The following is a 56,026-nucleotide window of genomic DNA, read 5'->3' as shown; positions in this document are numbered from 1 at the left end:
GAAGGTGCTGGCCTATGACCCGTATTTGTCGGCCGAGGTGATGGCCGAGCGGGGCGGGGAGAAGGTCGAGCTCGACGAGCTGCTGCGCCGCGCCGATTTCGTCTCGATCTCCTGCCCGTTGAACAAGGGCAGCCGCAACATGATCAGCGTGCGCGAATTCGCGCTGATGCAGCCGCATGCGTACTTCATCACCACGGCGCGCGGCTTCATCCACGACGAGGACGCGCTGCTCCAGGCGTTGCGCGACAAGCGCATCGCCGGCGCCGGCCTCGACGTCTGGTCCAAGGAGCCGCCGCCGCCGGAGCATCCGCTGCTCCAGCTCGACAATGTGCTGGCGAGCCCTCACACCGCAGGCGTCACGATCGAGGCGCGCCAGAACATGGGCCGTATCGCGGCCGAGCAGGTCCTGGAGACGCTCGACGGCAAACGCCCGCCGCGCATCATCAATCCCGAGGTCTGGCCGCGCTACGCCGAGCGCTTCAAGCAGGCGTTCGGCGTGACGCCGGGGTAGGGGCATGCGAAGCCTGATCGCGCTCCGATCGTTGGTTACGCGGATGAAAACAGAAAGCGGCGGATTTTACTGATGGCGTGAATGAACGCGTATCACTTGTCCTGTAGTTGAAGTCCATGAGCATATTTTCGATTGCGACGTCAGGACTTTCCGCGGCGAGTTTGCGTGTGAACGTGGCCGCGAGCAACATCGCCAATGTCCGCACGACCGGCCCGCTACCCGCCTCAAGCGGATCGAGCGCATCGGCCGGTGCGGGCAGCTCGAGCATTGGTCCGACTTTTCCCGCAGCTTATGTGCCGTTGCGCGTCGATCAGGTCTCCCAATCGAGCGGCTCGACGCCAGGCGGTACGGTCGCGACCGTGTCGACGGTTTCGCCGAGCTATACCGCACAATCCGACCCCGGCGCTCCCTTCGCAAACGAGGACGGCCTGGTCGCCGCGCCGAACGTCGATCTCGCCAGCGAGTTCGTTCAAATGGCGACCGCCAAGTACAGCTTCATCGCCAATGCGAAGGTCATTCAAGCCTACGCCGAGACAGAACAGACCCTCCTCGATATCAAGACGTGATCGCTGACGGATTGTATCGACGCCTGCGGTGGCGGCGGGAACCGTCACCGATCTTGATCCGCGTCAAAATCTCCTTTCCCGGTTCAGGCTAAATGGGATTAGAGTGCCGCCGGGGCAGGCTGGCGCAGGCAGGAGGTCCCATGTCAACTTATGTCGTCAGGTTCATGAAGGACGTGCTCGGCCAGTACGGCCGGCAGATCGAGGTTTGCCAGGGCACGCTCGAAATTGACGCCACCGACGAGGACGAAGCCAGGGAGCGGGCGAAGGCGAGGTTTTGCAAGGACCAGGCGTTGCATCACTGGTCGCTGCATGCCGATCGGATCCAGGTCAAACCGGCTGACTTTCCCTCGTAAGGTTTAACGGCCCGGTGCCGGTAGCGTCGGCGGAGCGGTGACGCCCGCGCCGAGCGATCGCTGCACCATGACGGTGTCCGACCAGCGGCCGTGGCGATAGGCGACACCGCAGAGCAGGCCGGCGCGCGCGAAGCCGAATTTTTCGTGCAGCGCCAGCGAGGGCGCGTTGTCGGCATCGATATAGCCGATCATCTGGCGGAAGCCGGCCGCCGCACACGCATCGATCATTCCCTGGAGCATCAGCCGGCCGACGCCGCGACCAAGATGCTCGTGGTGGACGTAGATCGAATGCTTGGCCGTGTAGCGATAGGCCGGCCGCTTGCGGAACAGCACGGCATAGGCATAGCCGACCACCTCGCCACGATAGGTCGCGACCAGATGCGGCAGGCGGGTCTGCTTCAGGTTCTTGCGGCGGTCGCGCAGATCGTCCGGTTCGGGCGCGCCGGTTCCCTCGACATCGCGCGGCACGCCATTGCGGACGTGGTGGCGGTAGATCGCCAGCATCGCCTCGACATCGCTCTCCCGTGAGGGGCGGACCTGAACCGGCTCGTCATCTGTACGCGCAATCGCTGTTTCGTTCATCGGCACCTACTCGGCAACGACGTAAGTATAGAGGCCGATGCGGCCCTGTGCATCGATCTCCTTGTAGACGCCCTGGATTTCCACATCGAACCCCGGGAACGTGTTGAAACAGATTTCGAACATTTTGAGATAATCCACCATGGGCTTGGCCCGCTCCGTCAGCCGCTCGCCGGGCACGATGGTGGCGATGCCGGGCGGGTAGACCACGAACGGCGTGGTGGCGATGCGGCCCGCGATCGCCTCGATCGGCAAATAGTCGACGTCGTTCTTGAACAGATAGCGCGCGGCATCGCGGGGCGACATCGCGATCTCGGGCATGTGCTCGGGCATGAACTGCCGGGCCTGCAGGGCGCTGACGTCGGCGGCGCGGAAGAAGCGGTGCATGTCGCCGCAGAGATCGCGCAGCCGCACGCCGGCATAGCGCGCCTGACGCCGCTGGTAGAATTCAGGGATGACGTCGGCCAGCAACGCGTTGTCGTCATGCAACCTTTTGAATGCGACAAGACCGGAGATCAGCGTGCCGGCCTTGCTCGCCTCGACGCCGGGAGTGAGCAGGAAGAGCAGGGAGTTGAGGTCGTTCTTCTCAGGGACGATGCGGTTTTCACGCAAGTACTGCGCGACCACAGGCGCGGGGATGCCGTGTTCGGCATAGGCGCCGGTGGTGCGATCGAAGCCGGGCGTCAGCAGCGTCAGCTTGTTCGGGTCGGTCATGGCAAAGCCCTCCGCGAGATCGGGAAAGCCGTGCCAGTTGGTATCTGGCGAGAGCTGCCACAGCGCCGGATTGGTGGCGAGCTCGTCGGTGGAGAGGGTCTCCCAGGCGACGTTGTGCGCGGCGCCGGGGCGGCTGACGTCGGGAATGGCGACGCGATCGGGAACGAAGGGCTCGAAGAACCAGCGGCGATCCGGATTTTGCTCCTTCTCCTCGAACTCCCGGCGCATGGCGCGGATCTTCTTGCGCAGCTCGATGCCGAGCCGGATCGTGTCGTCCCAAAGGACCTCGCCCGAGCGGCCCTTCATCATCTGCGCGCCGACGTCGAGAGAGGCGAACAGCGGGTAGAACGGCGAGGTCGAGGCGTGCTGCATGAAGCTCTCGTTGAAGCGGCGGTGTTCGACGCGCCGCTTCTGGCCGCGGATATGGCGGTCCTTGATGTGGATCTGGGAGGCCTGCGAGAAGCTCGCGAGCTGCTTGTGGGTGGATTGCGTCGCGATGATGCCGGGCGCTTCGGGAGGAAGGTTCGCCAGCCCCATGGCAAAGCGGCCGGCATAGAGCGGGTGGAACTTCATGAAGCCGGCCCAGGCCTCGTCGAACAGGATGTATTCGCAGAGATGGCCGATGCGCTTCAGGATCATCTCGGCGCTGTGGATCGAGCCGTCATAGGTGCACTGCTCGACCACGGCGACGCGGAACGGCCGCTCCTTGCGCCAGGCGTCCTTGTCCGTCACCAGCGGATGGTTCCGGATCGCCTCGCGCAGGGCCTTCTCGTCGAGCATGTCCCAGCGCATCGGGCCGATCAGGCCCCAGGCGTTGCGGATGGTCGGCACGTAGATCGGGATGCCGCCATTGATCATCAGCGCGCCGTGATGGGCGGCCTTGTGGTTGTTGCGGTCGAACAGAACGAGGTCGCCGTCGGTGACGAGGGCGCCGAGCGCGACCTTGTTCGAGGTCGAGGTGCCGTTGAGCACGAAATAGGTCTTCTCCGCGCCGAAAATCTGGGCGGCTTCCTTCTGCGCCCTCAGCGCGGGACCCTCATGGGTGAGGAGGTCGCCGAGATCGAGCACGGAATTGTCGAGGTCGTCGCGGAACACGGATTCGCCGAGATGCTCGACGAAGACCCGGCCGATCGGACTGCGGTTGTAGAACACGCCGCCATTGTGACCCGGACAGGTCCAGAGCTGGTTGCCTTCCTCGGCATAATCGACCAGCGCGCCGAAGAACGGCGTCTTCAGCGTCTCGGCATATTGCTTGAGCCGGCTGATCAAATTCTTGGCGATGAAGGTCGGCGTCTCCTCGGAGAGGAAGACATAGCCGTCGATGAAGTCGAGCACCTCGACCGGCAAATCCTCGAAGCGCTTGCGCCGGATCAGGAGGATGATCGGGAAGTCGAGGCCGCGGCGACGCATCAGGTTGATCAGCGCCGAGGTCTTCCCCTCGAGGCCCTTCTTGCCCCAGTCCACCACCATGCAGCCGATCGCGGCGTCGGTCTGCACCGCGATCTCCGCGTCCTCCAGTCTGCGGGCCCTCACGACCTCGAAGCCGGAGCGCTGGATCTCCTCGATAATCTGGTTGAAGCGGATGCCTTCCAGATCGTCGGCGTCAAACACCGGTGCGGCGAACAGGAAGTTGAAGCGCTTGAAATAATCCATGGTGTGTCCCGAATCTACAGAGACTGGCAGGTCTCTGCACTTTCGATGACAGTTCTATGACAATCGCCCGATCCAGCGGGGATCGTGTGACGGGCGATCAATCCAGCAACTTGTCCAGCGTGATCGGGAAGCGCCGGATGCGCTTACCGGTGGCGTGATAGACTGCGTTCGCGATCGCCGCAGGTACGCCGACGATGCCGATTTCGCCAATGCCCTTGACGCCCAGCTTGTTGATCCGGTCGTCGGGTTCGTCGACGAAGATGACGTCGATGTCGTGAACGTCGGCATTCACGGGAATGTGGTACTCGGCGATGTTCGCGTTCATGATCCTGCCGAAGCGGTGATCCATCACCGTCTCCTCGTGCAGCGCCATTCCGATACCCCAGACCACGCCGCCCATGATCTGGCTGCGGCCGGTCTTGGTATTGAGGATCCGTCCGGCTGCGACCGCGCTCACGACGCGCGTGACGCGGATGACGCCTAGTTCTTCGTCGACCTTGACCTCGGCGAAGACCGCCGAATGGGTGTTGCGCGCGTGCGACTTGTCCTCCGCGAAATGATTGAGCTTCTGCTTCTCGATCCGCTCGAGCTTGCCGTGGCGCATCGCATCGGCGATCGAGACGGCGCGAGCCTTGTCGCCGGCCTTGGCGATCGTGCCGTCGACAAGGATCACGTCGGGCGCATCGACGCCGCCGAGGGGCGAGGCGGGCATCGCCTTGGCGAGCCGTGCGAGCTCCTGGCGAATGTCTTCGGCCGCGCCCAGCACGGCGTGCGCGGCCGACGCCGCCATCCAGGAACCGCCTTCGACAGGGGCCTGCGGCAAGGTCGAGTCGGCAAGCTTCACGTCGATATTCTCGATCGGCAGCCCGAGGGCGTCGGCGGCCACCTGTGCCACGATGGTGTAGGTGCCGGTGCCGATATCGGAGGCGGCGCAGGATACTTCGGCGTGGCCGTTCGACGTCAGCACGATGCGGACGGCGGCCGGCATCTGAAGCGCCTCCCACACCCCCGTCGCCATGCCCCAGCCGACCAGCTCCTTGCCGTCGCGCGTGGAGCGCGGCGCAGGATTGCGCCGGCCCCAGCCGAACGCTTCCGCGCCGCGTGCGTAGCATTCGCGCAGCTGCTTGCTGGTGTAGGGCAGGTCTTCGCTCTGGTCGCGATCCGAATAGCACTTCAATCGCAGCTCGATCGGATCGAGCTTGAGCGCGACGGCCAGCTCGTCCATGGCGCATTCGAGCGCGCAGACGCCGGACGCGGCGCCGGGCGCGCGCATGTCGCAGGGTGTGGAGAGGTCGAGATCGACGAGCTTGTGGGAGAAGAGGCTGTTCGGGCTCTTGTACAGCTGTTCCGCCCAGCCGCTGTCATTGCGCGAAAAATCCTCGTAGCGCGAAGTCACGGCAGTGGCCTCGTGCGTGACGGCATCGAGCGTGCCGTCGGGCCTTGCGCCGAGCGCGACACGCTCGATGGTCATCGGCCGGTAGCCGAGCCCGTACATCTGCTGCCGTGTCAGCACGACACGGACGGATCGCTTGAGTTCGAGCGCGGCAAGCGTCGCCAGCACCACCTGGTATTGCGGCCGCAATCCGGAGCCGAAGGCACCGCCGACATAGGGCGAGACCACGCGGAGGTCATCGTGCCTCTTGTTGAACACACTGCATAGATATTTGTGGACGTTCTGGACACCTTGCGTCTTGTCATAGACGGTAAGCCTGCCGCTGCCGTCGCGGACCACCGTGGTCGCATAGAGCTCCATCGGGTTGTGGTGCTCGGTCGGCAGGACGTAATCCGCCTGGTGCCGCACAGCGGCCCCCGCCAGCGCCGCGGCGGCGTCGCCTCGCGGCTTGTGCGGCCGATCCACTTTGCCGGCTTTGCCATGTTCGGATTCGAGGTCCGTCGCAAATGCCTCCCGGTCGTATTCAACGCGCACGCGGGTCGCGGCGAATTTGGCGGTTTCCCAGTCATCCGCCACGACGAGCGCGATCGGCTGGCCGTTGAACCAGATCTTGTCGTCATAGAGCGGGCGGAAAGGCGAGCCCTTCTCCGGCGCCACCTCGTCCTTCCAGGCATCGTCATTGTCGGCGAGGGGCGGACGATGCGCATGCGTGAGCACGTCGACCACGCCCTGCACTTGCAGCGCGTCGCTGGCGTCGAGGCGAGCGATACGTCCGCGCGGAATCGTGGCCTCGACGACGAAGCCATGGAGGAGGCCGTCTGCCGGGAATTCGCCGGCATATTTGGCGGCTCCGGTGACCTTGGCGCGGCCATCGACGCGGGACGTTGGCGTTCCGACATAGGCGTTCATCGGTCCCTCACGCGATTTTCTTGTGAGCCTGTGACTGCGGCGTGGCGCTGGCGGCTTGTATCAGCGTGCGCACGATGGCGCGGTGTGCGAGCTCGATCTTGAAGCGGTTATGTGCGCGGGCCGTTGCCCCGTGCAGCAGCAGATCGGCAGCGCGCGAGAAGTGATCCGGCGTCGCCGCCCGGCCGCGCAACGCCGCTTCGGCCTCAAGGCTGCGCCACGGCTTGTGAGCCACGCCGCCGAGCGCCAGGCGGGCTTCGCTGATCGCGTTGCCATCCAGTTCGAGCGCGGCCGCGACCGAGACCAAAGCAAAAGCATAGGACAGCCGGTCGCGGATTTTCAGATAGCTGTAGTTGCGGGCAAAGCCGTGCTTGGGAAGTTCGACGGCCGCGATGATCTCGCCGGTGCCGAGATTTGTATCGACATGAGGTTTGTCCTCCGGGAGTCGATGGAAATCGGCCAATGCGATCGTGCGCTGGCCGGAGGGACCTGCGACGTGCACGAGCGCACCGAGCGCGGCAAGTGCGACGCTCATGTCGGACGGGTTGGTCGCGATGCAGGACGCGCTCGTGCCGAGGATTGCGTGGTTGCGGTTGAGGCCGTCGATTGCCGAGCAGCCGCTGCCGGGCTCTCGCTTGTTGCAGGGCGTCGCCGTGTCATAAAAGTAAGCGCAGCGCGTGCGCTGCATCAGGTTGCCGCCAACGGAGGCCATATTGCGCAATTGCGCGGAAGCGCCGGCGAGGATGGCGCCGGCGAGCAGGGGGTAGCGCTGCTCGACAAGCGGATGGTAGGCGAGGTCCGAATTCGGTACCAAGGCGCCGATGCGCAGCCCTCCGTCGGACGTCTCCTCGATGTCGCGGAGCGGCAGGCGGGAGATGTCGATCAGCCGGGAGGGCCGCTCGACATTTTCCTTCATCAGGTCGATCAGATTGGTGCCGCCGGCAATCAGCTTGGCGCCGCGATCGGCGGCCAGCAAGCGGATCGCATCGGCGATGTCGGTGGCGCGGGAATATTGGAAGTTGTTCATGGCTGGCCCATTGCCTGCTGGATCGCGGCGACGATGTTCGGATAGGCGCCGCAACGGCAGAGATTTCCGCTCATCAGCTCTCTGATCTCGTCGGCATCCCGGGCGCGGCCTTCGGCCAGAAGGCCCGCGGCCGAGCAAATCTGTCCCGGCGTGCAATAGCCGCACTGAAAGGCGTCGTGGTCGATGAACGCCTGCTGCACAGGATGAAGCGTTCCGTCCTTGGCAAGGCCTTCGATCGTCGTGATCTCGGCGCCGTCCTTCATGACGGCGAGCGTCAGGCAGGAATTGACGCGCCGACCGTCAACCAGCACGGTGCAGGCGCCGCATTGGCCGTGATCGCAGCCTTTCTTGGTGCCGGTCAGCGCAAGATGGTCACGCAGGGCATCCAGAAGCGTGGTCCAGGGCACGAGATCGAGCGTGTGGCCGACGCCATTGACGACGATATGAACTGGAATGCGTTCGGGAATCTCGTGCGTGACATCGCTCATGTCCTGCTCCCTGCGACGGCGACTGAGCCGAGACGTCAGCCGAGCTGACGCGGAGGCACCGTTGCCTCCGCTTGCCAATGGCCTCCAACTTACAACCGGCCGCTTGGTTCCCTGCCGGGAATTATAGCGCCCGCGACACAGTGTCAGCGCTTGGCTTCGCCGAAGACCACCGTCGGCACCGCGCGGTTGACGATCTCGCGCAGCGCGAAGCTCGATTGGACCCGCGCCACGCGCGGCAGGCGCGACAACTCGGTACGGTGGATGCGCTCGAAATCCTGGATGTCGCGGGCGAGCACGATCAGGATGTAGTCGTCGGTGCCGGACATCAGAAAGCAGCGCACGACGGACGGGCATTTCACCACCTCGGCCTCGAACGCCTTCAGTGCCTCGTCGCTCTGGCTCTCCAGCGCAATGCGGACCAGCACCGTCGTGGTGAGGCCGAATTGCGCGAGATCGAGCGCGGCCTGGTAGGCTTGGATGTAGCCGTCGTCCTCCAGCGCCTTCTGCCGCCGCGCCAGCGCCGTGCTTGATAGCCCGACCTTCGTGGCGAGCTCGGTGTGGCTGGCCCGCGCATTGGTGGTGAGTTCCGCGAGGATGGCGAGATCTTTCCGGTCGAGGGCCAAGGTTTCGTTTCCAGCGTGAAAGGGCGTTTGCACGCCGGAAACCGGCGTGGGGAGGTCGAAGCTAGCGGATATTTGCACGAAACCAAACCGGCCACGTCGTTACGATCGTGAGGTGAATCAAAAGGAGCCCAAAATGCGCGTCGGTGTGCCCAAGGAGATCAAGGTGCAGGAATATCGCGTCGGGCTCACCCCGGGCGCGGTCCGCGAATATGTCGCGGCCGGGCACGAGGTCACGATCGAGACCGGTGCCGGCAGCGGCATCGGCGCTTCCGACGAGGTGTACCAGCGGGCAGGGGCCGCGATTGCCGAGAGCGCCCGCGACATCTTCGCCAGCTCCGACATGATCGTGAAGGTGAAGGAGCCGCAGAAAAGCGAATGGGCCCAGCTTCGCGAGAGCCAGATCCTCTTTACCTACCTCCATCTTGCGCCGGATCCCGAACAGGCCAAGGGCCTGCTCGCCTCGGGTTGCACTGCGGTCGCTTATGAGACCGTCACCGACGCGGCCGGTCACCTCCCCCTGCTTGCGCCGATGAGCGAAGTCGCCGGCCGCCTCGCCGTCGAAGCCGCCGGCGCCGCGCTCAAGCGATCGGCCGGCGGCCGCGGGGTGCTGCTCGGCGGTGTGCCCGGCGTGCAGCCGGCGCGCGTCGTCGTGCTCGGTGGCGGCGTGGTGGGAACGCAGGCCGCGCGCATGGCGGCGGGCCTCGGTGCGGAAGTCACTGTGATCGACCGCTCGATTCCCCGTCTGCGCGAGCTGGACGATGTGTTTCTCGGGCGGGTGCGCACCCGCTTCTCGACCATCGAAGCGGTCGAGGACGAGGTGTTCGCCGCCGACGTCGTGATCGGGGCAGTGCTGGTGCCGGGCGCCAGCGCACCAAAGCTCGTCACGCGCGCGATGCTCAAGTCGATGCGGCCGGGCGCCGTGCTGGTCGACGTCGCGATCGACCAGGGCGGCTGCTTCGAGACATCGCATCCGACCACGCACGCCGATCCGACCTATCAGGTCGACGGCATCGTGCATTATTGCGTCGCCAACATGCCGGGCGCGGTGCCGGTGACGTCGAGCCAGGCGCTGAACAACGCAACGCTGCCATTCGGCCTGATGCTCGCCAACAAGGGCTTTGCTGCAGTCCTGGAAAATCCGCATTTGCGCAACGGACTGAACGTGCATCGCGGCCGCATAACCAATAAGGCGGTTGCCGAGAGCCTCGGGCTGGAATTTGCCCCGGTCGAGAGCGGCCTCGCCGCGTAACGGCTACACTGATTTGCGGTGGCGGCTGCCGAGCGCGGCCTCGATCGTTTCCGGACGCTCGATCCGCTCGATCAGCATGTCGATGCGATCACCGCCCCAGAACAGCTCGCCGTTGAATACCATGGTCGGCACGCCGAACACGCCGAGTGCTTCGGCCTCGTCGATGATGCGGTCGTGCTCGGCACGGGCAGGGCCGTTGACGTAGGCTTCGAACTCGCTCGCCGAGCCGCCGCACGCGGTGATGACGTCCGTGATTGCGGCGAGATCGTCGATCTCGAGCTCATGGCTCCAGAATTTGCGGAACACCGTGTCGTGATAAGGGCGGAAGAAGCCGTGCCGCTGTGCGAACAGCATGCCAACGCTGGAATAGAAGGCGTCGTAGATCCGGCGCGGCCCCTTCATGACGAGCCCTTGCGCATTGGCATAGCGCCGCGCGTCCATATAGGCGTAACGCACCTTGCGCCAGAAATGCGGCGTGCGCTCCTCGACCGTACCCATGAATTCGGCGACGCGCAGCGTATAGGGCAGCCATTCGAGCTCGACGCCGTGCGTCTCCTCGAGCGAGAACAGCCGCTTGTTGGCGACGAACGCGTAGGGGCTTTTGTAGTCGGTGTAGACGCGGACAAGCGGCTTGGGCATTGGCGGCTTCCCTCGGCGTACGGCGCTCCCGGTTGTGCGGGAGATTAACCCGCGAATTCCGTCATTGCGAGCGCAGCGAAGCAATCCAGAGTATCTCCGCGGAAGGATTCTGGATTGCTTCGCTGCGCTCGCAATGACGACGAGGTAAGGTTTACCCCTTCGTCAGCCGATACTGCCCCAGATCCGGATCATGCGTCATGCGCCAGTAGTCCACGAACCGCCAGGGCATCGCGGAAAACACGCGGCCGCTCGAATTGCGATAATAGGTGCTCATGCCGGGATGGGTCCAGATCATCGCCTCGTGCTCGGCATCGACCTTCTGGACGTAGTCGTCCAGCACCTCCCTGCGGAGGTCGATGGCGGCGACGTCTTGCTCGATCATGTCGGCGAGGCAGGCGGAAATATAACGGCTCTGACATTCCGACTGGAAGATGACGCTGCCGCCGTGGGCGGGGCCGGAGTTCGGGCCGAGCATGCAGAAGAAGTTCGGAAAGTCCGGGACGGTGAGGCCGAGGAACGCGGTCGGATTGTCGTTGGCCCAGGCCTCGCGCAGATCCTTGCCGCCGCGGCCGCTGATGTTGAGGCGTGCTGCCATCTCCGTCACCTTGAAACCGGTGGCGACGACGATGATGTCGGCGGGGCGGTGCTCGCCGTCAGCGGTGACGATGCCGTCGCGATCGAAATGATCGATCGTGTCGGTGACGAGCTCGACATTGTCCCGCGTGAGCGTCTTGAACCAGTTGTTGTCAAGCAGGATGCGCTTGCCATAGGGCGGATAGGTCGGCACGCACTTGGCGATCAGGTCGGGGCGGTCCTTCAGCTCGGTGAGGATGAAATCGGTCAGCTCCTGGCGATGCCGGTCATTGCCCTTGTTGACGGCGCGCTCCGGATGCGGCCAGGCCGGGTCCTTGCGCAGGAACGGCAACAGGCCGTCGCCATAGCGCCAGAACATGTTGAAGCGATACCACTGCACATAGAACGGCAGATGCGCGAGCAGCCAGCGCGCGCCCTCGCTGATCGGATCGGAATAGCCCTTAACGGGCCGCGCCCATTGCGCGCTGCGCTGATAGACCGTGACGGACGCGACGCGGCCGGCGATCGACGGCACCAGCTGCATCGATGTTGCGCCGGTGCCGATCACGGCGACATGCTTGCCGTCGAGGTCGATATCGCCTGACCACAGCGCCGAATGCAGGATCGTTCCCTTGAAACTGTCTTCGCCCTTGAAATGCGCGCGCGAGGGATCGTTGAGCTGGCCGATGGCCGAGACCAGAGCGGTGGATTCGAAGGTCTCTTCGCCATTTTGGGTCTTCAGCGTCGAGATCCAGCGCCGCTTGCCTTCGTCCCAGCGCGACGCTGTCAGCTCGGTATTGACGCGCAGATGCTTGCGGATTCCGTATTCCTCGGCGACCTTCAGCAGATATCCAAGCAGCTCCTCGCGCTGGCAGAAATAGCGCGTCCATGCATTGCCCGAGCCGAACGAGTAGGAATAGGAGTGGTTCGGCGTATCGACGCCGCAGCCGGGATAGCGGTTGATCCACCAGGTGCCGCCGAGCTCGGCGTTCTTCTCGACGATGGTGTAGGGGATGCCGAGATGGCCGAGTGCCACGCCGAGCGCGATGGCGCAGACGCCGGCGCCGACGATCAGTACGTGCTGGCCGGCAAGCTTCTCGGCGGAGGGGTGCTTCGTCCATTGCGGCTCGCGCGCTACAAATCCCATTTCCTCGCGCATCAGCGGTGCATATTCCGGTGCGACGTTCTCGCCGAGGCAGGCGCGCATCATCTTCAAGAGCAGCGCTTCGCCGGGATCGGTGATGACAGGTTTTGGCGTGCCGTCGACAAACAGCCTGACCACTGCGGCACGGATTTCGTCCTGGACCTCCCGGGGCACGCCGGCTTCCGGATCGGGAATGAGGCGGATGTCGCGCTTGGGCAAGTACGGCGGCTCGAGCCAGCGCTCATCGCCGGTCATGTGCACCAGCACCATCAGCAGGCAGCGGATATCGCCTTCGGCGATCGCGGAGACGAGATCGAGCGGCTTTTGTGGAGATGCAATGTTCATGGCGTGTCCTGATCTCCGGATGCACTGAAGAGGCCGCGCGTCATCAGCTTGCGATAGGCGGAGATGACGTGGTCGGGCACGGCGGTGACGCCGCCTGCCGAATAGGAGTAGCGGCGGCTGAGATAGCCGCGCGCGCCCATCAGCATGTGGACGATCGCCTCGAATTCCTCGTCGCTGTAATCCTCGATCGCGCCTGCCGCTCGCGCGCGGCGCAAAATGCGGACATAGGCAACCGAGATGTTGTCGAGATGTTTCTGGTAGCCGATGGGCGCGAAGAATTCGGCCTCGTTGAGGATGCGCAGGAACTCCGGCACCTCACGGATAAAGTCGAAGAAGGCGGAAAAGCGGGCGATCTCCTGCCGCGCGGCATCGGCGGTGCCGGTGCGGGCGCGGATGAACTCGACCATGTCGAGGCCGATCTTCGGCAGGAGCTGGTCGAGCAGCTCCTGGCGGTTCTCGAAATGATTGTAGAAGGTGCCTTGCGCGACGCCGGCTTCTTCCGTGATGCGGGCGACGGAGGCTTCGGCATAGCCATGCTTGCCGACGACCTTGGTCGCGGCGTCAAAGATCTTCTGCTTGGTCCAGGCGTTCCGCTCGACGCGGTTGAGCTTTGTGACCTTGGCATTCGCTTGCGTCATTCAGAGGTCTCCAGCTCGGCGCGCAGCACGCGCTTGAGGATCTTTCCGCTCGGATTACGCGGCAGGCTGTCGCGAATGACGAGCTCCTTCGGCACCTTGAAGCTCGCCAGGCGCGTACGGCAGTGCTCGGTGAGAGCAGGGAGTTCAAGGCTCGCGCCTTCGGCCAGCACGACGATCGCGACCGGCCGCTCGCCCCAGCGCGCATCGCGCAGCCCGATCACCGCGACTTCGCGCACCTCGGGCAAATCGTAGATGACTCGCTCGACCTCGGAGGAAGCGATGTTCTCGCCGCCCGAGATGATCATGTCCTTCTTGCGGTCGGTCAGGTACAGGAAGCCTTCCTCGTCGAGATAGCCGACATCGCCGCTGCGGAACCAGTCGCCGAAGAAGGCCGCCGCCGTCTTCTCCGGATCCTTCCAATAGCCGCGCGTGATTTTCGGTCCGCGCAGGCAGATCTCGCCATTGACGTTCGGCGGCAGCGTCTTGCCGTCCTCGTCACGGATCTCGATCTCGACGTGGGCGATGGCGCGCCCGGTCGAGCCGATCTTCTCGATCTCGCTGCCGGCTTCCATGAAAGTGTCGCCGCCGACGGTCTCGGTGAGGCCATAGGCATCGATATAGCGCGCATTGCGGAAGAACTCCGAGAACGTGCGGATGCGCACCTCCGGCGTCTTCTCGCCGCCGCCGATCGCCCATCTCAGGCTGGAGACGTCGTAGCGATCGCGGGTGGGGCAGGTGAGCATCGCGGTGGTCATCACAGGTGCGAACCATGCGGCGTTGAGCTTGTCCTCCGCGATCGCCGCAAGCGCGGTCTCCGGCTCGAAATTGCGCTCGATGCGGATGAAGCCGCCGTGCCAGAGCACGGCGATGCCGGGCAGGTCGAGTGCGCCGACATGATAGAGCGGACCCACGACGAGGAGGCGCGTCTCGGCGCTGAGGCCCAGCGCAATGGTCTGGTCGACGGACTTCCAGTAGAAATTATCGTAAGTGAGCATCACCCCTTTGGGGCGGTCGGTGGTGCCCGAGGTGTACATCAACCGCATCAGGTCGGATGGATGGCGCACGTGCATTGACGCGGGCGACGCATCGCTCGCGAGCCGTGTGACGCTCTGCTGCGCGGCCTCGTTCAGCACCACGACCTTCGCGCCCGCGGCGTTCGCAGCCAATTCCTCATCGACGATCAACAACCGCGCGCCGGCATTGCCGGCGATGTAGCCGACCTCGTCGCGCGAGAGACGGAAGTTGATTGGCAAGAACACCGCGCCGAGATGGCTGGTGGCGAAGGCGAGCTCCAGGAATGCCGCGCTGTTCTTCATCAGCACGGCCACGACGTCGCCCGCGCTGATGTCCTGCGCGGCGAGCCAGCCGGCCGCTTGCCGGATGCGTGCATCGAAATCGGCGTAGGAGATCTCCTCGCCGCGATATTTCAGCGCGGGCCGGTCCGGCGTGCGCCGGGCATGAAAGGTGATGAAGCTCGAAAGATTGATCATTTTGCAGGTTTTGGGCCGATTACCGGCCTCGTTTCCTCCTTTGATGAATTATGACTCGTAATTCATCTTTGGCTTGACGTCACCCCCCTGCCTCTGAAATTGTTGGGAACACGGAGACGAGACGATCTCCGGCAAGGGACCAGGAAACGCCGACCCGAAAGAGGGAGGGGAAGATGACGAGAACCCGCATGCCGGGCATCAGCCGCCGTTCAACACTGGCGCTGATGGGCGCCGGTGCGATGAGTGTTGCCGCACCGTGGGTGGCGCGCGCGCAAGCCAAGACCATCAAGATCGGCATGCCGACGATTCTGTCGGGCCGCGTCGCGCAGCTCGGCACGTCGTCGCGCAATGCGGTGATGCTCGAGGTCGACAAGGTCAACGCCGCCGGCGGACTTGCCGGCCGCCAGATCGAGATGGTGATCCGTGACTCCAAGGGCCAGCCGCAGGAAGCCGCCCGCGTCGCGCGCGAGCTCGTCAACACCGATGGTTGCGAGTGGCTGATCGACGGCGAGGCGTCGTCCGGATCGTTTGCGGTTCACGAAGTCGCGCGCGATCTCGGCGTGCTCTGCGTCCACACCTGTTCGGAGGCGTCCTCGCTCACCGCCGATCCAAAGCAGCACATCCCGAACGCGTTCCGTTGCGTCCGCCAGGGCATCCACGATTCCATCGTCGGCGGCAGCTATGCCGCCTCGATCGCGAAGGCCAAGGGCCTGAAGAAATGGGCAACCTGCTCGCCGGACTATGCCTATGGCCGCGACACCACCGGCGAGTTCACGCTGTATCTGAAGCGCTTCGCGCCCGACGTCGAGGTGATCAGCGAGTCCTGGCCAAAGCTGTTCCAGCCCGACTACACCGAGGTGGTGACGAAGATACTGCAGGCCAAGCCGCAGGCGCTGTACTCCTGCCTGTGGGGCGGCGATCTCACCTCCTACATCGACCAGGCCAACATCTACGCGATGTTCGGCCAGATGGAGGTGTTCGCGGTCAACATGGCGGACTACACCGCGCTTACCGTGGTGAAGAACCTGCCCAAGGGCATCCACTCCGGCAACCGCTACATCAAGACCTTCCCGACCACGCCGGAGAACGCGGCCTGGGGCGATGCCTACAAGGCCAAGTACAACGAATATCCGACCAACTGGTCGTGGCAGAACGCGACCGCCGTGATGTTCCTCGCTGAGGCCGCGAGGAAGGCGAACTCCACCGACGGCAAGAAGATCGCGGAGGTGCTGAAGGGCCTCACCATCAAGTGCCCGTTCGGCGCCGACGGTACCGTGACGATGCGCGGCGACGACCACACGCTGGTCGGCTACGCCATCGGCTGGGGCACCACGATCCCGCAGGAGCCCTACGTGCCCGAGGTCAAGGCCGGCGACTGGAAGACCATCTTCGAGCTCGAGGCCGAGTGGAAGAAGAGCAAGGGCTACACCTGATGTGACGCGCGGCGGGGACGGGCGACCGTCTCCGCCGTTTCTATTTGGCTCTCCGCGCCAAGTCCGGCGCGTCGCAATGAAAGTGCTCCCGTGGATCTCGACGCGCTCGCCGGCTGCCTCTCCAGTTCCGCCTGCCTGGTGACGCAAACCACCAGCGGCCTCATCATCGGCATGCTGCTGTTCCTGGTCGCAGTCGGGCTGACGCTGATCTTCGGCGTGCTCAAGGTCGTCAATTTCAGCCACGGCGCCTTCTACATGTTCGGCGCCTATTTCGCGATGACGGCCTATCAGCTCACCGGGAGCTTCGCGCTGGCGATGTTCGCGGGCGCGGCCGGGACCGCGGTTCTCGGCCTGATCTTCGAGCGCGTCTTCATGAGCCGCGTCTATGGCGCCGACGTGCTGATGCAGCTGCTCGTCTGCTACGCCTTCGTGCTGATCTTCGACGATGTCGTGCGCATCATCTGGGGGCCGGAATTCAAGTCGATGGGCATGCCCGCGGCGTTCCAGGTGATGCCGCTGTTCATCGCCGGCGGCGTGGTGCCGCCTTACTACCTGCTGCTGATCGGCGTCGCGCTCGTTGTGGCGATCGTGCTCGGCATCGGATTGTCGCGCAGCCGTATCGGCAAGGTGATCCGGGCGGCGGCACATAATCCTGGTATGGTCTCAGCGCTCGGCATCAACACCGGCCTGATCTATGGCGGCGTGTTCGCGCTCGGCGGCATGCTGGCTGGCCTTGCCGGCGCGCTCGCGGCGCCCGTGCGTTCGCTGACCCCCGGCATGGGATTTTCGGTGCTGATCGAATCCTTCATCGTCACCGTGATCGGCGGCATGGGCTCGATCCTGGGCGCTCTGATCGGCGCGCTGCTGCTCGGCCTTATCAGGTCCTTCGGCTCGCTCGGCTTTCCCCTGTTCACGGAAGGCCTGATGTACCTGTTCATGGTGATCGTGCTGGTCTCCAAGCCCACCGGCCTGTTCGGCAAGGAGGCGGCATGACCGAGCTCGAGGCCGGCCGCGCCGAGACGCTGGCGCCGGTGCGCAGCGGTGCGGCGCTGCAACGCTATCGCGACGTCCTGATTGCGCTCGTCGCCTTTGCCGTGCTGGCGAGCCTGCCGCTGTTCACCGGCAGCAAGGCGCTGCTCGATTTCGTCATCCGCTGCTCGGCTTACGGCCTGTTCGCGACCTCGCTGAACCTGCTGGTCGGCTACACCGGCCTGACTTCGTTCGGCCACGGCATGTTCTTCGGCCTTGGCGCCTACAGTTTTGGCCTGATCATGCAGAAGCTGGGCGTGCCGATTCCCGTGGCCTTCGTCGCGACGCTGGCGATCACGGCGGCAATCGCCGCCGTCATCGGCGCGATCTGCGTGCGGCTGAAGGATATCTATTTCGCCTTCGTCACGCTCGCGTTTCAGATGCTGATCCACTCGACCATCCTGTCCTGGGCCTCCTTCACCGGCGGCGACCAGGGCCTGCGTGGCGGCATTCCGCGCCCCACATTCCTCGGCATCAATCTTGCGAACCACATCCATCTCTATGTCGCGAGCTGCGCGCTTCTCATCCTCGGCCTGCTCGCGATGCGCCAGATCGCGCAATCGCCGTTCGGTTACACGTTGCGCATGATCCGCGACAATGCCGCGCGCGCAAGCTTCCTCGGCATCGACGTCTGGCGGGCCAAGCTGACTGTCTTCGTGCTGGCGGCGCTGTTTGCCGCGATGGGCGGCATGGTGATGGCGCTGTTCGTCTCTGGCGCCTATCCGGAATTCGCCTATTGGACGATCTCGGGCGAGGGCATCTTCATCAACATGCTCGGCGGCGTCTCGACCTTCCTGGGGCCGATGGTCGGCACCGTGCTGCTGCTTCTGCTCAACGACACCGTCACGCGCTTCACCGAATACCACGGCATCGTGCTCGGCGTGGTCATCCTGTTCTTCGCGCTGGGCCTGCGCAAAGGCCTGCTGGATTTCGTTGCCGACTGGTTCGCGCACCGGCGTGACGCAGGCGAGGGGCGCTAGCGATGCTCGAGATCCGCAACCTCGCAAAATCCTTCGGTGGCGTGAAGGCGACCAACGACGTCACGCTCGACTTTCCCGACGGTTCGCTCACGGCGGTGATCGGACCGAACGGCGCGGGCAAGAGCACGTTCTTCAACCTGATTACGGGCGCCTTGAGGCCGGATTCCGGCCAGGTGCTGCTCGACGGCGTCGATCTCGCCGGCCGTTCGCCGCCGGAGATCGTGCGCCACGGCATCGGCCGCGCCTTCCAGGTTGCGAGCATCTTCAAATCGCTGACGGTGCGGGAGACCATGCTTGCCGCTGTCAGCGCCGACCAGCGCTCCTCCGCGGTGCTGCACAAGCGCTTTCCCTTGCCCGAGACGCGCGACCGCGCCGAGCACGTGATGGAGTTGCTGGGCCTCGCGGGAAAACGCAATCGCACGGCCGCGACACTGTCGCATGGCGACCAGAAGCTACTCGACATTGCGCTCGCTCTGGTGCTCGAACCAAAGGTTCTGCTGCTGGACGAGCCGACTGCCGGCATGGGCCCGGAAGAGCGCTGGCGCATGATCGACAAGGTGCGCGAGCTCTGGGAGACGCAGAAAATCACCGTCGTCTTCATCGAGCACGACATGGACATCGTGTTCAAGATCGCCCCAAAGATCGTCGTGCTCTGCTACGGCCGCATCCTGGCAACCGGAACGCCTGACGAAATCCGAAGCAACAGCGCCGTGATCGAGGCCTATCTCGGCACCGAACATGCGGGGGCCGCCGCATGAGCGCGACCATTATCGAGGTCGCCGATCTCGACGTCTACTACGGCACCAGCCAGATCCTGTTCGGCGTCGGCCTCTCGGTGCGGCAGGGCGAGACCATGGCGCTGCTCGGCCGCAATGGCGCGGGCAAATCGACGACCATGAAGGCGATCATGGGGCTGGCGCCGCCGCGGCGGGGCAGGATCAGCCTGCGCGGCGCGGTGATCTCGGGCCAGAGGCCGCACCATATCGCGCGCGCCGGTCTCGGCTTCGTGCCGGAGGATCGCCAGATCTTTCCGGAGCACACGGTCGAGGACAATCTCGTCATCGGTCGCAAGAAGGGGCCGGAAGGCCAGGACGAGTGGCCGATCAAGCGGATCTACGACGTCTTCCCGCTGCTGGAGCCGCTGCGCCATCGCATCGCCGGACGTCTCTCGGGCGGGGAGCAACAGATGCTCGCCATCGCGCGCACGCTGATGGGCAACCCGGCGCTGTTGCTGCTCGATGAGCCGAGCGAGGGCCTCGCGCCGATCATCGTGCAGCGGATCGGCGAGCTGTTGCGGCAGCTCCGCCAGCTCGGATCGACCGTGCTGATCGCCGAGCAGAACATGCATTTCTGCCTGGGGCTGGCGAGCCACGCCACGGTCATCGACAAGGGCCAGATCGTCTATGCCGCCGGGATCGACGAGCTGAAGGCCAACGACGCGATCCGTCGCCGCTATCTGGCGCTTTAACCGGGTTCCGGACCGCCAAACCGGCCCAAAGAAGAAAACTGTTGTCTCGGGTTCGTCGGATGGAAGGAGTTTCCCCGTCGAGGGCCAAAAACGCCAATCGCTTCCATTGCCGTTTGGGGCCGAAACGACGACATTCCATTCAGAATTTGATGGATTGACGGTCATGGAACGCACCGGATTTGAGCCCTTCGGCGAGCAGCTGGTGTCCGCAACGGACACCCAGCCGAGATCGCGCGCGTCAAAGCTCCTGCTCCGGGCCGGCACCACGGTGTTTTGGTCGCTGGTCGCGGGGATCGTGCTCGCGCGTGCGGCCTTCTTCGAGCCGGGCGTCTATGACAGCTTCAGCCGCGTCGCCTCGCTCGCCAAAAGCCTGATCTTCTGAGCCGATTATTCCGGGCTGAGCATAGAACTTCCCTCGGCCCTGATATGCCGAAAACTTATTCCCCAATCGGACGGCACTGCGTATAAATATTTCTCCTCTGGGAGAGATTTGTGTCGCAGAATCAAGCATCCAACCCGGCCGACGCCAAGCCAACCACTGTCGTGAGCCGTATCGCGGCGCTGATTCCGGGAATCCTCCTGTGCATCGCCGTGGCCGGTATCTCGGCCTTGCTCGAACGGGCCGAGCTGGGTGTCTTCGAGCACCCCTATGTCGAAGCGCTGGTGATGGCGATCCTGCTTGGGATGGCGCTGCGCAGCTTCTGGAAACCGGCGCCGCGCTGGCAGGCCGGCATCGCCTTCAGCGCCAAACAGCTGCTCGAAGTTGCGGTCATGCTGCTGGGGGCCTCGATCAGTTTCGCCGCCATCGCGGCTTCCGGCGTGGCGCTGCTGGCATCGATCGCCGCGGTCGTCGTGATCGCGCTCTGCGTCTCCTTCGGCCTCAGTCGCATGCTGGGCCTGTCGACGCGGCTCTCGATCCTGATCGCCTGCGGCAATTCCATCTGCGGCAATTCCGCGATCGCCGCCGTGGCGCCGATCATCGGTGCCAACAACGACGAGATCGCGTCCTCGATTTCCTTTACGGCGATCCTTGGCGTGATGATGGTGCTGGGCCTGCCGCTGCTGATTCCGCTGCTGCAATTGTCGGCCACGCAATATGGCATCCTCGCAGGCCTGACCGTCTATGCGGTGCCGCAGGTGCTTGCGGCAACGGTCCCGGCCGGGCTCGTCTCGACGCAGATCGGCACGCTCGTGAAGCTGATGCGCGTGTTGATGCTCGGGCCCGTCGTCGTCGGTCTCTCCCTGGTCGCCTCGCGCTGGCAGACCGGCGCCAAGAAATCCAATGTCGGCTTCTTCCGCCTGGTCCCCTGGTTCATCCTCGGCTTCCTTGCGCTGGCGACCCTGCGCTCGCTGGAGATCGTGCCGGGCACGGTGGTCGGGCCGGTGACGAAGATCACGAGCTTCCTGACGGTGGTCTCGATGGCCGCGCTCGGCCTCGGCGTCGACGTGAAGGTGCTGGCGAATGTCGGGGGCCGGGTGACGGCTGCCGTGACACTGTCGCTGATGCTGCTGCTCGGCATCAGCATCGCGCTGGTGCACTGGTTCAAGTGAGGGGAGCAAGGTGCCGTAGGGTGGGCAAAGGCGCGAAGCGACGTGCCCACCGTTCGGCTCAGCGTGCGACCAAGATGGCGGGCACGCTTCGCTTTGCCCACCCTACGAGATCGTCGTCCCCACAAGCGGGGCGAGGTGAATCAAATCACATCCGCCAGCGAATGCCCATGCAGCTCGATGTTGAGCCCTTGCATGCCCATGTCGCTGATCTCGCCGCCCATCGCCTTCAGGCTCTCCTCGCGGATTAGTGACATCAGCCCGCGACGGAGCGCCAAAAACTCCGACGACATCATCATCGATTGCTGCCGCGGCCGCTCCAGCGGGATCGGGATCTCCGCCTTGATCGAGCCGGGGCGGGCGGTCATGCAATAGACGCGGTCGGAGAGGAAGATCGCCTCGTCGATGTCGTGGGTGACGAACAGCACCGAGATCTTCAGCCGTTGCCACATGTTGGTGAGGATCTGCTGCATGATGACGCGGGTCTGCGCGTCGAGCGCGCCAAACGGCTCGTCGAGCAGCAGCACCTTCGGTCCCGTCGCGAGCGCGCGGACGATGCCGACGCGCTGCTTCATGCCGCCGGAGAGTTTTTCCGGATAATGCTTTTCGAAGGCCTCGAGCCCCGCGAGCCCGAGCAGCGTGCGCGCCGCGCGCTCGCGCTGGGAGCGCGGCATGCCGCGCATCTTCAGGCCGAACTCGACGTTCTCCCGCACCGTCTTCCACGGAAACAGCGAATATTGCTGAAACACCATGCCGCGCTCGGCGCTGGGGCCATTCACACGCTCGCCGTCAACCGTGACTACACCGGTGGACGGCTTGAGGAAACCCGCGACTGCGTTGAGCAGCGTCGACTTTCCGCAGCCGGAGGGCCCGACGATCGAGACGAACTCGCCGGGCTTCACATGAATTTGCGTGTCGGTGACGGCCTGAACCGGCCCCTCGATGCTTTCATAGCTGAGGGAGAAATTCCTGACCTCGATATGGCCCTGCGGTGCTTTGGTCAGAATTTCGTTCATTTCAGCCTCCACGGCATCACCAACTGCCCGGCACCCCTGATAAGCAGGCTCGATCCAAGGCCAAGCACGCCGATCGCGATCATGCCGAGCGCGATGTCGGCATATTGGACAAGGGAATAGGCCTCCCAGGTGAAGTAGCCGATGCCGTACTGGCCCGAAATCATCTCGGCGGCGATCAGCGACACCCAGGCCACGCCCATGCCGACGGTGAGGCCGGTGAAGATGTGCGGCATCGAAGCTGGAAAATAAACCTCGCGGAAAATCGACCGTTCCCGCGCGCCGAGACATTGCGCGGCGCGCACCAGCACGGGATCGACCAGCGACATGCCATGCAGCGTGTTGACCAGGATCGGGAAGAACGCACCGAGGAAGGTGATGAAGACGATGCTCTGCTCGTTGGTCGGCCAAAGCATGATCGCCATCGGCACCCAGGCGATTGCCGGGATCGGCCGCAGCACCTCGGCGACCGGGAAGATGATCTCGTGCACCAGCTTGAAGCGGCCCATGATCAGGCCGAGCGGCACGCCGACCACCGCCGCGAGCGAGAAGCCGAACAAGATGCGCCGGCAGCTCAAGAGGATGTGCAGCAGGAATTTGGGATCGTGGATCGCCTTGGTGAAGCTGGCATAGACCGCGAGCGGCGAGGGCACGTTGGTGAAACGCACGAAGAACACGACGCGATAGGTCGTGAGCAGGTGCCAGACCAGCAGGAAGGCGAGCAGCGATATGATGCCGATCGCCGTCGCGCGTAGCCCCGCTCGATTGAGCCGGTACCAGCGCAGCGCAAGCGTGCCGAAGGAAGGCGGTGTCGCGGGCGGGAAGGGGGCGGGCACGGGGCCCGCCTCGGCGATTGCGGTTGCTGCCGGCATGCTGTCCTCGGGATGTCTGGCGAGGGCGGGACTGCTCACGTCTTGCCTCCGCCGACCGCCGCCTTCACCGCGTCGTCGAAGCCGAGCACCTTGCCGCTGATCTTGGCGGCGTAGGCTTCGGCGTCCTTCTTCAGCAGGAAGGGCGCGACCTCGCCGTTGCCGACCGCGAAGAAGGCCTGGTCGGCGAACAGCTTGATTCCACGGGTGGTGTCGAAGACGTAGGCGACGTTGATCTTCTTGCCCTTGGCCTTGAGGTCGGCATAGGCCCCTAACGTGCATGCTGCGGAAGCAAACGGCAGGATACCGGCATCGTCGACCCAGACCTCGCCGGCCTTGCGCGGGTCGGTGATCGGCTTCTTGCAGAACGAGTCTTCGCCCGTGATCTCGTAATTCCTGGTGCTCGCAAGCTGGGTGTCATAGTCGAGTTTCATCTCGGCATAGGCCTTGCGGATGTAGGAATCATCCACCCACTTCTTCGGATCGAACTCCTTCATGCGGCCGAGATTCTGCAGCACCTTGACGTCGGTCGCGGCCGCGTCGATCAGCGCCGGCTTCACTGTGGGATCGGTGGTCATGTTGCCGCTGGGACCGAGGAAGATGTAGACGACTTCCTTGTTGATGCCGGTCCACTCCTGGATCTTTTCTGCGGCGAGCTTGGGATCGTCGCGCAGCCACTGGTCGGCGGCGATCAGCGCCTTGAAGTAGGCAACGACGACCTCAGGGTATTTCTCGGCGAAATCGGTGCGGGCCACGATGCCGTGGAAGGTCGGCAGGTTGGTCTCGACGCCGTCAAAGATTTTTCGCGCAAAGCCGCGGAACGGCAACAGCTCGGCGAAGGGGACGAAATCGGCGTGCGCGTCGATCTTCTTCTCCTGCAGATTGGTCGAGCCGACCTCCGGGCTCTGGCTGACGAGCTGGAAGAAGTCGGAGGCGTAACCGCGGTCCTGCATCGCCTTCAGCACCATGCCGTGCGCGGCCGAGCCGAACGGCACGCTGACGAGCTTGCCCTTGAGATCGGCGAGATCGTAATAGGGCGAGTCCTTGTGGACCACGAGCCCGTTGCCGGAGCCGGACAGGCTGTAGGCGGCCACGCCGATCAGGCGGCTCTTGCTCTCCGGATTGCTCTCGAAGGTGAAGCCGTTCACGATCAGCGGATAGTCGCCCATCATGCCGATCTGGAGTTTGTTCGCCATCATCGCGTTGGTGACGGGTGGGCCGGAGGTGAAATTCTGCCACTCCAGCTCGAACTTGATGTTGGCGTATTTGCCGTCCTTCGGCAGATATTTCTCGAGGAGATGCAGCTGCCGGATGACGACGCCGGCGGTCACCGTGTTGGTCGTGGTGTCCTGCGTTCCGATGCCGAGGGTGACGGTTTCCGCCAGGGCCGGCTGCGCGATCAGAAGCGCCAGCGAGGTCACCGACATCGCGATCGAGAGCGTGGGAAGATGGCGGACCATTCTCATCCTCATTCGGTTGGATGTGCTGTGGTTGCCATGATTGGGTGAGGCCGCGGGCAGGGCAAATCCGGAGTGACCGTCGCAGTCGATTAGTTGCCGGGAAAAGCTGATTGCATACTCCTTGAGCAGTCCTGCACTATAAAGCCGCTTGCCTGTGCATCGACCCTAGTCGCCGCTCTGGCCGCGCATCTCCTCGAGAGCGTCGGCCCGGCACACCACGATCTGCGAGCGCTTGGTGACGACGATTCCCTTCTCCTGCATCCGTTTCAGGCTGATCGTGACCCATTGCCTGGTAGCACCGACCATGTGGGCGATGTCGGCATGGGTGAAGGCCGCCGCGATCACCCGGCCGTCGGCATCCTCGACACCGTAGAGCTCGACCAGATGCAGCAGAAGATGCGCGAGGCGCTGGGTGATCGAGCGCGTTCCCAGCATCTGCGCCAGTGCCGAATAGCATTTGCCCTTGAAGGTGAGGCCTTCAATGAGGCCGATGGCGAGGTTCGGGATCTCCACGGCAAGGGACCGCAGCTCCTTTCCGGGCAGGTGCACGACGCTGCAATTGCTGGATGCGACGCCGGACCATTGATGCACGGTGCCCTCGAACACTTCGGGCCCGCCGACGAAATTACCGACATGCCAGTAGGCCAGCGTGATCTCGCGTCCGAGCGGCGAAGTGTAGAACACGCGGATGCGGCCGCTCTCGATCAGCCAGATGCCGTCATGCTTGCCGCCCTGGCTGAACAGCGTCTGGCCGCGGTTGAGCACCTTTCGCCGGCCCTGCTTCAGCACCAGCTCCCGCTCGCGCGGCGTGAGCTTGTCCATCAGCGGTGGCGGTCCGCCGATCCATTGCTGGTTCTCGGTCAGCAGCAGCGAGGAGCCGCCGGCAGGCCGGACCGTTGCGGGAACCGTCCCGCGAACCACATTGGCCGCCTGCAACATCGTCTGCCTCCGGAACGTTCAAATCGTTCTAAAGAGGAGCAATGTCCGTGCCAATCACTCCGCCGTCATCGCCCGACTTAATCGGGCGATCCAGTATTCCAGAGACGTCAATGGGATACGGAGGGGCCGCGGCGTACTGGATTCCCCGCTTTCGCGGGGAATGACAGCGGAGCAAGGGGAACGGTCGAGGCCCTACCGCCCCGCCAAGCTCAACAAATACGGCTTCGGATAAATCCCCCTGTTATGCCCATCCGAAAACGAGATGTTCAGCCCGTAGCCGAGATCGCCGATCTCGGTGATGGCGATGCCGGGAAAGCGTTCGGGGAAGCGATCGTCGAAGCGGGCGCGGGTGCAGTGGGCGCATTTGCAGGAGAGGCGGAGCTGCTCGGCAGCAATCCTTACCACGTCGTCCTGCGTGGTGCGCACGACGAGCGTCGCGAGATCGGCGCTGGCTTCGTAGTCGGCCACAGTCGGCGCCACCAAGGTCATGGTCATGACAAACCTCCAGCTTCTTTCTATGTCGGCGCGGGCGCGCACGAATAGCAACTAATTGCCGGCGCGGACGCGTGGCCGTCTGCCTCCTCTTCGGTCATCGCCACCAAATGTGAAACTAATCGACCGGGAATTTCACTTCCGAATTGCCGGGCTCTGCTCTCTCCGAAACCTTGTGCGCCAACGATGGCTGAGGAGCGAGCATGAGCGCATTTCAGAAGGAAACGGTTTTGTCGGTCCGGCACTGGACCGATTCCCTGTTCAGCTTCACCGCGACGCGCGATCCCGGCTTTCGCTTCCAGAACGGCCAGTTTGCGATGATCGGGCTCGAAGTCGAGGGCAAGCCGTTGATGCGGGCCTACAGCATGGCGAGCGCCAATCACGAGGAGGCGCTCGAGTTCTTCTCGATCAAGGTGCAGGACGGTCCGCTAACCTCGCGTCTCCAGAAGATCCGGGAGGGCGACATCATCCTGGTCGGCCGCAAGGCGACGGGCACGCTGATCACCGGCAACCTCATTCCGGGCAAACGCCTGCTGCTGCTTTCGACCGGCACCGGCCTCGCGCCCTTCGCCAGCCTGATCAAGGACCCCGACGTCTATGAGAATTACGAGACCATCGTGCTCGCCCATGGCTGCCGCCAGATTTCGGAACTCGCCTATGGCGAGCGCCTCGTCGACGGCCTGCGCAATCACGAGTTCTTCGGCCCCCTGATCCGCGACAAGCTCGTCTACTACCCGACCGTCACCCGCGAGCCGTTCAAAAACCGCGGCCGCATCACCGACCTGATCGCCTCCAATCAGCTGTTCGACGACATCGGCCAATCCGGTCTCGATATCGAGACCGACCGCATCATGCTGTGCGGCAGCCCGGCGATGCTCGAGGAATTGCCCGCGATGTTTGCCGCGCGCGGCTTTGTCGAGGGCAACCACAGCCAGCCCGGCCATTTCGTCATTGAAAAGGCCTTCGTCGAGCGCTGAGGCGCAAATCGCGTCCCGGCGACAACTAATTGCTATCGCCGGAACGCCCTCTGAACAAATCTGATGCAAAGGCGCCGGACCGGCGAACCAGGAGCAAGTGATGGCATTAGATGAGATCGTCGACGGACTTTCGGAGGTTTCCTGCGACGTGCTCGTCATCGGCGGCGGCACGGCCGGCCCGATGGCAGCGCTGAAAGCAAAACTGAAGAACCCGAAGGCCAATGTCGTCCTGCTCGAAAAGGCCAACGTCAAGCGCTCCGGCGCGATCTCGATGGGCATGGACGGGCTCAACAACGCCGTCATCCCCGGCTACGCCACGCCGGAGCAGTACACCAAGGAAATCACCATCGCTAATGACGGCATCGTCGATCAGAAGGCGGTCTATAAATACGCGCAGAACTGCTACAAGATCATCGAGGAGCTCGACAGCTTCGGCATCCGCTTCCTGAAGAACGAGAACGGCGACTACGCCGTGAAGAAGGTGCACCACATCGGCACCTATGTGCTGCCGATGCCGAACGGCGAGACGGTCAAGAAAGCGCTCTATCGTCAGCTCCGCCGCGCCCGCATCCTGATCTCCAACCGCTACATGGCGACGCGGCTGCTGAAATCCGCCGACGGCCGCATCGCCGGCGCGATAAGCGTCAACACCCGCACCGCCGAAATCCTGGTGATCAAGGCCAAGGCCGTGATCCTCTGCATGGGCGCCGCCGGCCGCCTCGGTCTGCCGACCTCCGGCTACATGTTCGGCACCTACGAGAACGCCGCCAATTCCGGCGACGGCTATGCCATGGCCTATCACGCCGGCGCCGCGCTCGCGAACCTCGAATGCTACCAGATCAATCCGCTGATCAAGGATTATAACGGCCCGGCCTGCGCCTATGTCGCCGGTCCCTTCGGCGCCTTCACCGCCAACAACGAGGGATCACGCTTCATCGAGTGCGATTACTGGTCCGGCCAGATGATGCTGGAATTCTACAACGAGTTGCTGTCAGGCAAGGGCCCGGTGTTCCTCCAGCTCAAGCATCTCCATCCCGACACCATCTCGGAGATCGAATCCACGCTGCACAAGGTCGAGCGTCCGACGCGCGGCCTGTTCCAGCAGGGGCGCGGGGTCGATTACCGCAGCGAGTCGATCGAGATGCACATCTCCGAGATCGGCTTCTGCTCCGGCCACAGCGCCTCCGGTGTGTTCGTCGACGATAATGCGCGCACGACGGTGCCCGGCCTCTATGCTGCCGGCGATATGGCGAGCGTGCCGCACAATTACATGCTGGGCGCCTTCACCAACGGATCGGTCGCCGGCATCGACGCGATGGAGTTCGCCGACAACCACGACTTTGCAGAGTTCGATGCGGCCGATGTCGCCAGGGAGCGTGACCGCGTGCTTGCGCCGACCAAACGCGAGGACGGCATTCCGCCGAACCAGGTCGAGTACAAGACCCGCCGCCTCGTCAACGACTATCTCCAGCCGCCGAAGGTCACGCGCAAATACGAGCTCGGCATGCGCCGCCTCGCCGAGACGCGGCAGGACATGCAGGAACACATGATCGCGCGCAATGCGCACGAGCTGCTTCGTGCGCTCGAAGTACAGTCGATCATGGATTGCGCCGACATGGCGGTGCACGCCTCGTTGTACCGCGAGGAGAGCCGCTGGGGCCTCTATCACTGGCGCACGGATTTCCCGGAGAAGGACAACGAGAACTGGTTCTGCCACACGCTGCTCTCCAAGCAGAACGGCAAGATGACCAGCGAGAAGCGCGCCGTGGAGCCCTATGTTGTGCCGATCGCCGACGACGAGAAGGACCTCTACGACAAGCAGCGCATCCGCGCCTCCGCCTGATCCACCGCAACATCGCAACAGGAGACATAAAATGCCTCTCGCGTCCTATCAGACATCCGTTCCGGTGGTCGTCGACGACGCCAAATGCATCGCCGACAAGGGCTGCACCGTGTGCGTCGATGTCTGCCCGCTCGACGTGCTCCGCATCAGCGACATGACCGGCAAGGCCTACATGGCCTATGACGAGTGCTGGTACTGCATGCCCTGCGAGGCCGATTGTCCGACCGGCGCCGTCACCGTCAACATTCCCTATCTGTTGAGGTGATCATGTCGAGCCCGTTCGAATCCTATGACGACCTCGAAGACGCCGACGAGCGGCTTCAGGCCGCCGATCCCGCCGAGCGCCGCGTCGCCATCATTGCGCTCGGTCACTCCGGCGATCCCGCAGCCGTCGCGCATCTCGCCAACATGGTCGCCGATCCCGACGCGGGCGTGCGCCAGCAGGTCGCGATGGCGCTGGGCGAGTTCGACGGGCCGGAGGCCGCGAGTGGGCTGGTCAAGCTGCTGGTCGATCCCGAAAGAATCGTGGCGGCGGCCGCGGCCGACAGCATGGCCGAGTTCAAGGATCCGGCCTGCGCCGAGATCATCCTGCCGCTGGTCAAGCACGCCCATGCCTTCGTCCGCATGGGCGCGCTGCGCGCGCTGAAGGAGCTGCGCTGCAAGGACACGCTGAAGCCGGCGCTGGAAGCGCTCCTGGATCAAGATGCGGCCGTTCGTGTGCAGGCGATCGGCGTGATCGGCTTCCTCAAGCTGGAGGAATCCATCCCCGCGCTGACCGCGCTGATCAACGATCCCGACGCCCATGTGCGCCGCGCCGCGGTAAGCGCGCTGGCGTTCTCGCAGCTGAAGCCCGCGGCCGAGACGATCACACGCGGGCTGAAGGACTCGGACTGGATGGTGCGCGAGATGGCCGCGGAAACGCTGGGCCTCAACGTCAACGGTTCGCTCGCGGCCGATCAGCTTGTCGGCTCGCTCGCCGACGAGTTCTGGCAGGTGCGGCTGAAGGCGATCCGCAGCCTCGGCAAGATGAAGATCGAGCGCGCGGTACGCCCGATCGGCAATTGCATCAACCACGACCAGGCCAATTTGCGGAAGGAGGCGGCGGCGGCGCTTGGTGAGATCGCCCATCCCGACGGCGAGGCGTTCCTGGCCGTCATCGCCGACGATGCCGACCCTGACGTTCGCAAGAACGCGCGCTGGGCGCTCCAGCAGATCGCGGCGCGCAAAGCGCGAGCAGGCGCATAAAGGCCCGGGCAGGGGCATAGCGGCTCTTCGCTGCCGGTCTGGACTTCCCCTGCCAGACGTTTATTGGTCTTCGCCAATGGGATCGGCTGCTATTTCAGCGTGGCCGATCCGAGAAAGAGCGAGGACGCGGCCATGACGACACTGTCTGTTAGAGATCTTCTCCCCGAAGATGGAACGAAGGGGACGCTGGTCGGCCGCGTCTGGCTGCCGCAGGCGAACGGCCCGGCCGTTGTCGCCGTCCGTGGAGACGGCGTCTTCGACGTCACCGCTAAGTTTCCGACCGTCAGCGCGCTCTGCGAGGAAGACAATCCGGCCAAGGCGCTCGCCGCGGTCAAGGGCGAGCGCATCGGCGATCTCGAAGCGATCGTGGCCAACACGGCGCCAGATGGGCGCGATCCGGAAAAGCCGTGGCTGCTTGCGCCCCCCGATCTCCAGACCCTGAAGGCCGCCGGCGTCACCTTTGCCATCTCGATGCTGGAGCGCGTCATCGAAGAGCGGGCCAAGGGCAATCCGGCATCGGCCGAAGCGATCCGGAAAGAAGTGACGCGGCTGATCGGCGACGATCTGTCGAAGCTCAAGCCGGGCTCCGACCAGGCGATGCATTTGAAGCAGGTGCTGATCGATCAGAACGCCTGGAGCCAATATCTCGAAGTCGGCATCGGTCCGGATGCCGAGGTCTTCACGAAGGCTCCGACCTTGTCCTCGGTCGGCACCGGCATGGATGCCGGGCTGCATCCGAAATCGACCTGGAACAATCCCGAGCCCGAGCTGGTGCTGTTCGTCTCGAGCCGCGGCAAGATCGTCGGCGGCGCACTCGGCAACGACGTCAATCTGCGCGACTTCGAGGGGCGTTCGGCGCTGCTGTTGTCGAAGGCCAAGGACAACAACGCCTCCTGCGCGATCGGTCCGTTGCTGCGCCTGTTCGACGACACCTTCACACTCGACGACGCCCGCAAGCTCGACATCAGCCTGAACGTGAAGGGCGCGGACGGTTTCGTTCTCGATGGCCATTCCTCGATCAGCATGATCAGCCGCGATCCCACGGACCTCGTCGAGCAGACGATCGGCAAGGTGCATCAATACCCCGATGGCTTCGTGCTGTTTCTCGGTACGATGTTCGCGCCGGTCAAGGATCGCGATGCGCCGGGGCAGGGGTTCACCCACAAGCGCGACGACATCGTCACGATCGCAGCGCCCCAGCTCGGCAAGCTCATCAACCGCATGCGCACCAGCGACGAGTGCGAGCCGTGGACGTTTGGAATCGGCGCGCTGATGAAGAGCCTCGCGCAACGGAAGCTGATCTAGCTCCGCTGCCCTTCGCCTCTCCCCGCACCCGGGGAGAGGCCGGATTGCATCGAAGACGCAGTCTGGGTGACGCGGACTCTCCACGAGTCGATTTGGTCGACCTACGCCGAACTCTATCCACACCGTCATTGCGAGCGCAGCGAAGCAATCCAGAGTCCCTCCGTGGACAGTTTCTGGATTGCTTCGCTGCGCTCGCAATGACGCGGAGGAGAGATTGCGAGCCGCACACACTCCTTCATCTCCCCGTTGCATCCAGGGAACAAAATCGCGGTGGGCGTGTCATAGAAACCGTCGATCCCGCCAAATCGAAGTTTTGCGCTAATAGTCAAATAATATGACTAGTCGGAACTCATCTTCCGTGAAATAGTCCCTCCCGCCGCCTAAAGGGCCGGCCTGCGGGTGCCATGCTACCAATCGGCGCCCGAGATAACACAAGATGACTTCTTGGGAGACACGCCTGATGACCCTCAAAGCCCTCTTTGCGGCCAGCGCCACGGCCGCGTTGCTGCTCGCGCTGCCGGCTAGCGCCGCCGAGCTCACCATCGGCTTCTCGCAGATCGGATCGGAATCCGGCTGGCGCGCAGCCGAGACGTCGGTCTCCAAGCAGGAGGCTGCCAAGCGAAAGGTCAATCTCAAGATCGCCGACGCGCAGCAGAAGCAGGAGAACCAGATCAAGGCGATCCGCTCCTTCATCGCGCAGAACGTCGATGCGATCTTCCTTGCACCCGTAGTCTCGACCGGTTGGGACTCGGTGCTGAAGGAGGCCAAGGAGGCCAAGATCCCGGTCGTGCTGCTCGACCGCGACATCGATCCCTCCGGCAAGGAGCTCTATCTCACCGCCGTGACCTCCGACAGCGTGCACGAAGGCGAGGTTGCTGGCGACTGGCTGGCCAAGACCGTGGGCGGCAAGGCCTGCAACGTCGTCGAATTGCAGGGCACGGTCGGCGCCAGCGTCGCCGCCAACCGCAAGAAGGGCTTTGACACCGCCATTGCCAAGCATGCGAACCTGAAAGTGGTGCGCAGCCAGACCGGCGACTTCACCCGTGCCAAGGGCAAGGAGGTGATGGAGAGCTTCATCAAGGCCGAAGGCGGCGGCAAGTCGATTTGCGCGGTCTACGCGCACAATGACGACATGATGGTCGGCGCGATCCAGGCGATGAAGGAAGCCGGCCTCAAGCCGGGCAAGGAGATCCTCACCGTCTCGATCGACGCGGTCCCCGACATCTTCAAGGCCATGGCCGCCGGCGAGGCCAATGCCACCGTCGAGCTGACGCCGAACATGGCCGGCCCCGCGCTCGATGCCGTCGCGGCCTTCAAGGACAAGGGCACCGTTCCGCCCAAGTGGATCCAGACCGACTCCAAGCTCTATACAGCGGCTGACGATCCGCAGAAGATCTACGACAGCAAGAAGGGCCTCGGTTACTGAGGCGGCGCAGCGCCGGACCGCTCCCCCGTGGTCCGGCGCATCCCCCTTCGAAACCGTTGCGCGAACGAATAGGCTGGGTGTCCGCAGCATAAGCGGACGCCGGTGGGAGTGACGTCGTTATGGAGAACAGCCCCGATCCTGCTCCTTCCCTGCTGGAGGTGCGCGGGATCAGCAAAAGCTTCGGTGCTGTGCGTGCGTTGCAGGAGGTCGACTTCACGCTTCGTGCCGGCGAGATTCATGCGTTGCTTGGCGAGAACGGCGCAGGCAAATCCACGATGATCAAGGTGATCACCGGCGTATTCCCGCGCGATGCCGGCATCGTCCGGCTTGGCGGTGAAGAGGTCGCGCCGCGCTCGGCCAAGGCCGCACTCCAGGCCGGCATCGCCACGGTCTACCAGGAGGTCAATCTGCTACCGAATCTCTCGGTCGCGCAGAACCTGTTCCTCGACCGACAGCCGATGCGCTTCGGCATCGTACGTGAAGGCGAGATGCGGCGTCGCGCCAAGGCGCTTCTCACGGACTTCGGCCTCGATATCGACGTCGCCGCGCCGCTCGGCAGCTATTCCGTCGCCATCCAGCACGTCACCGCGATTGCGCGGGCCGTCGATCTCTCCGCGCGCGTGCTGATCCTGGACGAGCCCACCGCGAGCCTCGACCGTCACGAGGTCGAGATTCTCTTTGGCATCATGCGTCAGCTCGCCAAGCGCGGCATCGGCATCGTATTCGTCAGTCACTTCCTCGATCAGGTCTACGAGATCTCCGACCGCATCACGGTGTTGCGCAACGGCCGCCTGGTCGGTGAGCGCGAGACCGCATCGTTGCCGCGGCTCGAGTTGATCCGGATGATGCTCGGCCGCGAGCTGGCCGAGACCACCAGCGCCCGCGCGTCGGCGGGAGAGCATCGGGCGCGCGAGGTCTGCGCGAGTTTCGAGAACTACGGCAAGGCCGGCTATGTCGCGCCGTTCAATCTCGAGCTGCGCCATGGCGAGGTCGTGGGTCTCGCCGGCCTGCTCGGCTCGGGCCGGACCGAGACGGCGCGGCTGGTGTTCGGCGCCGAGCGCGCCGATGGCGGGCAGGCGAGGGTGGAGGGGGCGCCCGTGCGGCTGCAATCGCCACGCGACGGCGTGCGCCACGGTTTTGGCTATTGCCCGGAGGAACGCAAGACCGACGGCATCGTCGCCGAGCTCACCGTGCGCGAGAACATCGTGCTCGCGCTCCAGGCCAAGCGCGGCCTGCACCGGCCGCTGTCGCGCCGCGAGCAGGACGAAATCGCAGGCCGCTACGTCAAGATGCTCGACATCCGCCCGCCCGATCCGGAGCGCGCCGTGGGGCTGCTGTCCGGCGGCAATCAGCAGAAGGTGCTGCTGGCGCGCTGGCTCGCGACCTCGCCGCGCCTCCTCGTGCTGGACGAGCCGACTCGCGGGATCGACGTCGGCGCGCATGCCGAGATCATCCGCCTGATCCGCGAGCTCTGCGACGACGGGCTGGCGCTGCTCGTGATCTCCTCCGAGCTGGATGAGATCGTGACCTATTCCGACCGCGTCGTCGTGCTGCGCGACCGCGCCCATGTCGAGGAGCTCGCGGGCGAGGCGATCGACGTCGGCAACATCCTCGCGGCCATCGCCGCCGATGGCGCCGCTGTCGCGCATGAGGGCCGGGCATGACAGCGCTGTTGCCGCGCCGCGGCCTTGCCCAGATCCTCGCGTTGATCGTCATCCTGGCGGTCGATCGCATCGTGTCACCGCAATTCTTCGATCTGCGTCTCCAGGACGGCCGGCTGTTCGGCAGCCTGATCGACGTGCTCAACCGCGGCACGCCGGTGGCGTTGCTTTCGCTCGGCATGGTGCTGGTGATCGCGACGCGCGGCATCGATCTGTCGGTCGGTGCGGTCATGGCCATCTCGGGCGCGATCGCGGCGAGCCTTGCCGACACGCACAGTCTGGCCGTGGTCCTCGCGGCCGCGCTCGGCGCTGGCCTGATCTGCGGATTGTGGAATGGATTTCTCGTTGCGGTGCTCGGCATGCAGCCGATCGTGGCGACGCTGATCCTGATGGTGGCGGGACGCGGCATCGCGCAGCTCATTACCGAGGGGCGCATCGTGACCTTCTCCTCGCCGGATCTGGTCTGGCTTGGCAATGGCGCGGTGCTCGGCGTGCCGATGCCGGTCGTGATCGCCCTGGGCATGCTGATTCTCACCGGCGCGGTGGTGCGCGGCTCGGCGCTCGGACTGCTGATCGAGGCGACCGGCGGCAACGCGCGGGCGAGCGAGCTTGCCGGCGTCGGCACGCGTGCGATGATCCTGGCTGTCTACGTCTGGTGCGGCATCTGCGCCGCGCTCGCCGGCGTGATCGCGGCGGCCGACATCATGGGCGCGGATGCCAACAATGCCGGCCTCTGGCTCGAGCTCGACGCCATCCTCGCGGTGGTGATCGGCGGCACCTCCCTGTTCGGCGGCCGTTTCAGCCTCGTGCTGGCCGTGCTCGGTGCGTTGATCATCCAGACCATGAACACCGGCATTCTGCTGTCGGGCTATCCACCGGAGTTCAATTTGCTGGTCAAAGCGGTGGTGGTGATGACGGTGCTGCTGCTGCAATCGCCGAAATTTTCGGGGATTGCCGGGATCGCCGCGCGGCTGCGGAGGTCCAAAGCATGAAAGGCCTGCCGCCCGTCCTCATCACCGCTATCGTGCTGGTTGCCGGCTTTGCGCTCTGCGCCGTGCAATTCCCCAACATCGCCTCCACCCGCGTGGTCGGCAATCTCCTCACCGACAACGCCTTTCTCGGCATCGTCGCGACCGGCATGACCTTCGTTATCATCTCCGGCGGCATCGACCTCTCGGTCGGCTCGGTGGTCGGTTTTACCACGGTGTTCGTGGCGCTTGCGATCGAGCGCTGGGGCGTGCCGCCGCTGCTTGCCTTCGTCGCGATCCTCGCGCTCTCGGCGGCCTTCGGAGCGGCGATGGGCGCGGTGATCCATGTCTTCGACCTGCCGCCGTTCATCGTGACGCTGGCGGGGATGTTCCTGGCCCGCGGCGCGAGCTTCCTGCTCTCGACGGAATCGGTGCCGATCACCGCGCCGGTCTATTCCACCGTGTCGGACTTCGCGCTGCGGATGCCCGGCGGAGGGCGATTGACGGCGATTGCCATCATCATGCTCGTGATCGTGACCGGCGGCGCCTTGCTGCTGCATCTCACCCGGTTCGGCGCCAATGTCTATGCGCTCGGCGGCAGCCGGGCGACCGCGAGCCTGATGGGCGTTGCCGTCGGCAAGATGACGGTGAGGATCTACATGCTGTCGAGCCTGCTCGCGGGCATCGCCGGCATCGTGTTCTCCTTCTACACCAGCGCCGGCTACTCGCTCTCCGCGGTCGGCGTCGAGCTCGACACCATCGCGGCCGTCGTGATCGGCGGCACGCTGCTCACGGGCGGGCAGGGCTCGGTGATCGGCACCTTCCTCGGCGTGCTGATCCAGGGCCTGATCCAGACCTACATCAATTTCGACGGAACGCTGTCGAGCTGGTGGACCAAGATAGCGACCGGCGTGCTATTGTTCGCTTTCATCGCCTTGCAGCAGGGGCTGGTCGCGCTCGCGCGGCGGCCGGCGGCGAAGCGCGCAGGAGCAGCCACATGACGTCGCGCATCGTCGTCATCCCGACGCGCCGGGCTCACTCCAACCATGCGGAAGTGGCCCGCTCGATCGGCGTCGACATCATCGCCGGCCGCTACGCCGAGGGAACGCGCCTGCCTGGTGATGCCGAGATGATTGCGATGTTCGGCGTGTCGCGGCCGGTGCTGCGCGAGAGCGTGAAGACCCTGGTCGCCAAGGGGCTGCTCACCACCAAGGCCCGCGTCGGCACAGTCGTACGCGAGCGCGCCGCCTGGAACATGTTCGACGCCGACGTGCTGGCCTGGCATCTCGACGCCGGCATCGACAAGCGCTTCCTCAACGATCTCGCCGAGATTCGCCTCGCAGTCGAGCCGCGCGCGGCCATGCTGGCGGCGGCGCAGCGGTCCGAGGACGACCTCGTCGAGCTCCGTCGTTGCATGGACCGCATGCGGTTTGAGGCTTCCGATTCCGTCGGCTTTGCCGACGCCGACCTCGCGCTCCATGTTGCGGTGGCGCGCGCGTCGGGCAATCTGTTCATGCGCTCGATCGGACACGTCATCGAGGCCGCCCTGCGCGCCTCCTTCCTGCTCAGCGCACCGGTCGAGCCGGAGGACCGCGACACCGTGCTGCTCTGGCACCAGAAGATCGTCGATGGCATCGCCGCCGGCGACGCCCAGACCGCCTCGGAAGCGATGGTTTATGTCATTCACAACGGTATGCGCCGCCACGAGGCCGAGGCGCTGCCGTCCGCGGATATTGGAGAAAAAGCGTGACCGAACTTCGCATTGCCATCGTCGGCTTCGGCAAGATCGCGCGCGACCAGCATGTCGGTGCGATTGCTGCGACGGCGGGCGCGACGCTCGCGGCCGTCGCGAGCCGCAACGCATCGCTGCCAGGCGTGCCGCATTTTGCGACCATCGAGGAACTGCTGGAAAAGGGACCGCCGATCGATGCCGTCTCGCTCTGCACGCCGCCGCAGGTACGGCGCGCCCAGGCCGCCGCGGCGCTCGCTGCCGGCAAGCACGTGATGCTGGAGAAGCCGCCCGGCACCGGCGTTGCCGAGCTCGACCCGCTGATCGCGATGGCGGAGGAGGCCAAGCGAACGCTGTTTGCGACCTGGCATTCGCGCTATGCGCCGGCGGTCGAGCCGGCGCGCGCGTGGCTTCTCACGCGGCGGATCAAGTCAGTGCACATCAACTGGAAGGAAGACGTTCGCGTCTGGCATCCCGGGCAGGGCTGGATCTGGGAGCCGGGCGGGCTCGGCGTGTTCGATCCCGGCATCAACGCGCTCTCGATCCTGACCCGTATTCTGCCCCGGCCGGTGTTCGTCACCGCGGCCGAGCTGGCCTTTCCAGCCAATTGCCAGGCCCCGATCGCCGCGAACCTGACGCTGACCGACATTGGCGGCCTGCCTGTGACCGCCGAGTTCGATTTCCGCCAGACCGGACCGCAGAGTTGGGATATCCTCGTCGAAACGGACGAGGGCCGAATGACGTTGTCGGGCGGCGGCCGGCGCATGGCGATCGGCGGCGAGACCGTTGCCGAGGCGCCCGATCAGGAATATCGCGAGCTGTACGGGCGCTTCGTCAAGCTCACCGCGACCGGCGCGCGCGACGTCGACCTGGCGCCGCTGCGTCTCGTTGCCGATGCCTTCCTGCTCGGCAAGCGTAACATCGTCGAACCGTTTGTGGACTGAACATGGCTGGCTCAAAAATAACAAAAGACATCTTCGGTACGCTGCCGGACGGCCGCAACGTCGAGCGCATCGTGCTGCGCGCGGAGGGCGGGTTCGAAGCCCGCATCATCACCCATGGCGCGGTGATCCAGGCGCTCATCGCACCGGACGCCAAAGGCGGTTACGACGACGTCGTGCTCGGCCATGACGCGTTCGCCGGTTATCTCGCCGAACGAAAGTTCTTCGGTGCCACCGTCGGCCGCTACGCCAACCGCATTGCCAACGGACGATTTTCGCTGGACGGCGAAACGGTGCAGCTTCCGGTCAACAACGGTCCGAATGCGCTGCATGGTGGCCTCGACGGGTTCGATCGCAAGCTCTGGGAGATCGCCGCCATCGACGACGGCGCGGAGCCGGGCGTCACGCTCACCTATTCGAGCCCGCATGGCGAAGAAAACTATCCCGGCCGGCTCGACGTGCGCCTGACCTATCGCGTCACCGGCCCGGCCGAGCTGTCGTTGACGATGGAGGCGCGAACCGACCGTCCGACCATCGTCAACCTGACCAATCACAGCTTCTTCAATCTGGAAGGCGCGACCTCAGGCACGCCCATTCTCGACCACAAGCTGACGGTCGCCGCCGAGCATTTCCTCGCCATCGATCCCACCGCCATTCCGTTGCCTGAGCCGCCGCGCGCGGTGGCCGGAACGCCGTTCGACTTCCGCGACGGCGAGGCCGTCGGCGCGCGCATCCGCGAGAGCGATCAGCAATTGCGGAACGGCAAGGGCTACGACCATACCTACTGTCTCGGGCGTGACGGCAAGCTTGCTTTCGCGGCCCGGCTGGAGGCGCCGCGTTCGGGGCGCATCATGGAGCTCCTGACCAATCAGCCCGGCCTTCAGGTCTATTCCGGCAACTATCTCGACGGCACGATTTCGGGCAAGGGCGGCAAGCTCATCCGGCAGTCGGATGCCATGTGTCTCGAGCCGCACATCTGGCCGGATGCGCCGAACCGGCCGGATTTCCCGAGCCCGCGCCTCAATCCCGGCGAGGTCTACCGCCATCACACGGTCTATCGCTTTGGAGTGAGGACGCCATGATGGAAGAGGTGCCGACCTCGGTTCTCTCGGACGATCCATGCCATCTCGGCGAGGGGCCGACCTACGATTTGGCCACCGACACGGCCTGGTGGTTCGATATCCGCGAGGGGCGGCTGTTCGAGGCGAATCTCGACAGCGGCAGCATTCGCGTCCACGCGCTCGGCCGGATGGCGAGCGGTCTCGGGCGCATCGACGCCGAGCGCCAGTTGATCGTCGCCGAAGACGGCCTCTACATCCGCGAGCTCGCCGGCGGCGCGTTGACGCTGGTCTGTCCGCTTGAAGCCGACAATCCCGCGACGCGCTCCAACGATGCCCGTGTGCATCAGTCCGGCACGTTCTGGATCGGCACCATGGGCCGCAATGCGGAGGCAGGAGCGGGCGCGATCTACGCGTTCCATCGCGGCAAGATCTCGATGTTGTTCCCCCGCATCACCATTCCCAATTCGATCTGTTTTTCGCCGGACGGGGCGACCGGCTACTTCGCCGACACCGCGCGCGCCGTGCTCTACGCTGTTCCGCTTGATCCGGCGACCGGCTTGCCGCGAGGCGAGCCGGACGTTCTGTTGCGCCACACCGGCAGCGGGGGCCTCGACGGCTCGGTGTGCGACGTCGACGGGCAGATCTGGAACGCCTGCTGGGGTGCGGGCCGGATCGATGTCTACTCTCCGCAAGGCGAGCGCCTGCGCTCGCTGCGCGTGCCGGCAAAGCAGTCGAGCTGCCCGGCCTTCGTCGGCCCTGATCTGTCGCGCCTCCTCGTCACGTCGGCCTGGCAGGATATGGACGCGGCGGCGCGCGCCGCCGATCCGCAGGCCGGCTGCACTTTCCTGTTGCAGGCATCTGCGCGTGGCCGCGCTGAGCCTGACGTCAAGCTTGCATAGGAGGCTCGCAGCCGCACACGACCAACGTTCTCGACGAAACGAAGAAACAGTCTGACACCCAAGGGAGTAAAACATGCTGAAACTGAAGACGACATTCCTCGCGCTGGCGCTGGCCGGCGCAGCGACGATGGCCTCAGGCGTCACTGCCTCCGCCCAGGACAAGGCGACGGTTGGCATTGCCATGCCGACCAAATCGTCGGCGCGCTGGATCGACGACGGCAACAACATGGTCAAGGTGCTGAAGGAGCGGGGCTACAACACCGACCTGCAATATGCCGAGGACGACATCCCGAACCAGCTCTCGCAGGTCGAGAACATGGTGACCAAGGGTGCGAAAGCGTTGGTGATCGCGGCGATCGACGGCACCACGCTGTCCGACGTGCTCAAGCAGGCGAAAGCAAAAGGCATCACCGTGATCGCCTATGACCGGTTGATCCGCGGCACGCCGAACGTCGACTATTACGCGACCTTCGACAATTTCCAGGTCGGCGTGCTCCAGGCGGAGTCGCTCGTGCAGGGGCTTGGCCTCAAGGACGGCAAGGGCCCGTTCAACATCGAGCTGTTCGGTGGCTCGCCCGACGACAACAACGCCTACTTCTTCTACAACGGCGCGATGAGCGTGCTGAAGCCGTACATCGACAGCGGCAAGCTCGTCGTCGTCTCCGGCCAGATGGGCATGGACAAGGTCGCGACGCTCCGCTGGGACGGCGCCACCGCCCAGGCCCGCATGGACAATCTGCTCAGCGCCTACTACGGCAACAAGAAGGTCAACGCGGTGCTGTCGCCCTATGACGGCCTCTCGATCGGCATCATCTCCTCGCTGAAGGGCGTGGGCTACGGCAGCGCCGGCCAGCCGATGCCTGTTATCTCGGGCCAGGATGCCGAGGTGCCCTCGATCAAGGCGATGCTGCGCGGTGATCAGTACTCGACCATCTTCAAGGACACCCGCGATCTCGCCAAGGTGACCGCCGACATGGTCGACGCCGCACTCGCCGGCAAGCAGGTCACCGTCAACGACACCAAGACCTACGAGAATGGCGCCAAGACGGTGCCGTCCTATCTCTTGAAGCCGGTCGTGGTCTACAAGGACAATTGGGAGAAGACTCTGGTCGACAGCGGCTACTACAAGAAGTCGCAGTTCCAGTAAGCTTCTTTCTTTCCCCTCTCCCCGCAAGCGGGGAGAGGTGAACTAGCAGCGATCGAGGGATGTGAAATCATGACCGCCATGCTGGAGATGCGCAACGTCAGCAAGAGCTTTTCAGGCGTGCAGGCTCTGCGTGACGTGAACTTCTCGGTCGAGGCCGGGCAGATCCACGCGCTTGTCGGCGAGAACGGTGCCGGCAAATCCACACTGATGAAAGTGCTCAGCGGCGTCTACCCGGCCGGCAGCTACGAGGGCACCATCGTCTTCGAGGGCGAGGAGCGCCGCTTCCGCGACATCAACGATTCCGAGGCGCTCGGCATCATCATCATCCACCAGGAGCTGGCGCTGATCCCGCTGATGTCGATCGCGGAGAACATCTTCCTGTCGCATCCGCCGTCAAAATTCGGCGTCATCGATCGCGACGAGGTCTACCGGCGCACGCGCGAGCTGCTCGCGCAGGTCGGCCTGAAGGAATCGCCGGATACGCTGATCACCGACCTCGGCGTCGGCAAGCAGCAGCTGGTAGAGATCGCGAAGGCGCTGTCCAAGCGGGTGCGGATGCTGATCCTGGACGAGCCGACCGCGAGCCTCAACGAGGCCGACAGCGCCGCGCTGCTCGAACGCCTGATGGCCTTCCGCGAGCAGGGCATCGGCTCGATCCTGATCTCGCACAAGCTCAACGAGGTGGCCAAGGTCGCCGACCACATCACCGTGCTGCGCGACGGCCGCACCGTCGACAGCATCGACTGCCGCAGCGAGCCGATCCAGGAAGACCGCATCATCCGCAGCATGGTCAACCGCGATCTCGCCCATCGCTTTCCCGAGCGCAGTGCGAAGATCGGCGCGCCTGTCCTGACCGTCGAGAACTGGTCGGTCTATCACCCCATTCATCCCGAGCGGCAGGTGATCAAGAACGTCAATTTCGGCGTGAAGCGCGGCGAGGTCGTCGGCATTGCCGGGCTGATGGGCGCCGGCCGCACCGAGTTTGCCATGAGCCTGTTCGGCCGCTCCTGGGGCACCACTATCAGCGGCCGGATCCGGCTCGAGGGCAGGGAGATCGTGCTGCCGAGCGTCGCGGCTGCGATCGACGCCGGCCTTGCCTATGTCACCGAGGACCGCAAGCAGCTGGGCTTGATCCTGGCCGATGACGTCCGCAAGAACATCACGCTCGCCAGCCTCGACCAGGTCGCACCCGGCCGGGTGATCGACGACATCGCCGAGCTGAAGGTTGCCAGCGACTACCGGAGCCGCATGCGCATCCGCTGCTCCGACGTGTACCAGGAGACCGGCCAGCTCTCCGGCGGCAACCAGCAGAAAGTGGTGCTGTCGAAATGGCTGATGACCGATCCCAAGGTCCTGATCCTGGACGAGCCGACCCGGGGCATCGATGTCGGTGCCAAATACGAGATTTACTGTATCATCAACGAGCTTGCGGAGGCCGGGCGCGGCGTCGTGGTGATCTCCTCGGAGATGCCCGAGCTGCTCGGCATCTGCGACCGCATCTGCGTCATGAACGACGGCGCCTTCGTCGGGGAATTCAAGGGCGCAGAGGCGACGCAGGAGAAGATCATGCGCGCCATCATGCGCAACGAACGAAGCAACGGAAACGGCGTGCCTGAGGCCGCGGAGATGGGAGGATTGCAGCCATGACCGACAAGACGGTTTCGCTGCCCGAGGAGCGCCGGACCGGCAGCTTCATCAAGAACAATTTGCGCAATTACGGCATGCTGATGTCGCTGATCGCGATCATGCTGTTCTTCCAGGTCATGACCGGCGGCACGCTGCTCCAGCCGCTCAACCTGACCAATCTGGTGCTCCAGAACAGCTACATCGTCATCATGGCGCTCGGCATGCTGCTCGTGATCGTCACCGGCCACATCGACCTCTCGGTGGGGTCGGTCGCGGGATTCGTCGGCGCGGTCGCCGCCCTGCTGATGGTGACGTACAAGGTCGACTATACGCTCGCCTTCATCGCCTGCCTCGTGGTCGGCGCTGCGATCGGCGCGGCGCAGGGCTATTGGGTCGCCTATTTCAAGATACCGTCCTTTATCGTGACATTGGCCGGCATGCTCGTGTTCAAGGGACTTGCGCTCGCGGTGTTGCAGGGGCAGTCGCTCGGGCCGTTTCCGCCGACCTTCCAGAAATTGTCGTCGGGCTTCATTCCGGAGTTCCTGCCCGAAGCGGGCACGCTGCATCCGACCTCGATGCTGATCGGGGCGGTGCTGGCGCTGGGGCTGGTCTATGCCAGCGCCAAGAGCCGCGCGCGCGAGCAGTCGCACGGCATCGAGGTCGAGCCTTACGCGTTCTTCCTTGGCAAGAGCGTGGTGCTGGCCTGCGCCGTGCTCTACTTCACCTACCTGATCGCGACCTATCGCGGCCTGCCGAACGTGCTGGTGATCATGAGCGCCTTGATCGCGCTCTACGGCTTCGTCACCCGCCGCACCGTGATCGGCCGGCAGATCTATGCGGTCGGCGGCAACGCCAAGGCGGCAAGCCTGTCGGGCATCAAGACCGAACGGTTGACCTTCCTCACCTTCGTCAACATGGGCGTGCTCGCGGCTCTCGCCGGCCTCGTCTTTGCCGCGCGCCTCAACACCGCGACGCCGAAAGCGGGCCTCGGCTTCGAGCTCGACGTCATCGCTGCCTGCTTCATCGGTGGCGCCTCGGCCTATGGCGGCGTCGGCCGCGTCGGCGGCGCGGTGGTCGGCGCGATGATCATGGGCGTTATGAACAACGGCATGTCCATCCTCGGCATCGGCATCGACTATCAGCAGGTCATCAAGGGCCTGGTGCTGTTGGGCGCGGTGTGCATCGACGTGTATAATCAGCGGCGGTAGGCGCAAAATCACGTCGCGGGGGAGGCTCTGGCGCCGCCCCGCTAGGCGACTACCATTTTCGTCAATTTCGATCACGGCATCGCGACCGGAACCGATGCCTCGCGATGACCATGATTTGGGGACTAGATCCGGGGGGGCCGAGCAGGGCACGGGCAGGGCAGCACCAGTGGCGGCTCATATCCACGAGATGACAGACGATGAATTTGAGGGCCGGCTTCGCATCCTCTTGCGCATCGTTTCCGTCTGCACCCTCGGGCTAGGCTCCTTTGCTGCAGGTTTATTGATCGGGGCCTTTGTTCTGTTTTGAACGAGGCGATTCACGCCAGAGCCTCGGAACGAGAGGCGCCGGCGCGTCTTCTTGATCTAGATCAACCGATCGCCAATTCCGTGCTAATCTCATGTGGTCGACGCAAGGGACCACGGGGAACCTGAGTGACGAGTACAGTGAGGTCATCGCCGGCTTCGGAGGTGATGCTGGTCTCGACTTTGCCGGCGTTGCAGCTGATCTACGACACCGCCCCGATCGGGTTGGCCTGTCTGTCGCCGGACTGCCGCTATTTGCTGATCAACCAGCGTCTGACCGAGATCTGCGGCATATCCATCGAAGGCCATCTTGGACATACGGTCAGGGACTGCGTGCCGGCCCTGGCGGATTCCGTCGAGCAGATTGTGCGCTCGATCGTCGCGACGGGCGAGCCCGTGATCGGTATCGAGGTGGCGGGGCAGCGGGCCGATCAGGTCGAGGAGCGTTCCTGGGTTACTTATTGGCACCCGCTGCGAATGCCGGATGGCGAGATTGTCGCGGTCAACGTGGCGGCGGAGGAGATCACCGAACGCAAGCGCGCCGAGCGGGAGATTCACAGCGCCAGGGACGCCGCCGAGACCGCGCTTCGCCATCTGCGCGATATCCAGGACACCCTGATCGAGGCGGAAAAGCTGGCGGCGCTCGGGCGCATGGTTGCCGGTGTCGCGCACGAGATCAACACGCCGCTCGGCAGCAGTCTGACGGTGGCATCGACGCTCCAGCGCAAGGCGGAGCAGTTCGCGGCGGAGGTCGCGCGGGGTAATCTCAAGCGCTCGACACTGACAGGGTTTCTGGAACTGGTCAGCGATGCGTCGGCGCAGCTGGTCACGAATCTCGGTCGCGCCGCCGAGCGGGTGCAATCCTTCAAGCAGGTGGCGGCTGACCAGACCGAGTCACTTCGGCGCAGCTTCGACGCAGGCGAGCTGACCGGCCAGGTTCTGTCGCAGTTCGAGCGGCAGTTACGGGTGCGCGACATCGCGTTCAGCCTCCACTGCGAAACGAATCTCGCCATGGACAGCTATCCCGGGCCTTTCGGCCAAGTGCTCACCAACCTCGCAGTCAATGCGATGACGCACGCGTTCTCCGATGGTGAGACCGGGACGATCAACGTCTCGCTCCGTGCGGTCAATGATGACCACGTTGAGCTGCTGTTTGCTGATGACGGCTGCGGCATGGCTCCCGATGTGGAACGGCGGGCCTTCGACCCATTCTTCACCACGCGCCGGCACGACGGCGCCAGCGGCCTCGGTCTGCATATCGTGCACAGCATCGTCGTCGACCGGCTGGGTGGGCAGCTCCGGCTCGAGAGCCTGCCCGGCGCGGGGACGCGGTTTCAGCTCATCCTGCCGAGAATAGCGCCCGACCGGCGATAGCTGATCGTCTCCTTATCGGTAGTGCCCGGCTACTGCGTCGTGAACAGCACCGTTGCGATCGCGACGGAGAGGCTCACCGCCGATACCGTCGCCACCGTCGACAGCACGCCCATGCGCCGGAGCGCGATGGCGAAGGCGATGATGATGGGTGTCGCGGTCATTAGCCCGATCTGTGCATCGCTCATGTCATTGCTCACCGCTCCTTGCGAACCCTGAGTCTGTTCGTACCGGGCTCCGGCGAGCGGGACGTTGCGTCGGCGCAAACATCTCCGCCGGTGGCCCCCAGTTTGTCCTGCGACAAATTCCGAACTGGACGGTTGAGCTAAGTCTGGCCGGTGTCCTGATCCGGAAAGACGATGTCTGCGGCCGATTGCGAACAACAGGGAACCGGCTGGGGAATCTTGGAAGATCTCCCCGGCGATCCCATGATCTGGGTGCTGATCTTCAGCGAGCTCGTCGCCTTCGGCCTGTTCCTCGGAGCCTTCGTCGTTGCCCGGGCGATCCATCCCGTTGTGTTCGCGGCGGGGCAGGCGGCGCTCAACGCGAATCTCGCCGGCCTCAACACAATCGTGCTGGTGACCAGCGGCTGGGCCGCGGCGAGGGCGACCAGATCTGCGCGCGCCAGTGAAAAGCGGGCATCGCGCCGCTGGCTACTGATTGCCATGGCGCTCGGCGGCCTCTTCATCGCGGTCAAGCTGACCGAATATGCCGAAGAGATCGGTCGCGGGATCGGCCTAGAAACCAGCCCGTTCTTCACGCTCTACTTCCTCCTGACCGGCTTCCATCTCCTGCATGTTGGCCTCGGCATCATCATCCTTGCCGTGGTCTGCCGCCGCGCCGAGATCTCGGGCGTCGAGACCGGCGCCGCCTTCTGGCACATGGTCGATCTGGTCTGGATCGTCATGTTCCCGATCCTCTATCTGGTGCGCTGATCATGCCCGGCCGTCTCGACATCACCTGGCTCGTGCTGATCGGCCTCGCGCTCGCGACGATCCTGCTTCCGCCACTGATGCCGCGTCCGCTGCTCGCCAATGCACTTCTCCTGGTCCTTGCCGCCATCAAGGGCCGCCGAATCGCGCTCGATTTCATGGACCTTCGGGCGGTGCCGGCGCTCTGGCGCGGCCTCGTCAGCGCATGGATCTTCATCGTCGTGCTGTTCGCCTGGCTCGCCTCCGCCGTCGTCGCATTGATCTGACGCCGCCAACGCAGCGCTCATTGCGCCCGAACAAAGACCCGTCGGCACCGATCGGCAAGATACAGCATCACTGCTCCTCATTACTGGACTCACAACGGAAAGGACTGGCAATGGCTGAACGCCTGACCAAGTCGGCGGCGCGAAACGTCTTCTACGGCGGCTCGGCTTTCTTCTTCGCCATCTTCATCGGGCTGACGGCGCACAGCCACTACTATATGGCGACGACCTCGACGGACGCGACGACGCTGACATCGTCGGTCGCGCGCGGCAAGCATGTCTGGGAGAAGAACTCCTGCATCAATTGCCACACCTTGCTGGGCGAGGGCGCGTATTTCGCCCCTGAAGTCGGCAATGTCTGGGATCGCTGGGGCGGCAATGAGGATCCGGCCGCGGCGCGCGAGACACTGAAGGCCTGGATGCAGTCACAGCCCTCGGGCGCGGAGGGCCGGCGCCAGATGCCGCAGTTCAATCTCACCGACCAGGAGCTCAACGATCTCGCCGACTTCCTGCAATGGACCAGCAAGATCAAGCGCCAGGAGTGGCCGCCGAACAAGGCCGGCTGACGCCTTCCTCTTTCAGGGCCTTGCCTCCTTCAAGGCCTTGCCTCTTTCAAGACAGAGAGAACCCGAAATGAAATATCAGACCCAGAAAGTCGCGATGCTGTATTTCTACGGCGCGCTGACCCTGTTCCTGGCGCAGGTCCTGTTCGGCCTCCTCGCCGGGACCATCTACGTTCTGCCCAACACGCTGTCGGTGCTGCTGCCGTTCAACATCGTCAGGATGATCCACACCAACGCGCTGATCGTGTGGTCGCTGATCGGCTTCATGGGCGCGACCTACTTCCTGTTACCGGAGGAAACCGAGACCGAGCTGTACAGCCCGCTGCTCGCAAAGATCCAGTTCTGGATGTTTTTTGGCGCGGCGGGGGTGGCCGTGGTCGGCTATCTCTTCCATTACCATGAGGGCCGCGAATTCCTCGAGCAGCCCTTCATAATCAAGGTCGGCATCGTGGTCGTCTGCCTGATGTTCCTGTTCAACGTGACGATGACGGCGCTGAAGGGGCGCAAGACCACGGTCACCAACATCCTGCTGTTCGGTTTGTGGGGCGTCGCGATCTTCTTCCTGTTCGCCTTCTACAATCCCGCCAATCTCGCGGTCGACAAGATGTACTGGTGGTATGTCGTTCATCTCTGGGTCGAGGGCGTCTGGGAGCTGATCATGGCGTCCGTGCTCGCCTATCTGATGATCAAGCTCAACGGCATCGACCGCGAGGTGGTCGAGAAGTGGCTCTACGTCATCATCGGCCTTGCGCTGTTCTCAGGGATTCTCGGCACCGGCCACCACTTCTACTGGATCGGCGCGCCCGGTTACTGGCAGTGGATCGGCTCGCTGTTCTCCACGCTCGAGGTCGCACCCTTCTTCACCATGGTGATCTTCACGGTGCAAATGACCTGGAAGGCCGGCCGCAAGCATCCGAACCGCGCCGCGCTGCTGTGGTCGGTCGGCTGCTCGGTGATGGCGTTCCTGGGCGCCGGTGTCTGGGGCTTCCTGCACACGCTGTCCTCGGTGAACTACTACACCCACGGCACGCAGGTCACCGCCGCACATGGCCATCTCGCCTTCTTCGGCGCCTATGTGATGCTGAACCTGTCGGTGATGGCTTATGCGATCCCGCAGATCAAGGGACGTGCGCCCTATAACCAGTGGCTCAGCATGACCAGCTTCTGGATCATGTGCACTGCGATGATGACCATGACTTTCGCGTTGACCTTTGCCGGCGTGATTCAGGTCCATCTCCAGCGCGTGCTTGGCCAGAGTTACATGGACGTGCAGGACCAGCTGGCCTTCTTCTACTGGGTGCGGCTCGGCTCCGGCGTGTTCGTCGCGATCTCTGCATTGATGTTCGTCTGGGCGGTGCTGGTGCCCGGCCGCGAGAAGCAGGCGACTATCCCAGGCGCCCTGCAACCGGCCGAATAAACACAAGTCGGCCGCGCAAGTCGCGGCCGCCGTTCCAGAATGATTTCCGGAGAAGAACCATGACAGCAGCACTTCACGCCTTGTCGGCACCCGCGCTCGTGCTCCCGGCTTACGTTCCGAGCGGCAACGAATGCGCGCTGTTCGAGCACGCCTGGCGGCACCAGCTCCCGGTCCTGCTGAAGGGGCCGACCGGCTGCGGCAAGACGCGCTTCGTCGCCCACATGGCGGCGCGGCTAGGACTGCCGCTTCATACCGTCGCCTGCCACGACGATCTCACCGCAGCCGATCTCACCGGCCGCTACCTGCTGAGGGGCGGCGACACCGTGTGGACCGACGGTCCGCTGACGCGCGCGGTGCGCGAGGGCGGCATCTGCTATCTCGACGAAGTCGTGGAGGCGCGCAAGGACGTCACGGTGGTGCTGCATCCGCTCACCGACGACCGCCGCATCCTGCCGCTGGAGCGCACCGGCGAGGAGCTGGTCGCGCCGAAGAGCTTCATGCTCGTGGTCTCCTACAATCCCGGTTACCAGACGCTGCTGAAGGCATTGAAGCCGTCGACGCGCCAACGATTCGTCGCCATCGAGTTCGGCTTCTTAGCCCCGGAGCAGGAGATCGCGGTGGTGGCGGCCGAGAGCGGGCTCGCGCCCGACTATGTGCGGCCGCTGGTCCTGCTGGCCGGCCGGCTGCGCGCGCTGAAGGGACACGACCTGGAGGAGGGCGTTTCGACCCGTCTCGTCGTCTATTGCGCCACCCTGATTGCGGCCGGAGCCTCAATTACGGATGCGGTGCTGGCCGGCATGATCGAACCGCTCACCGATGACGCAGACGTCAAGGCGGCTCTGCTCGACGTCGCACGCGCCGTGATCTCCTGAGGGTGATGCGATGCTCGATTTCCTCGAGCTTGAAGAAACCGTCGGCCGCGCCTGGCATCGCCTGGTCGGCGGCACCGCGAGCTATCCGGCCTATGCCGAATACGCGGTGTCGCTCGCGGAGGTGCGCAGCCGGATCGCAATCATGTTCCGCGCGCTTGGCGGGGAGACGGGCGTGCAGATCGCGAGCGCGAGTGCCCGCCGGACTGGGCATCGGCTTGGATGGCGTCAGCGCATCGGGCTCGGCGACGAGCGGCTCGCGCAACCAGGGCGTGACGCCGCGACGATCTTCCTGCCCGACAACATCGCCATCTTCGCCGATCGCGGGCTGAATGCTGCGCTGTACCGGTGGCTGGCCGCGTGGTTTGCCTTTGCACCGGTCGAAGTGATCGCGGAGGCCGATCCGCTGCGGCGCGATCTGCTGACGCTGCGCCGGACCAGCGAAGTCGCGGTGCTTGTGCTGACGGAATGTCCCGGCCTTGCCGAGGACTACGCCCGGCTGGCCGCGGCCACGGCCATGGCGCGGCCGCACCGGCCATTGCCGCGCATCGAGCAGGACATGGAGCAGATCGTGCTTGCTCTGCTCGGCGCCGATACGCCGCCGGTGGGAAAGCTGTGGCCGGCGATGATGGGGACGGGGCCGCTGCCGGACAAGGCGCCGCCCGGCTATCGTTCGATCCTGCCATGCCCGCTCTGGGGCGATTGCTGGACACGGGCGCTGTCGCCCGCACATGCGGGTGACGACGCGTGCGTGCCGACCGCTGCGCCAGTGCCATCGGACGATCGCAAGCGTTTCGCCGTCCGCGAGCGCGAAGACGGTACCAATCGCCGCGATCCTTTCGTGCTCAATCGCTTTGAAAAGATCCTCGCGATGGCAGAGATGATCAATGTCGACCGCCCGGCTGACGACAGTGAGGACGAGGATGCGCAGAAGGCCGCCGACGACCTCGAGGAGATCACGCTCAGCCGCCGCAGCGGCAAGCCGGCGAGCCGGCTCAAATTCGATCTCGACCTGCCGCCGGAAGCCCTCGATGTATCGCCATTGAACGCGGACCTGAGCTATCCCGAATGGGATTATCGCAGCGGCTCCTATCTGCCCGATCATTGCCGCGTGCTCGCGGGTGCGGCCTCCGAGCTGGGTGAGGGCTGGAGGCCTGATGACGCCATGCGTCGACACATCCGCCAGGTGCGCCGCCGCTTCGAGGTGTTGCGGCCGCGTCATGAATTGATGCGCGCCCAAGCCGATGGCCACGACCTCGACCTCGACGCACTCGTGCGCGCGCGGTGCGATCTCCGCGCCGGAAGTGGCGGGGGCGGTCTCGATCGGGTCCATGTGGCGATGCGACCGCGAGGGGACGATCTTGCCGTCACGCTGCTCGTGGACGTCTCGCTCTCGACGGATGCCTGGGTCGATGGTTATCGGGTGCTCGACGTCGAGAAGGAGGCGCTGCTGGTGCTTGCGCACGGCCTGTCGGCCTGCGGTGATCACCACAGCATCCTCACCTTCACCTCGCGCCGGCGTTCCTGGGTGCGGCTCGAAACGGTCAAGGCCTTCGGCGAGCCGATGAGTGGGGCAATCGAGCGCCGGATCGGCGCGCTGAAGCCGGGCTATTACACGCGGATCGGTGCGGCGGTACGTCACGCCTCGGCCGAGCTGGCGCGCCAGCCGCAGCGCAAGAAGCTGCTGCTCGTTCTCACCGACGGCAAGCCGAACGACGTCGATCATTACGAGGGGCGCTTTGCGGTCGAGGACACTCGCAAATCCGTGCAGGAGGCGCGGCGGCTCGGCATCGCGGTCTTCGGCGTGACGGTCGATGCGACGGCGCAATCCTACGTCCCGACGCTGTTCGGCCGCAGCGGCTACGCCATCGTCGGCAACATCCGTCGACTGCCTGCGGCGCTGCCGGCGATCTATCGACAGGTCGCCCATTGACCCCGGAGAACCCGCATATGTCCTCCACCGGGTGAACTATTGCTCAAAGCATGGGTATATGATCGAATGGCCGGATGGACCGAAGCCGGCAAAGGCCCGATCTCGTCATCTTCGACTGCGACGGCGTGCTCGTCGACAGCGAACTCTTGAGCTGCCAGTGCTTGGTAGACGAGCTGTCCGGATTTGGGATATCGCTGACACTCGCGCAGGCGCTCGAGCTGTTTCTCGGACGAAGCACGAGCGCGGTCACGCAGCACTATCGCGAACTCGGCCAGGCGGTGCCGGCCGATTTTCCCGTCCGGCTGAAGTCGCGCGTACTGACCGCCTTCGAGAAGGCGCTCCATCCGATTCCCGATGCGGATACCGTCCTGTCCGGACTGCGCGCGCCGAGTTGCGTGGCCTCGTCGAGTGATCTCGACCGCGTCGCGCTGTCGCTGAGGGTGACCGGTCTCGCGCCCCATTTCGGCGACCGGATCTACACGGCGCAGATGGTCACGCACGGCAAGCCCGCGCCGGATCTCTTTCTCCACGCGGCGGAGAAAATGGGCGCGCTCCCTGCGCGCACACTGGTGATCGAGGACAGCGTCAGTGGCGTGCTGGCCGCGAAGGCTGCCGGCATGACAGTCTGGGGATTTGTCGGCGGCAGCCATTATCGCGGGCGCGACGGGCAGGCTATATTGTCCCGTGCCGGGGCCGATCGGGTCTTCGCGCAAATGAGCGATTTCTGGGAGGCATAGGCCGCCATGGCCGTCGAGAACGAAAAGTCCAGACTCGACGATGCCGCGCGTGCCGGCTGGCTCTATTTCATTGCCGGTCACACCCAGGACGAGATCGCAAAGATGCTCCAGGTCTCGCGGGCCTCCGCGCAGCGGCTGGTCTCGCTGTGCCTGGCCGAGCGTCTCATCACCTTCCGTCTCGAACATCCCATCGCCGCCTGCATGGAACTGGCGGCACGCCTGAAGGCGCGCTTCGACCTCAGCCATTGCGAGGTGGTGCCGGCCGATCCTGCCGCGCCGCAGGCCACGGCGGGCATCGCCGAGCGCTGCGCTAATCTGCTGGATTCGACGTTGCGGTCGGAAACGCCCGTCATCGTCGCGCTCGGCACGGGGCGGGCGGTGCGCGCCGCGGTCGAGCGCGTGACGCCGATCGACCGGCCCAACCACCAGATCGTCTCGCTGGTCGGCAACATCTCCGCCGACGGATCTGCGAGCTTCTACGACACCGTCGGCCGGCTCGCCGACCGCACCGGTGCGCGGCACTACCCGATGCCGCTGCCGTTCCTGATGTCGTCGGAGGACGAGCGCAACAAGATGGTGCGGATCGAGCCGATTGCAAAGGTCAAGGCGGTCGCCGCCAAGGCGGACTTGCGCCTCGTCGGCATCGGCCAGATGGACCAGAAGGCGCAAATCCACATCGACGGCTTCGTCACCCGCGACGAACTGTTCGAGATGATGCGGCAGGGGGCGATCGGCGAGATCACCGGCTGGGCCTATGATTCCAAGGGCCGTCTGCTCAAGGCCGGCACCAACAAGCGCCTCACCAGCATTCCGCCGGAGGTGCCGGCGAAGACCACGACGATCGGCGCCGCGGTCGGTGCGGCCAAGGTACCGGCGATCGCGGCCGCGCTGAACGGGCGCCTGATCAACGGCCTGATCACGGACGAGGCGACGGCAAGGGCGATTTTGGAGCGGTAGGGCGGGCGCTACAGCCACTTGCGCCAATGTCATCATCCGCGAAAGCGGATGATCCAGTACGCCGCGGCCTATCCGGAGCAAAACCAACCCACGACACGGCGTACTGGATGCCCCGCTTTCGCGGGGCATGACAGCGAAGGCGGAGGAAAAGCTCCGGCCCTCCCGCACCGCAGCACTCATAAGTTGCGGGAACGTCCGCGCGCCTGCTTGACAAGCGCTGCACCTCGTCCGAACATACGCCCAACGCGTGGGCATATGCTCAGAAGCGCGATCCTAGGGAGGTCACCGTGAAACACGTCCTCGGCGCCGTCTGCGGCGCGTCTTGCCTGTTGCTGGCCGTCCCTGTGATGGCCGAAACGACCCTGACCATCGCCACCGTCAACAACGGCGACATGATCCGCATGCAGGGGTTGACCAGCGAATTCACCAAGAAAAATCCAGACATCACCGTCAAATGGGTGACGCTGGAAGAGAACGTGCTGCGCCAGCGCGTCACCACGGACATCGCCACCAAGGGCGGCCAGTTCGACGTTTTGACCATCGGCACTTACGAGGTGCCGATCTGGGCCAAGAAGGGCTGGCTGGTGCCGCTTGCCAATCTCGGCGCCGATTACGACGTCGCCGACCTGCTGCCGAAGATCAGGGACGCGGTCTCCGTCGACGGCAAGCTCTACGCCGCCCCGTTCTATGGCGAGAGCTCGATGGTGATGTATCGCACCGACCTGTTCGAGAAGGCCGGCCTGAAGATGCCGGAAAAGCCGACCTGGGATTTCGTCATCGACGCCGCCAAGAAGCTCACTGACAAGAGCGCCGGCACCTACGGCATCTGTCTTCGCGGCAAGGCCGGGTGGGGCGAAAACATGGCGTTCCTGTCGGCCATGGCCAATTCCTACGGCGCGCGCTGGTTCGACGAGAAGTGGGAGCCGCAGTTCAACACGCCGGAATGGAAGACGACGCTCACGACCTACGTCAATCTGATGAAGGAGGCCGGCCCTCCCGGCGCGAGCTCGAACGGCTTCAACGAGAATCTGGCGCTGTTCAACGCGGGCAAGTGCGGTATGTGGATCGACGCGACAGTGGCGGCGTCCTTCGTCACCAATCCGAAGGAGTCCAAGGTCGCCGACAAGGTCGGCTTTGCGCTAGCGCCGAACACTGGGCTCGGCAAGAACGCCAACTGGCTGTGGGCCTGGAGCCTTGCGATCCCCGCCGGCTCCAAGAAGACGGAAGCCGCCGAAAAGTTCATCGCCTGGGCCACCAGCAAGGACTACACCAAGCTCGTGGCGTCGAAGGAGGGCTGGGCCAACGTGCCGCCGGGCACACGGACCTCGCTCTACCAGAACGAGGACTATCTGAAAGTCGCGCCGTTCGCGAAGCTGACGCTGGCCTCGATTGATGCTGCCGACCCGAACAAGCCCACCGTGAAGCCGGTGCCTTACGTCGGCGTGCAATACGCGGCGATCCCCGAATTCCAGGGCATCGGCACGCAGGTGGGCCAGCAATTCTCCGCCGCGCTCGCGGGATCGATGACGGTCGATGCCGCGCTTACCGCGGCGCAGTCCGCCACCGAGCGCGAGATGAAGCGCGCCGGCTACATCAAGTGAACCCGAGCTCTCCCTCCTGAGCTCAAACTGGCGGCCATCCACCAGCCAGCCCCGAATGGATGGCCGCCTTCTTCCTCCCAGCGGAGACGCCAAGGATGGCAACCCGGCAGACGCAGTTTCTTGCGCGCTCGCTCCTGACGCCTGCGGTCGGGCTGCTCTTCATCTGGATGATCGTTCCGCTGGCGCTGACGATCTATTTCTCGACCCTGCATTACAGCCTGCTCGATCCCGGCTCCGAGGCGTTCGTCGGCCTGGAGAATTTCCGCTACTTCCTCACCGATCCCGCCTTCCTCGCTTCGCTCCGGAACACGCTGGTGCTGGTCGGCTCGGTGCTGGCGCTGACGATCCTGCTCGGCATCCCCCTCGCGGTGCTGCTCGATCAACCCGTGATCGGCCTCAACATCGTGCGGCTGATGGTGATCGCGCCGTTCTTCGTGATGCCGACGGTGAGCGCGCTGGTCTGGAAAAACCTCTTGATGCACCCGGTCTCCGGCCTGTTCGCCTGGCTCGCCAAGCTGGTCGGATTGACACCGATCGACTGGTTCACCGACGCGCCGCTGTTCGCGGTGATCCTGATCGTCGCCTGGCAATGGCTGCCCTTCGCGACGCTCATTTTGCTGACCGCGCTGCAATCGCTCGACGAGGAGCAGAAGGAGGCCGCCGAGATGGACGGCGCCAGTGCGGTCTCCGCCTTCATCTACATCACGCTGCCGCACCTGGCGCGTCCCATCACCGTGGTGATCCTGATCGAGACCATCTTCCTGCTCACGGTGTTCGCGGAGATCTTCGTCACCACCGGTGGCGGACCGGGCCTGCAAACCACCAACATCGCCTTCCTGATCTATTCGCAGGCGCTGATCCAGTTCGACGTCGGCAGCGCCTCCGCAGGCGGCCTCGTTGCGGTCGTGATCGCCAACGTTGT

54 protein-coding genes (2 of these 54 cut by a window edge) are annotated in these 56,026 nt (G+C 64.5%); 38 read left to right on the top strand and 16 right to left on the bottom strand.

Going from position 1 to position 56,026, the window contains the following annotated elements; genetic code table 11:
- The 3 genes from ABIB95_RS02670 to ABIB95_RS02660 form a co-directional block, all read left to right on the top strand.
- A protein-coding gene (locus ABIB95_RS02670) for a hydroxyacid dehydrogenase (protein WP_354237814.1) crosses the window boundary here: on the top strand, nt 1–511 show its 3' portion. Its footprint begins 539 nt before the window's first position; only the last 511 of its 1,050 coding nucleotides appear in the window; the start codon falls outside the window, past its left edge; the stop codon is at nt 509–511.
- A 116-nt stretch (nt 512–627) separates the two neighbouring features.
- A complete protein-coding gene (locus tag ABIB95_RS02665; RefSeq protein WP_354237813.1) occupies nt 628–1,077 on the top strand; it encodes a flagellar basal body rod protein FlgC in 450 nt (149 codons plus the stop codon).
- Nucleotides 1,078–1,217: 140 nt separating this feature from the next.
- The gene (locus ABIB95_RS02660) at nt 1,218–1,430 is read left to right on the top strand and encodes a hypothetical protein (protein ID WP_028150282.1); all 213 of its coding nucleotides are present in this window, start codon (nt 1,218–1,220) and stop codon (nt 1,428–1,430) included.
- A gap of 3 nt (nt 1,431–1,433) precedes the next feature.
- Here the strand turns inward: ABIB95_RS02660 and ABIB95_RS02655 are convergent, their stop codons facing one another.
- The 6 genes from ABIB95_RS02655 to ABIB95_RS02630 all read right to left on the bottom strand — a co-directional run bounded on the left by ABIB95_RS02655 (nt 1,434) and on the right by ABIB95_RS02630 (nt 8,813).
- On the bottom strand, nt 1,434–2,012 hold the full coding sequence (locus tag ABIB95_RS02655) for a GNAT family N-acetyltransferase (protein ID WP_354237812.1): 579 nt from the start codon (nt 2,010–2,012) through the stop codon (nt 1,434–1,436).
- 6 nt (nt 2,013–2,018) lie between these two features.
- The gene (locus tag ABIB95_RS02650) at nt 2,019–4,376 is read right to left on the bottom strand and encodes an Orn/Lys/Arg family decarboxylase (RefSeq protein WP_354237811.1); all 2,358 of its coding nucleotides are present in this window, start codon (nt 4,374–4,376) and stop codon (nt 2,019–2,021) included.
- 97 nt (nt 4,377–4,473) lie between these two features.
- The gene (locus ABIB95_RS02645; protein ID WP_354237810.1) at nt 4,474–6,678 is read right to left on the bottom strand and encodes a xanthine dehydrogenase family protein molybdopterin-binding subunit; all 2,205 of its coding nucleotides are present in this window, start codon (nt 6,676–6,678) and stop codon (nt 4,474–4,476) included.
- A 7-nt stretch (nt 6,679–6,685) separates the two neighbouring features.
- Nucleotides 6,686–7,702, bottom strand: a complete 1,017-nt coding sequence (locus ABIB95_RS02640; RefSeq protein ID WP_354237809.1) for an FAD binding domain-containing protein — start codon at nt 7,700–7,702, stop codon at nt 6,686–6,688.
- Nucleotides 7,699–8,190 (bottom strand): (2Fe-2S)-binding protein, encoded by a 492-nt coding sequence (locus tag ABIB95_RS02635; protein WP_354237808.1) that lies wholly within the window; start codon nt 8,188–8,190, stop codon nt 7,699–7,701. Before ABIB95_RS02635 ends, ABIB95_RS02640 begins: the two co-directional genes overlap by 4 nt.
- Nucleotides 8,191–8,333: 143 nt before the next feature.
- Complete coding sequence (locus ABIB95_RS02630) at nt 8,334–8,813, bottom strand: Lrp/AsnC family transcriptional regulator (protein ID WP_028150288.1); 480 nt, start codon at nt 8,811–8,813, stop codon at nt 8,334–8,336.
- Between the two features lie 133 nt (nt 8,814–8,946).
- Here ABIB95_RS02630 and ald point away from each other — a divergent pair, with 133 nt between their 5' ends.
- Nucleotides 8,947–10,062: an alanine dehydrogenase gene (gene ald, locus ABIB95_RS02625; RefSeq protein WP_354237807.1), complete on the top strand. Its 1,116-nt coding sequence runs from the start codon at nt 8,947–8,949 to the stop codon at nt 10,060–10,062.
- Nucleotides 10,063–10,065: 3 nt separating this feature from the next.
- On the opposite strand, the gene ABIB95_RS02620 is transcribed toward ald, so the two are convergent.
- The 4 genes from ABIB95_RS02620 to ABIB95_RS02605 all read right to left on the bottom strand — a co-directional run bounded on the left by ABIB95_RS02620 (nt 10,066) and on the right by ABIB95_RS02605 (nt 14,891).
- Nucleotides 10,066–10,701, bottom strand: a complete 636-nt coding sequence (locus tag ABIB95_RS02620; RefSeq protein WP_354237806.1) for a 2-hydroxychromene-2-carboxylate isomerase — start codon at nt 10,699–10,701, stop codon at nt 10,066–10,068.
- 151 nt (nt 10,702–10,852) lie between these two features.
- On the bottom strand, nt 10,853–12,763 hold the full coding sequence (locus ABIB95_RS02615) for a flavin-containing monooxygenase (RefSeq protein WP_354237805.1): 1,911 nt from the start codon (nt 12,761–12,763) through the stop codon (nt 10,853–10,855).
- Nucleotides 12,760–13,401: a TetR/AcrR family transcriptional regulator gene (locus tag ABIB95_RS02610; protein ID WP_071915527.1), complete on the bottom strand. Its 642-nt coding sequence runs from the start codon at nt 13,399–13,401 to the stop codon at nt 12,760–12,762. Before ABIB95_RS02610 ends, ABIB95_RS02615 begins: the two co-directional genes overlap by 4 nt.
- Complete coding sequence (locus ABIB95_RS02605; RefSeq protein WP_354237804.1) at nt 13,398–14,891, bottom strand: AMP-binding protein; 1,494 nt, start codon at nt 14,889–14,891, stop codon at nt 13,398–13,400. Before ABIB95_RS02605 ends, ABIB95_RS02610 begins: the two co-directional genes overlap by 4 nt.
- Nucleotides 14,892–15,064: 173 nt before the next feature.
- On the opposite strand from ABIB95_RS02605, the gene ABIB95_RS02600 reads away from it, so the two are divergent.
- The 7 genes from ABIB95_RS02600 to ABIB95_RS02570 all read left to right on the top strand — a co-directional run bounded on the left by ABIB95_RS02600 (nt 15,065) and on the right by ABIB95_RS02570 (nt 21,352).
- Nucleotides 15,065–16,324, top strand: coding sequence for an ABC transporter substrate-binding protein (locus ABIB95_RS02600; protein WP_354237803.1), 1,260 nt, complete (start codon nt 15,065–15,067; stop codon nt 16,322–16,324).
- 90 nt (nt 16,325–16,414) lie between these two features.
- On the top strand, nt 16,415–17,317 hold the full coding sequence (locus ABIB95_RS02595; protein ID WP_166351542.1) for a branched-chain amino acid ABC transporter permease: 903 nt from the start codon (nt 16,415–16,417) through the stop codon (nt 17,315–17,317).
- Complete coding sequence (locus tag ABIB95_RS02590) at nt 17,314–18,333, top strand: branched-chain amino acid ABC transporter permease (RefSeq protein WP_208085838.1); 1,020 nt, start codon at nt 17,314–17,316, stop codon at nt 18,331–18,333. The genes ABIB95_RS02595 and ABIB95_RS02590 overlap by 4 nt, the downstream gene beginning before the upstream one ends.
- Nucleotides 18,334–18,335: 2 nt before the next feature.
- The gene (locus ABIB95_RS02585; RefSeq protein ID WP_354237802.1) at nt 18,336–19,091 is read left to right on the top strand and encodes an ABC transporter ATP-binding protein; all 756 of its coding nucleotides are present in this window, start codon (nt 18,336–18,338) and stop codon (nt 19,089–19,091) included.
- Nucleotides 19,088–19,801 carry an ABC transporter ATP-binding protein gene (locus ABIB95_RS02580; protein WP_085400670.1) on the top strand — a complete coding sequence of 238 codons (714 nt, stop codon included), beginning with the start codon at nt 19,088–19,090 and terminating at the stop codon, nt 19,799–19,801. The genes ABIB95_RS02585 and ABIB95_RS02580 overlap by 4 nt, the downstream gene beginning before the upstream one ends.
- A 163-nt stretch (nt 19,802–19,964) precedes the next feature.
- Nucleotides 19,965–20,183, top strand: a complete 219-nt coding sequence (locus ABIB95_RS02575; protein ID WP_063984492.1) for a hypothetical protein — start codon at nt 19,965–19,967, stop codon at nt 20,181–20,183.
- Nucleotides 20,184–20,293: 110 nt separating this feature from the next.
- A complete protein-coding gene (locus tag ABIB95_RS02570; RefSeq protein ID WP_038941923.1) occupies nt 20,294–21,352 on the top strand; it encodes a YeiH family protein in 1,059 nt (352 codons plus the stop codon).
- A 140-nt stretch (nt 21,353–21,492) separates the two neighbouring features.
- Here the strand turns inward: ABIB95_RS02570 and ABIB95_RS02565 are convergent, their stop codons facing one another.
- The 5 genes from ABIB95_RS02565 to ABIB95_RS02545 all read right to left on the bottom strand — a co-directional run bounded on the left by ABIB95_RS02565 (nt 21,493) and on the right by ABIB95_RS02545 (nt 26,119).
- On the bottom strand, nt 21,493–22,365 hold the full coding sequence (locus ABIB95_RS02565) for an ABC transporter ATP-binding protein (RefSeq protein ID WP_354237801.1): 873 nt from the start codon (nt 22,363–22,365) through the stop codon (nt 21,493–21,495).
- The gene (locus ABIB95_RS02560; protein WP_187387763.1) at nt 22,362–23,273 is read right to left on the bottom strand and encodes an ABC transporter permease; all 912 of its coding nucleotides are present in this window, start codon (nt 23,271–23,273) and stop codon (nt 22,362–22,364) included. Before ABIB95_RS02560 ends, ABIB95_RS02565 begins: the two co-directional genes overlap by 4 nt.
- Entirely contained in the window at nt 23,270–24,691 is a 1,422-nt protein-coding gene (locus ABIB95_RS02555; RefSeq protein WP_354237800.1) for an ABC transporter substrate-binding protein, read from the bottom strand. Before ABIB95_RS02555 ends, ABIB95_RS02560 begins: the two co-directional genes overlap by 4 nt.
- A 165-nt stretch (nt 24,692–24,856) precedes the next feature.
- Nucleotides 24,857–25,630 carry a Crp/Fnr family transcriptional regulator gene (locus ABIB95_RS02550; RefSeq protein ID WP_354237799.1) on the bottom strand — a complete coding sequence of 258 codons (774 nt, stop codon included), beginning with the start codon at nt 25,628–25,630 and terminating at the stop codon, nt 24,857–24,859.
- Between the two features lie 192 nt (nt 25,631–25,822).
- Complete coding sequence (locus ABIB95_RS02545) at nt 25,823–26,119, bottom strand: gamma-butyrobetaine hydroxylase-like domain-containing protein (RefSeq protein WP_354237852.1); 297 nt, start codon at nt 26,117–26,119, stop codon at nt 25,823–25,825.
- A 206-nt stretch (nt 26,120–26,325) separates the two neighbouring features.
- Between ABIB95_RS02545 and ABIB95_RS02540 the strand changes: the two genes are divergently transcribed.
- The 17 genes from ABIB95_RS02540 to ABIB95_RS02460 all read left to right on the top strand — a co-directional run bounded on the left by ABIB95_RS02540 (nt 26,326) and on the right by ABIB95_RS02460 (nt 45,835).
- Entirely contained in the window at nt 26,326–27,099 is a 774-nt protein-coding gene (locus ABIB95_RS02540) for a ferredoxin--NADP reductase (RefSeq protein ID WP_354237798.1), read from the top strand.
- Between the two features lie 100 nt (nt 27,100–27,199).
- Nucleotides 27,200–28,942: a fumarate reductase/succinate dehydrogenase flavoprotein subunit gene (locus ABIB95_RS02535; RefSeq protein ID WP_354237797.1), complete on the top strand. Its 1,743-nt coding sequence runs from the start codon at nt 27,200–27,202 to the stop codon at nt 28,940–28,942.
- Between the two features lie 31 nt (nt 28,943–28,973).
- Complete coding sequence (locus ABIB95_RS02530; RefSeq protein ID WP_008141081.1) at nt 28,974–29,207, top strand: 4Fe-4S dicluster domain-containing protein; 234 nt, start codon at nt 28,974–28,976, stop codon at nt 29,205–29,207.
- Nucleotides 29,208–29,209: 2 nt separating this feature from the next.
- Complete coding sequence (locus ABIB95_RS02525) at nt 29,210–30,187, top strand: HEAT repeat domain-containing protein (protein WP_354117028.1); 978 nt, start codon at nt 29,210–29,212, stop codon at nt 30,185–30,187.
- A 132-nt stretch (nt 30,188–30,319) separates the two neighbouring features.
- Nucleotides 30,320–31,492 (top strand): fumarylacetoacetate hydrolase family protein, encoded by a 1,173-nt coding sequence (locus ABIB95_RS02520; protein WP_354237796.1) that lies wholly within the window; start codon nt 30,320–30,322, stop codon nt 31,490–31,492.
- A gap of 460 nt (nt 31,493–31,952) precedes the next feature.
- Nucleotides 31,953–32,918 carry a galactofuranose ABC transporter, galactofuranose-binding protein YtfQ gene (ytfQ, locus tag ABIB95_RS02515; RefSeq protein ID WP_063984486.1) on the top strand — a complete coding sequence of 322 codons (966 nt, stop codon included), beginning with the start codon at nt 31,953–31,955 and terminating at the stop codon, nt 32,916–32,918.
- Nucleotides 32,919–33,037: 119 nt separating this feature from the next.
- Nucleotides 33,038–34,582 carry a sugar ABC transporter ATP-binding protein gene (locus tag ABIB95_RS02510; RefSeq protein ID WP_354237795.1) on the top strand — a complete coding sequence of 515 codons (1,545 nt, stop codon included), beginning with the start codon at nt 33,038–33,040 and terminating at the stop codon, nt 34,580–34,582.
- Complete coding sequence (locus ABIB95_RS02505; RefSeq protein WP_071915511.1) at nt 34,579–35,571, top strand: ABC transporter permease; 993 nt, start codon at nt 34,579–34,581, stop codon at nt 35,569–35,571. Before ABIB95_RS02510 ends, ABIB95_RS02505 begins: the two co-directional genes overlap by 4 nt.
- Nucleotides 35,568–36,548 (top strand): galactofuranose ABC transporter, permease protein YjfF, encoded by a 981-nt coding sequence (yjfF, locus tag ABIB95_RS02500; protein ID WP_354237794.1) that lies wholly within the window; start codon nt 35,568–35,570, stop codon nt 36,546–36,548. The genes ABIB95_RS02505 and yjfF overlap by 4 nt, the downstream gene beginning before the upstream one ends.
- Nucleotides 36,545–37,297, top strand: a complete 753-nt coding sequence (locus ABIB95_RS02495; protein ID WP_354237793.1) for a FadR/GntR family transcriptional regulator — start codon at nt 36,545–36,547, stop codon at nt 37,295–37,297. The genes yjfF and ABIB95_RS02495 overlap by 4 nt, the downstream gene beginning before the upstream one ends.
- A complete protein-coding gene (locus ABIB95_RS02490) occupies nt 37,294–38,220 on the top strand; it encodes a Gfo/Idh/MocA family protein (protein ID WP_354237792.1) in 927 nt (308 codons plus the stop codon). Before ABIB95_RS02495 ends, ABIB95_RS02490 begins: the two co-directional genes overlap by 4 nt.
- 2 nt (nt 38,221–38,222) lie before the next feature.
- Nucleotides 38,223–39,299 carry an aldose epimerase family protein gene (locus ABIB95_RS02485; protein WP_354237791.1) on the top strand — a complete coding sequence of 359 codons (1,077 nt, stop codon included), beginning with the start codon at nt 38,223–38,225 and terminating at the stop codon, nt 39,297–39,299.
- Nucleotides 39,299–40,177: an SMP-30/gluconolactonase/LRE family protein gene (locus ABIB95_RS02480; protein ID WP_354237851.1), complete on the top strand. Its 879-nt coding sequence runs from the start codon at nt 39,299–39,301 to the stop codon at nt 40,175–40,177. Before ABIB95_RS02485 ends, ABIB95_RS02480 begins: the two co-directional genes overlap by 1 nt.
- A 73-nt stretch (nt 40,178–40,250) precedes the next feature.
- The gene (chvE, locus tag ABIB95_RS02475; RefSeq protein WP_063984479.1) at nt 40,251–41,324 is read left to right on the top strand and encodes a multiple monosaccharide ABC transporter substrate-binding protein; all 1,074 of its coding nucleotides are present in this window, start codon (nt 40,251–40,253) and stop codon (nt 41,322–41,324) included.
- 69 nt (nt 41,325–41,393) lie between these two features.
- On the top strand, nt 41,394–42,971 hold the full coding sequence (mmsA, locus tag ABIB95_RS02470; RefSeq protein ID WP_354174880.1) for a multiple monosaccharide ABC transporter ATP-binding protein: 1,578 nt from the start codon (nt 41,394–41,396) through the stop codon (nt 42,969–42,971).
- A complete protein-coding gene (gene mmsB, locus ABIB95_RS02465; RefSeq protein WP_063984477.1) occupies nt 42,968–44,158 on the top strand; it encodes a multiple monosaccharide ABC transporter permease in 1,191 nt (396 codons plus the stop codon). Before mmsA ends, mmsB begins: the two co-directional genes overlap by 4 nt.
- 471 nt (nt 44,159–44,629) lie before the next feature.
- Nucleotides 44,630–45,835 (top strand): sensor histidine kinase, encoded by a 1,206-nt coding sequence (locus tag ABIB95_RS02460; protein ID WP_354237790.1) that lies wholly within the window; start codon nt 44,630–44,632, stop codon nt 45,833–45,835.
- Between the two features lie 29 nt (nt 45,836–45,864).
- Here ABIB95_RS02460 and ABIB95_RS02455 read toward each other — a convergent pair whose 3' ends face one another.
- On the bottom strand, nt 45,865–46,020 hold the full coding sequence (locus ABIB95_RS02455) for a hypothetical protein (protein ID WP_085965373.1): 156 nt from the start codon (nt 46,018–46,020) through the stop codon (nt 45,865–45,867).
- Nucleotides 46,021–46,191: 171 nt separating this feature from the next.
- Here ABIB95_RS02455 and ABIB95_RS02450 point away from each other — a divergent pair, with 171 nt between their 5' ends.
- From ABIB95_RS02450 to ABIB95_RS02405, 10 genes are all read left to right on the top strand, one after another.
- Nucleotides 46,192–46,767: a cytochrome c oxidase subunit 3 family protein gene (locus tag ABIB95_RS02450; protein WP_354237789.1), complete on the top strand. Its 576-nt coding sequence runs from the start codon at nt 46,192–46,194 to the stop codon at nt 46,765–46,767.
- Between the two features lie 2 nt (nt 46,768–46,769).
- Nucleotides 46,770–47,030, top strand: coding sequence for a cytochrome C oxidase subunit IV family protein (locus ABIB95_RS02445; RefSeq protein WP_085399417.1), 261 nt, complete (start codon nt 46,770–46,772; stop codon nt 47,028–47,030).
- A gap of 110 nt (nt 47,031–47,140) precedes the next feature.
- Complete coding sequence (locus tag ABIB95_RS02440; protein ID WP_085399418.1) at nt 47,141–47,593, top strand: c-type cytochrome; 453 nt, start codon at nt 47,141–47,143, stop codon at nt 47,591–47,593.
- A gap of 67 nt (nt 47,594–47,660) precedes the next feature.
- Nucleotides 47,661–49,007 carry a cbb3-type cytochrome c oxidase subunit I gene (locus ABIB95_RS02435; protein ID WP_085399419.1) on the top strand — a complete coding sequence of 449 codons (1,347 nt, stop codon included), beginning with the start codon at nt 47,661–47,663 and terminating at the stop codon, nt 49,005–49,007.
- 59 nt (nt 49,008–49,066) lie between these two features.
- Entirely contained in the window at nt 49,067–49,879 is an 813-nt protein-coding gene (locus ABIB95_RS02430; RefSeq protein ID WP_354237788.1) for a CbbQ/NirQ/NorQ/GpvN family protein, read from the top strand.
- Between the two features lie 10 nt (nt 49,880–49,889).
- Nucleotides 49,890–51,809, top strand: a complete 1,920-nt coding sequence (locus tag ABIB95_RS02425) for a nitric oxide reductase activation protein NorD (RefSeq protein WP_354237787.1) — start codon at nt 49,890–49,892, stop codon at nt 51,807–51,809.
- Nucleotides 51,810–51,883: 74 nt separating this feature from the next.
- Nucleotides 51,884–52,546 (top strand): HAD family hydrolase, encoded by a 663-nt coding sequence (locus ABIB95_RS02420; RefSeq protein WP_354237786.1) that lies wholly within the window; start codon nt 51,884–51,886, stop codon nt 52,544–52,546.
- 6 nt (nt 52,547–52,552) lie between these two features.
- Nucleotides 52,553–53,503 carry a sugar-binding transcriptional regulator gene (locus ABIB95_RS02415; protein ID WP_028152534.1) on the top strand — a complete coding sequence of 317 codons (951 nt, stop codon included), beginning with the start codon at nt 52,553–52,555 and terminating at the stop codon, nt 53,501–53,503.
- 347 nt (nt 53,504–53,850) lie between these two features.
- Entirely contained in the window at nt 53,851–55,104 is a 1,254-nt protein-coding gene (locus ABIB95_RS02410; protein ID WP_175618458.1) for an ABC transporter substrate-binding protein, read from the top strand.
- A gap of 95 nt (nt 55,105–55,199) precedes the next feature.
- Nucleotides 55,200–56,026, top strand: partial view of a carbohydrate ABC transporter permease gene (locus tag ABIB95_RS02405; RefSeq protein ID WP_354237785.1) — the 5' portion only. It continues 46 nt past the right edge of the window; 827 of the gene's 873 nt are visible here — the first part of the coding sequence; the start codon lies at nt 55,200–55,202; its stop codon lies off the right edge, out of view.

Origin of the sequence: Bradyrhizobium sp. LA2.1 (assembly GCF_040547725.1) — a bacterium.
In the GTDB taxonomy this organism is placed as follows: domain Bacteria; phylum Pseudomonadota; class Alphaproteobacteria; order Rhizobiales; family Xanthobacteraceae; genus Bradyrhizobium; species Bradyrhizobium barranii.
The sequence above is the reverse complement of the archived record's forward strand: the minus strand, read 5'-3'. Positions and strand labels throughout refer to the sequence as shown.

What these genes read in the sequence shown, in the direction of transcription:
- mmsA (WP_354174880.1), top strand. Translation starts at nt 41,394, where the DNA reads ATGACCGCCATGCTGGAGATGCGCAACGTCAGCAAGAGCTTTTCAGGC.
- ABIB95_RS02505 (WP_071915511.1), top strand. Translation starts at nt 34,579, where the DNA reads ATGACAGCGCTGTTGCCGCGCCGCGGCCTTGCCCAGATCCTCGCGTTG.
- ABIB95_RS02420 (WP_354237786.1), top strand. Translation starts at nt 51,884, where the DNA reads ATGGACCGAAGCCGGCAAAGGCCCGATCTCGTCATCTTCGACTGCGAC.
- ABIB95_RS02585 (WP_354237802.1), top strand. Translation starts at nt 18,336, where the DNA reads ATGCTCGAGATCCGCAACCTCGCAAAATCCTTCGGTGGCGTGAAGGCG.
- ABIB95_RS02510 (WP_354237795.1), top strand. Translation starts at nt 33,038, where the DNA reads ATGGAGAACAGCCCCGATCCTGCTCCTTCCCTGCTGGAGGTGCGCGGG.
- ABIB95_RS02640 (WP_354237809.1), bottom strand. Translation starts at nt 7,702, where the DNA reads ATGAACAACTTCCAATATTCCCGCGCCACCGACATCGCCGATGCGATC.
- ABIB95_RS02455 (WP_085965373.1), bottom strand. Translation starts at nt 46,020, where the DNA reads ATGAGCGATGCACAGATCGGGCTAATGACCGCGACACCCATCATCATC.
- ABIB95_RS02425 (WP_354237787.1), top strand. Translation starts at nt 49,890, where the DNA reads ATGCTCGATTTCCTCGAGCTTGAAGAAACCGTCGGCCGCGCCTGGCAT.
- ABIB95_RS02565 (WP_354237801.1), bottom strand. Translation starts at nt 22,365, where the DNA reads ATGAACGAAATTCTGACCAAAGCACCGCAGGGCCATATCGAGGTCAGG.
- ABIB95_RS02415 (WP_028152534.1), top strand. Translation starts at nt 52,553, where the DNA reads ATGGCCGTCGAGAACGAAAAGTCCAGACTCGACGATGCCGCGCGTGCC.
- ABIB95_RS02540 (WP_354237798.1), top strand. Translation starts at nt 26,326, where the DNA reads ATGAGCGCATTTCAGAAGGAAACGGTTTTGTCGGTCCGGCACTGGACC.
- ABIB95_RS02655 (WP_354237812.1), bottom strand. Translation starts at nt 2,012, where the DNA reads ATGAACGAAACAGCGATTGCGCGTACAGATGACGAGCCGGTTCAGGTC.
- ABIB95_RS02615 (WP_354237805.1), bottom strand. Translation starts at nt 12,763, where the DNA reads ATGAACATTGCATCTCCACAAAAGCCGCTCGATCTCGTCTCCGCGATC.
- ABIB95_RS02445 (WP_085399417.1), top strand. Translation starts at nt 46,770, where the DNA reads ATGCCCGGCCGTCTCGACATCACCTGGCTCGTGCTGATCGGCCTCGCG.
- ABIB95_RS02650 (WP_354237811.1), bottom strand. Translation starts at nt 4,376, where the DNA reads ATGGATTATTTCAAGCGCTTCAACTTCCTGTTCGCCGCACCGGTGTTT.
- ABIB95_RS02660 (WP_028150282.1), top strand. Translation starts at nt 1,218, where the DNA reads ATGTCAACTTATGTCGTCAGGTTCATGAAGGACGTGCTCGGCCAGTAC.
- ABIB95_RS02480 (WP_354237851.1), top strand. Translation starts at nt 39,299, where the DNA reads ATGGAAGAGGTGCCGACCTCGGTTCTCTCGGACGATCCATGCCATCTC.
- ABIB95_RS02495 (WP_354237793.1), top strand. Translation starts at nt 36,545, where the DNA reads ATGACGTCGCGCATCGTCGTCATCCCGACGCGCCGGGCTCACTCCAAC.
- ABIB95_RS02645 (WP_354237810.1), bottom strand. Translation starts at nt 6,678, where the DNA reads ATGAACGCCTATGTCGGAACGCCAACGTCCCGCGTCGATGGCCGCGCC.
- ABIB95_RS02525 (WP_354117028.1), top strand. Translation starts at nt 29,210, where the DNA reads ATGTCGAGCCCGTTCGAATCCTATGACGACCTCGAAGACGCCGACGAG.
- yjfF (WP_354237794.1), top strand. Translation starts at nt 35,568, where the DNA reads ATGAAAGGCCTGCCGCCCGTCCTCATCACCGCTATCGTGCTGGTTGCC.
- chvE (WP_063984479.1), top strand. Translation starts at nt 40,251, where the DNA reads ATGCTGAAACTGAAGACGACATTCCTCGCGCTGGCGCTGGCCGGCGCA.
- ABIB95_RS02550 (WP_354237799.1), bottom strand. Translation starts at nt 25,630, where the DNA reads ATGTTGCAGGCGGCCAATGTGGTTCGCGGGACGGTTCCCGCAACGGTC.
- ABIB95_RS02435 (WP_085399419.1), top strand. Translation starts at nt 47,661, where the DNA reads ATGAAATATCAGACCCAGAAAGTCGCGATGCTGTATTTCTACGGCGCG.
- ABIB95_RS02575 (WP_063984492.1), top strand. Translation starts at nt 19,965, where the DNA reads ATGGAACGCACCGGATTTGAGCCCTTCGGCGAGCAGCTGGTGTCCGCA.
- ABIB95_RS02485 (WP_354237791.1), top strand. Translation starts at nt 38,223, where the DNA reads ATGGCTGGCTCAAAAATAACAAAAGACATCTTCGGTACGCTGCCGGAC.
- ABIB95_RS02410 (WP_175618458.1), top strand. Translation starts at nt 53,851, where the DNA reads ATGGCCGAAACGACCCTGACCATCGCCACCGTCAACAACGGCGACATG.
- ABIB95_RS02440 (WP_085399418.1), top strand. Translation starts at nt 47,141, where the DNA reads ATGGCTGAACGCCTGACCAAGTCGGCGGCGCGAAACGTCTTCTACGGC.
- ABIB95_RS02665 (WP_354237813.1), top strand. Translation starts at nt 628, where the DNA reads ATGAGCATATTTTCGATTGCGACGTCAGGACTTTCCGCGGCGAGTTTG.
- ABIB95_RS02610 (WP_071915527.1), bottom strand. Translation starts at nt 13,401, where the DNA reads ATGACGCAAGCGAATGCCAAGGTCACAAAGCTCAACCGCGTCGAGCGG.
- mmsB (WP_063984477.1), top strand. Translation starts at nt 42,968, where the DNA reads ATGACCGACAAGACGGTTTCGCTGCCCGAGGAGCGCCGGACCGGCAGC.
- ABIB95_RS02605 (WP_354237804.1), bottom strand. Translation starts at nt 14,891, where the DNA reads ATGATCAATCTTTCGAGCTTCATCACCTTTCATGCCCGGCGCACGCCG.
- ytfQ (WP_063984486.1), top strand. Translation starts at nt 31,953, where the DNA reads ATGACCCTCAAAGCCCTCTTTGCGGCCAGCGCCACGGCCGCGTTGCTG.
- ABIB95_RS02530 (WP_008141081.1), top strand. Translation starts at nt 28,974, where the DNA reads ATGCCTCTCGCGTCCTATCAGACATCCGTTCCGGTGGTCGTCGACGAC.
- ABIB95_RS02450 (WP_354237789.1), top strand. Translation starts at nt 46,192, where the DNA reads ATGTCTGCGGCCGATTGCGAACAACAGGGAACCGGCTGGGGAATCTTG.
- ABIB95_RS02600 (WP_354237803.1), top strand. Translation starts at nt 15,065, where the DNA reads ATGACGAGAACCCGCATGCCGGGCATCAGCCGCCGTTCAACACTGGCG.
- ABIB95_RS02545 (WP_354237852.1), bottom strand. Translation starts at nt 26,119, where the DNA reads ATGACCTTGGTGGCGCCGACTGTGGCCGACTACGAAGCCAGCGCCGAT.
- ABIB95_RS02430 (WP_354237788.1), top strand. Translation starts at nt 49,067, where the DNA reads ATGACAGCAGCACTTCACGCCTTGTCGGCACCCGCGCTCGTGCTCCCG.
- ABIB95_RS02555 (WP_354237800.1), bottom strand. Translation starts at nt 24,691, where the DNA reads ATGGTCCGCCATCTTCCCACGCTCTCGATCGCGATGTCGGTGACCTCG.
- ald (WP_354237807.1), top strand. Translation starts at nt 8,947, where the DNA reads ATGCGCGTCGGTGTGCCCAAGGAGATCAAGGTGCAGGAATATCGCGTC.
- ABIB95_RS02635 (WP_354237808.1), bottom strand. Translation starts at nt 8,190, where the DNA reads ATGAGCGATGTCACGCACGAGATTCCCGAACGCATTCCAGTTCATATC.
- ABIB95_RS02520 (WP_354237796.1), top strand. Translation starts at nt 30,320, where the DNA reads ATGACGACACTGTCTGTTAGAGATCTTCTCCCCGAAGATGGAACGAAG.
- ABIB95_RS02590 (WP_208085838.1), top strand. Translation starts at nt 17,314, where the DNA reads ATGACCGAGCTCGAGGCCGGCCGCGCCGAGACGCTGGCGCCGGTGCGC.
- ABIB95_RS02460 (WP_354237790.1), top strand. Translation starts at nt 44,630, where the DNA reads ATGCTGGTCTCGACTTTGCCGGCGTTGCAGCTGATCTACGACACCGCC.
- ABIB95_RS02580 (WP_085400670.1), top strand. Translation starts at nt 19,088, where the DNA reads ATGAGCGCGACCATTATCGAGGTCGCCGATCTCGACGTCTACTACGGC.
- ABIB95_RS02535 (WP_354237797.1), top strand. Translation starts at nt 27,200, where the DNA reads ATGGCATTAGATGAGATCGTCGACGGACTTTCGGAGGTTTCCTGCGAC.
- ABIB95_RS02620 (WP_354237806.1), bottom strand. Translation starts at nt 10,701, where the DNA reads ATGCCCAAGCCGCTTGTCCGCGTCTACACCGACTACAAAAGCCCCTAC.